Annotated in this window: 55 protein-coding genes, 1 pseudogene and 1 riboswitch (1 of these 57 cut by a window edge); of the genes and pseudogenes, 35 read left to right on the top strand and 21 right to left on the bottom strand. The window is 72.7% G+C overall.

Going from position 1 to position 56,570, the window contains the following annotated elements:
• From hrcA to J2S44_RS11160, 4 genes are all read left to right on the top strand, one after another.
• Positions 1–847 carry the 3' portion of a heat-inducible transcriptional repressor HrcA gene (hrcA, locus tag J2S44_RS11175; RefSeq protein WP_310411686.1) on the top strand. The gene continues 176 nt to the left of window position 1, outside the view, so the window shows 847 of its 1,023 coding nt (coding positions 177–1,023); the start codon falls outside the window, past its left edge; its stop codon occupies positions 845–847.
• 45 nt (positions 848–892) lie between these two features.
• Complete coding sequence (dnaJ, locus tag J2S44_RS11170; protein ID WP_310429597.1) at positions 893–2,029, top strand: molecular chaperone DnaJ; 1,137 nt, start codon at positions 893–895, stop codon at positions 2,027–2,029.
• 143 nt (positions 2,030–2,172) lie between these two features.
• Positions 2,173–2,904, top strand: a complete 732-nt coding sequence (locus J2S44_RS11165; RefSeq protein ID WP_310429595.1) for a 16S rRNA (uracil(1498)-N(3))-methyltransferase — start codon at positions 2,173–2,175, stop codon at positions 2,902–2,904.
• 5 nt (positions 2,905–2,909) lie between these two features.
• A complete protein-coding gene (locus J2S44_RS11160; RefSeq protein WP_310411684.1) occupies positions 2,910–3,428 on the top strand; it encodes a GNAT family N-acetyltransferase in 519 nt (172 codons plus the stop codon).
• 42 nt (positions 3,429–3,470) lie between these two features.
• On the opposite strand, the gene J2S44_RS11155 is transcribed toward J2S44_RS11160, so the two are convergent.
• Both J2S44_RS11155 and J2S44_RS11150 read right to left on the bottom strand, forming a co-directional pair.
• Positions 3,471–3,965 carry an NUDIX hydrolase gene (locus tag J2S44_RS11155; protein ID WP_310411682.1) on the bottom strand — a complete coding sequence of 165 codons (495 nt, stop codon included), beginning with the start codon at positions 3,963–3,965 and terminating at the stop codon, positions 3,471–3,473.
• Between the two features lie 108 nt (positions 3,966–4,073).
• Entirely contained in the window at positions 4,074–6,488 is a 2,415-nt protein-coding gene (locus J2S44_RS11150; RefSeq protein WP_310411677.1) for a beta-glucosidase, read from the bottom strand.
• Positions 6,489–6,654: 166 nt separating this feature from the next.
• On the opposite strand from J2S44_RS11150, the gene J2S44_RS11145 reads away from it, so the two are divergent.
• Both J2S44_RS11145 and J2S44_RS11140 read left to right on the top strand, forming a co-directional pair.
• Positions 6,655–6,999 (top strand): HIT domain-containing protein, encoded by a 345-nt coding sequence (locus J2S44_RS11145; RefSeq protein WP_310411675.1) that lies wholly within the window; start codon positions 6,655–6,657, stop codon positions 6,997–6,999.
• The gene (locus J2S44_RS11140; RefSeq protein WP_310411672.1) at positions 6,996–8,345 is read left to right on the top strand and encodes a serine hydrolase domain-containing protein; all 1,350 of its coding nucleotides are present in this window, start codon (positions 6,996–6,998) and stop codon (positions 8,343–8,345) included. Before J2S44_RS11145 ends, J2S44_RS11140 begins: the two co-directional genes overlap by 4 nt.
• A 30-nt stretch (positions 8,346–8,375) precedes the next feature.
• Here J2S44_RS11140 and J2S44_RS11135 read toward each other — a convergent pair whose 3' ends face one another.
• From J2S44_RS11135 to J2S44_RS11125, 3 genes are all read right to left on the bottom strand, one after another.
• Positions 8,376–9,482 carry an SseB family protein gene (locus J2S44_RS11135; RefSeq protein ID WP_310411669.1) on the bottom strand — a complete coding sequence of 369 codons (1,107 nt, stop codon included), beginning with the start codon at positions 9,480–9,482 and terminating at the stop codon, positions 8,376–8,378.
• A gap of 179 nt (positions 9,483–9,661) precedes the next feature.
• Positions 9,662–11,368, bottom strand: coding sequence for a monocarboxylate uptake permease MctP (gene mctP, locus J2S44_RS11130; RefSeq protein WP_310429593.1), 1,707 nt, complete (start codon positions 11,366–11,368; stop codon positions 9,662–9,664).
• Positions 11,369–11,376: 8 nt separating this feature from the next.
• On the bottom strand, positions 11,377–11,676 hold the full coding sequence (locus J2S44_RS11125; RefSeq protein ID WP_310411666.1) for a DUF3311 domain-containing protein: 300 nt from the start codon (positions 11,674–11,676) through the stop codon (positions 11,377–11,379).
• A 350-nt stretch (positions 11,677–12,026) separates the two neighbouring features.
• On the opposite strand from J2S44_RS11125, the gene J2S44_RS11120 reads away from it, so the two are divergent.
• The 6 genes from J2S44_RS11120 (at position 12,027) to J2S44_RS11095 (ending at position 17,610) form a co-directional block, all read left to right on the top strand.
• Complete coding sequence (locus J2S44_RS11120; protein ID WP_310411663.1) at positions 12,027–13,067, top strand: PhoH family protein; 1,041 nt, start codon at positions 12,027–12,029, stop codon at positions 13,065–13,067.
• A gap of 26 nt (positions 13,068–13,093) precedes the next feature.
• The gene (ybeY, locus tag J2S44_RS11115) at positions 13,094–13,576 is read left to right on the top strand and encodes an rRNA maturation RNase YbeY (RefSeq protein ID WP_307239465.1); all 483 of its coding nucleotides are present in this window, start codon (positions 13,094–13,096) and stop codon (positions 13,574–13,576) included.
• Complete coding sequence (locus J2S44_RS11110) at positions 13,576–14,931, top strand: hemolysin family protein (protein WP_310411660.1); 1,356 nt, start codon at positions 13,576–13,578, stop codon at positions 14,929–14,931. Before ybeY ends, J2S44_RS11110 begins: the two co-directional genes overlap by 1 nt.
• Positions 14,924–15,304 carry a cytidine deaminase-like protein gene (locus J2S44_RS11105; protein ID WP_310411656.1) on the top strand — a complete coding sequence of 127 codons (381 nt, stop codon included), beginning with the start codon at positions 14,924–14,926 and terminating at the stop codon, positions 15,302–15,304. The genes J2S44_RS11110 and J2S44_RS11105 overlap by 8 nt, the downstream gene beginning before the upstream one ends.
• Entirely contained in the window at positions 15,301–16,188 is an 888-nt protein-coding gene (gene era / locus J2S44_RS11100) for a GTPase Era (RefSeq protein WP_310411653.1), read from the top strand. Before J2S44_RS11105 ends, era begins: the two co-directional genes overlap by 4 nt.
• A 267-nt stretch (positions 16,189–16,455) precedes the next feature.
• Positions 16,456–17,610, top strand: coding sequence for an acyltransferase family protein (locus tag J2S44_RS11095; protein WP_310411650.1), 1,155 nt, complete (start codon positions 16,456–16,458; stop codon positions 17,608–17,610).
• On the opposite strand, the gene J2S44_RS11090 is transcribed toward J2S44_RS11095, so the two are convergent.
• Positions 17,569–18,342: a DUF4097 family beta strand repeat-containing protein gene (locus tag J2S44_RS11090; protein ID WP_310411647.1), complete on the bottom strand. Its 774-nt coding sequence runs from the start codon at positions 18,340–18,342 to the stop codon at positions 17,569–17,571. The genes J2S44_RS11095 and J2S44_RS11090 overlap by 42 nt on opposite strands.
• Before the next feature lie 90 nt (positions 18,343–18,432).
• Between J2S44_RS11090 and recO the strand changes: the two genes are divergently transcribed.
• The 4 genes from recO (at position 18,433) to J2S44_RS11070 (ending at position 23,061) form a co-directional block, all read left to right on the top strand.
• Positions 18,433–19,194, top strand: coding sequence for a DNA repair protein RecO (gene recO / locus J2S44_RS11085; protein WP_310411644.1), 762 nt, complete (start codon positions 18,433–18,435; stop codon positions 19,192–19,194).
• A 15-nt stretch (positions 19,195–19,209) separates the two neighbouring features.
• Positions 19,210–20,034, top strand: coding sequence for an isoprenyl transferase (locus J2S44_RS11080; RefSeq protein WP_310411642.1), 825 nt, complete (start codon positions 19,210–19,212; stop codon positions 20,032–20,034).
• Positions 20,035–20,144: 110 nt separating this feature from the next.
• A complete protein-coding gene (locus J2S44_RS11075; protein WP_310411639.1) occupies positions 20,145–20,966 on the top strand; it encodes an SAM-dependent methyltransferase in 822 nt (273 codons plus the stop codon).
• A complete protein-coding gene (locus J2S44_RS11070; RefSeq protein ID WP_310411636.1) occupies positions 20,947–23,061 on the top strand; it encodes a putative bifunctional diguanylate cyclase/phosphodiesterase in 2,115 nt (704 codons plus the stop codon). Before J2S44_RS11075 ends, J2S44_RS11070 begins: the two co-directional genes overlap by 20 nt.
• A gap of 321 nt (positions 23,062–23,382) precedes the next feature.
• Here J2S44_RS11070 and J2S44_RS11065 read toward each other — a convergent pair whose 3' ends face one another.
• The 5 genes from J2S44_RS11065 to J2S44_RS11045 all read right to left on the bottom strand — a co-directional run bounded on the left by J2S44_RS11065 (position 23,383) and on the right by J2S44_RS11045 (position 28,491).
• Positions 23,383–23,886, bottom strand: coding sequence for a hypothetical protein (locus J2S44_RS11065; protein ID WP_310411633.1), 504 nt, complete (start codon positions 23,884–23,886; stop codon positions 23,383–23,385).
• Positions 23,886–25,601, bottom strand: coding sequence for a PHP domain-containing protein (locus J2S44_RS11060; RefSeq protein ID WP_310411630.1), 1,716 nt, complete (start codon positions 25,599–25,601; stop codon positions 23,886–23,888). Before J2S44_RS11060 ends, J2S44_RS11065 begins: the two co-directional genes overlap by 1 nt.
• 107 nt (positions 25,602–25,708) lie before the next feature.
• Positions 25,709–26,503 (bottom strand): energy-coupling factor transporter transmembrane component T family protein, encoded by a 795-nt coding sequence (locus J2S44_RS11055; RefSeq protein ID WP_310429591.1) that lies wholly within the window; start codon positions 26,501–26,503, stop codon positions 25,709–25,711.
• An 8-nt stretch (positions 26,504–26,511) separates the two neighbouring features.
• On the bottom strand, positions 26,512–27,903 hold the full coding sequence (locus J2S44_RS11050; protein ID WP_310411628.1) for an ABC transporter ATP-binding protein: 1,392 nt from the start codon (positions 27,901–27,903) through the stop codon (positions 26,512–26,514).
• Complete coding sequence (locus J2S44_RS11045; protein WP_310411626.1) at positions 27,904–28,491, bottom strand: ECF transporter S component; 588 nt, start codon at positions 28,489–28,491, stop codon at positions 27,904–27,906. It abuts the gene before it with no gap.
• Between the two features lie 75 nt (positions 28,492–28,566).
• Positions 28,567–28,676: riboswitch (TPP riboswitch) on the bottom strand.
• Positions 28,677–28,828: 152 nt separating this feature from the next.
• Here J2S44_RS11045 and J2S44_RS11040 point away from each other — a divergent pair.
• The 6 genes from J2S44_RS11040 (at position 28,829) to J2S44_RS11015 (ending at position 34,723) form a co-directional block, all read left to right on the top strand.
• Positions 28,829–29,770: a permease gene (locus J2S44_RS11040; RefSeq protein ID WP_310429589.1), complete on the top strand. Its 942-nt coding sequence runs from the start codon at positions 28,829–28,831 to the stop codon at positions 29,768–29,770.
• Positions 29,767–30,495 carry a TIGR03943 family putative permease subunit gene (locus J2S44_RS11035; RefSeq protein ID WP_310411623.1) on the top strand — a complete coding sequence of 243 codons (729 nt, stop codon included), beginning with the start codon at positions 29,767–29,769 and terminating at the stop codon, positions 30,493–30,495. The genes J2S44_RS11040 and J2S44_RS11035 overlap by 4 nt, the downstream gene beginning before the upstream one ends.
• Positions 30,456–31,298 (top strand): alpha/beta fold hydrolase, encoded by an 843-nt coding sequence (locus tag J2S44_RS11030; RefSeq protein ID WP_310411620.1) that lies wholly within the window; start codon positions 30,456–30,458, stop codon positions 31,296–31,298. The genes J2S44_RS11035 and J2S44_RS11030 overlap by 40 nt, the downstream gene beginning before the upstream one ends.
• Positions 31,295–32,080, top strand: coding sequence for an AAC(3) family N-acetyltransferase (locus J2S44_RS11025; protein ID WP_310411618.1), 786 nt, complete (start codon positions 31,295–31,297; stop codon positions 32,078–32,080). Before J2S44_RS11030 ends, J2S44_RS11025 begins: the two co-directional genes overlap by 4 nt.
• A gap of 56 nt (positions 32,081–32,136) precedes the next feature.
• On the top strand, positions 32,137–32,667 hold the full coding sequence (locus J2S44_RS11020; protein WP_310411614.1) for a DUF6328 family protein: 531 nt from the start codon (positions 32,137–32,139) through the stop codon (positions 32,665–32,667).
• Between the two features lie 190 nt (positions 32,668–32,857).
• On the top strand, positions 32,858–34,723 hold the full coding sequence (locus J2S44_RS11015; RefSeq protein ID WP_310411611.1) for an acyl-CoA dehydrogenase family protein: 1,866 nt from the start codon (positions 32,858–32,860) through the stop codon (positions 34,721–34,723).
• On the opposite strand, the gene J2S44_RS11010 is transcribed toward J2S44_RS11015, so the two are convergent.
• From J2S44_RS11010 to J2S44_RS10980, 7 genes and pseudogenes are all read right to left on the bottom strand, one after another.
• Positions 34,701–35,276, bottom strand: coding sequence for a hypothetical protein (locus tag J2S44_RS11010; RefSeq protein WP_310411609.1), 576 nt, complete (start codon positions 35,274–35,276; stop codon positions 34,701–34,703). The genes J2S44_RS11015 and J2S44_RS11010 overlap by 23 nt on opposite strands.
• A gap of 94 nt (positions 35,277–35,370) precedes the next feature.
• Positions 35,371–35,781: a Fur family transcriptional regulator gene (locus J2S44_RS11005; RefSeq protein ID WP_310411607.1), complete on the bottom strand. Its 411-nt coding sequence runs from the start codon at positions 35,779–35,781 to the stop codon at positions 35,371–35,373.
• Between the two features lie 119 nt (positions 35,782–35,900).
• A pseudogene (locus J2S44_RS11000) lies at positions 35,901–36,194 on the bottom strand (ArsR/SmtB family transcription factor); the annotation flags it as partial.
• 16 nt (positions 36,195–36,210) lie between these two features.
• Entirely contained in the window at positions 36,211–37,086 is an 876-nt protein-coding gene (locus J2S44_RS10995; protein WP_310411606.1) for a metal ABC transporter permease, read from the bottom strand.
• Positions 37,083–37,856 (bottom strand): metal ABC transporter ATP-binding protein, encoded by a 774-nt coding sequence (locus J2S44_RS10990; protein WP_310411602.1) that lies wholly within the window; start codon positions 37,854–37,856, stop codon positions 37,083–37,085. Before J2S44_RS10990 ends, J2S44_RS10995 begins: the two co-directional genes overlap by 4 nt.
• Entirely contained in the window at positions 37,856–38,851 is a 996-nt protein-coding gene (locus J2S44_RS10985) for a metal ABC transporter substrate-binding protein (RefSeq protein WP_374727831.1), read from the bottom strand. Before J2S44_RS10985 ends, J2S44_RS10990 begins: the two co-directional genes overlap by 1 nt.
• Before the next feature lie 56 nt (positions 38,852–38,907).
• Positions 38,908–39,132 carry a hypothetical protein gene (locus J2S44_RS10980; RefSeq protein ID WP_310411599.1) on the bottom strand — a complete coding sequence of 75 codons (225 nt, stop codon included), beginning with the start codon at positions 39,130–39,132 and terminating at the stop codon, positions 38,908–38,910.
• A gap of 61 nt (positions 39,133–39,193) precedes the next feature.
• Here J2S44_RS10980 and J2S44_RS10975 point away from each other — a divergent pair, with 61 nt between their 5' ends.
• The 8 genes from J2S44_RS10975 (at position 39,194) to add (ending at position 50,087) form a co-directional block, all read left to right on the top strand.
• Positions 39,194–39,535, top strand: coding sequence for an antibiotic biosynthesis monooxygenase family protein (locus J2S44_RS10975; RefSeq protein ID WP_310411596.1), 342 nt, complete (start codon positions 39,194–39,196; stop codon positions 39,533–39,535).
• Between the two features lie 23 nt (positions 39,536–39,558).
• Positions 39,559–40,191 (top strand): hypothetical protein, encoded by a 633-nt coding sequence (locus J2S44_RS10970; protein WP_310411594.1) that lies wholly within the window; start codon positions 39,559–39,561, stop codon positions 40,189–40,191.
• 68 nt (positions 40,192–40,259) lie between these two features.
• On the top strand, positions 40,260–41,639 hold the full coding sequence (locus J2S44_RS10965; RefSeq protein WP_310411591.1) for a glycine--tRNA ligase: 1,380 nt from the start codon (positions 40,260–40,262) through the stop codon (positions 41,637–41,639).
• Between the two features lie 356 nt (positions 41,640–41,995).
• The gene (locus tag J2S44_RS10960) at positions 41,996–44,575 is read left to right on the top strand and encodes a hypothetical protein (protein WP_310411588.1); all 2,580 of its coding nucleotides are present in this window, start codon (positions 41,996–41,998) and stop codon (positions 44,573–44,575) included.
• A gap of 10 nt (positions 44,576–44,585) precedes the next feature.
• A complete protein-coding gene (locus tag J2S44_RS10955) occupies positions 44,586–45,737 on the top strand; it encodes a DUF2786 domain-containing protein (protein ID WP_310411585.1) in 1,152 nt (383 codons plus the stop codon).
• A gap of 123 nt (positions 45,738–45,860) precedes the next feature.
• Complete coding sequence (locus J2S44_RS10950) at positions 45,861–47,639, top strand: thiamine pyrophosphate-requiring protein (RefSeq protein ID WP_310411582.1); 1,779 nt, start codon at positions 45,861–45,863, stop codon at positions 47,637–47,639.
• A gap of 72 nt (positions 47,640–47,711) precedes the next feature.
• Positions 47,712–49,007, top strand: a complete 1,296-nt coding sequence (locus J2S44_RS10945) for an AI-2E family transporter (RefSeq protein ID WP_310411580.1) — start codon at positions 47,712–47,714, stop codon at positions 49,005–49,007.
• A 144-nt stretch (positions 49,008–49,151) separates the two neighbouring features.
• Positions 49,152–50,087, top strand: coding sequence for an adenosine deaminase (add, locus tag J2S44_RS10940; RefSeq protein WP_310411578.1), 936 nt, complete (start codon positions 49,152–49,154; stop codon positions 50,085–50,087).
• 147 nt (positions 50,088–50,234) lie between these two features.
• Here add and J2S44_RS10935 read toward each other — a convergent pair whose 3' ends face one another.
• Both J2S44_RS10935 and J2S44_RS10930 read right to left on the bottom strand, forming a co-directional pair.
• Positions 50,235–51,119: a Sco1979 family transcriptional regulator gene (locus tag J2S44_RS10935; protein ID WP_510183884.1), complete on the bottom strand. Its 885-nt coding sequence runs from the start codon at positions 51,117–51,119 to the stop codon at positions 50,235–50,237.
• A gap of 4 nt (positions 51,120–51,123) precedes the next feature.
• Positions 51,124–51,882 (bottom strand): SAM-dependent methyltransferase, encoded by a 759-nt coding sequence (locus J2S44_RS10930; protein WP_310411575.1) that lies wholly within the window; start codon positions 51,880–51,882, stop codon positions 51,124–51,126.
• Positions 51,883–52,286: 404 nt separating this feature from the next.
• Between J2S44_RS10930 and J2S44_RS10925 the strand changes: the two genes are divergently transcribed.
• From J2S44_RS10925 to J2S44_RS10905, 5 genes are read left to right on the top strand one after another with little or no spacing between them, the layout of a single operon-like run.
• Complete coding sequence (locus tag J2S44_RS10925; RefSeq protein ID WP_310411572.1) at positions 52,287–52,658, top strand: YbaB/EbfC family nucleoid-associated protein; 372 nt, start codon at positions 52,287–52,289, stop codon at positions 52,656–52,658.
• Complete coding sequence (locus tag J2S44_RS10920; RefSeq protein ID WP_310411569.1) at positions 52,655–52,969, top strand: type VII secretion target; 315 nt, start codon at positions 52,655–52,657, stop codon at positions 52,967–52,969. Before J2S44_RS10925 ends, J2S44_RS10920 begins: the two co-directional genes overlap by 4 nt.
• A complete protein-coding gene (locus tag J2S44_RS10915; protein ID WP_310411565.1) occupies positions 52,969–54,237 on the top strand; it encodes a WXG100 family type VII secretion target in 1,269 nt (422 codons plus the stop codon). The genes J2S44_RS10920 and J2S44_RS10915 overlap by 1 nt, the downstream gene beginning before the upstream one ends.
• Positions 54,234–54,383, top strand: coding sequence for a hypothetical protein (locus J2S44_RS10910; protein WP_310411562.1), 150 nt, complete (start codon positions 54,234–54,236; stop codon positions 54,381–54,383). Before J2S44_RS10915 ends, J2S44_RS10910 begins: the two co-directional genes overlap by 4 nt.
• Before the next feature lie 10 nt (positions 54,384–54,393).
• Entirely contained in the window at positions 54,394–54,855 is a 462-nt protein-coding gene (locus J2S44_RS10905) for a hypothetical protein (protein ID WP_310411558.1), read from the top strand.
• Positions 54,856–54,863: 8 nt separating this feature from the next.
• Here J2S44_RS10905 and J2S44_RS10900 read toward each other — a convergent pair whose 3' ends face one another.
• Positions 54,864–56,465 carry a peptide-N4-asparagine amidase gene (locus J2S44_RS10900; RefSeq protein WP_310411555.1) on the bottom strand — a complete coding sequence of 534 codons (1,602 nt, stop codon included), beginning with the start codon at positions 56,463–56,465 and terminating at the stop codon, positions 54,864–54,866.
• Positions 56,466–56,570 lie beyond the last annotated feature (105 nt).

The raw sequence follows: 56,570 nt of genomic DNA, 5'->3' as shown, positions 1-56,570 counted from the left end.
GCACACGAGCGCCGGCCGCGTCCCCACGGACCGCGGCTACCGGCTCTTCGTGGACCGGCTCTCCCGGGTGAAACCGCTCAGCCCGGCCGAGCGCCGGGCCATCGAGCGCTTCCTCGCCGGCGCGGTCGACCTCGACGATGTGGTGCATCGCACTGTCCGGCTCCTGGCGCAGCTGACGCGCCAGGTCGCGGTCGTGCAGTACCCGAGCCTGGCCCGGTCGTCGGTGCGGCACCTGGAACTGGTCCAGGTCTCCACCACCCGGCTGATGCTCGTCATGATCGCCGACACCGGCCGGGTCGAGCAGCGCCTGGTGGAGCTGCCCGAGCCGACCGACACCCAGATCGTGCTCGACCTGCGCACCCGCATCAACGAGAAGCTCTGCGGCAAGCGCCTGGTCGACACGCCGCTGCTGGTCGAGGCGCTGATGGACGAGATCCGGCCGGATCAGCGGCCGACCATGGCAGTGCTCTCCTCCGTGCTGCTGGAGACGCTGGTCGAGCGGCGCGAGGAGCGGGTTGTCCTGGCGGGCACCGCGAACCTGACCCGGGGTGGCATCCTGGACTTCCACGGTTCGCTGCGGCCCATCCTTGAGGCGCTGGAGGAGGATCTGATCCTGCTCAAGCTGTTCGGGGAGGTCGAGCCGACCACCACCCGAGTGATGATCGGCGACGAGACCCAGGTCGACAACCTGCGGTCCGCGTCGGTGGTCAGCACCGGTTACGGACCGCACAGCACGATCGTGGGCGGGTTGGGCGTGCTCGGCCCGACCCGGATGGACTACCCCGGCAACATCGCGACGGTGCGAGCCGTGGCACGCTACGTGAGTGAACTGCTGGCACAGAACTAACCGCCGGCATTCCTGATCCAGACAGACATGGGGACACCGAACGCAGTGGCCAGGGACTACTACGGGATCCTCGGCGTGAGCCGGGACGCGACCGACGACGACATCAAGCGGGCCTATCGCAAGCTGGCCCGCCAATACCACCCGGACGTGAATCCGGATCCCGAGGCGCACGAGAAGTTCAAGGACATCAACGCGGCGTACGAGGTGCTCTCGGACGACCAGAAGCGTCAGATGGTCGACCTCGGCGGCGATCCGCTGGCCCCGGGCGGCGGGGGTGGCCCCGGCGGCCCCGGCGGCGCGGGCCCGTTCGTCGGGTTCCAGGACATCATGGACGCGTTCTTCGGTCAGGCCGCGGGCGCGACCCGGGGTCCGCGGCCGCGCACCCGCCCGGGTGCCGACGCGATCCTCCGCCTGGAGCTCGACCTGCAGGAGACCGCGTTCGGCGTCGAGGCGCCGATCACGGTCGACACCGCGGTCATCTGCACCACCTGCTCCGGTGCCGGCACCGCGGCCGGCACCCACCTGGCCACCTGCGAGACCTGTCAGGGCCGCGGCGAGGTGCAGTCCGTGCAGCGCACGTTCCTCGGCCAGGTCGTGTCGTCCCGCCCGTGCACGGTGTGCCAGGGCCACGGCACGGTCATCCCGAGCCCGTGCCCGACCTGTGCCGGCGAGGGCCGCGTCCGGACCCGCCGGTCACTGACCGTGAAGATCCCAGCCGGTGTCGAGGACGGCATGCGCATCCGCCTCGCCCAGCAGGGTGAGGTCGGCCCGGGCGGCGGCACCGCCGGCGACCTGTACGTCGAGATCCACGAGCGCCCGCACGACGTCTACTCGCGCCGCGGCGACGACCTGCACTGCCGGGTCACCGTGCCGATGACCTCGGCCGCGCTCGGCACCCGGCTGACCATCAAGACGCTGGACAGCGAGGAGCAGATCGACGTCAAGTCCGGCACCCAGCCGGGCGCGACGATGCGGATCCGCGGCAAGGGCGTCCCGCGCCTGCGCGGTCAGGGGCGCGGCGACCTGTTCGTCCACCTGGACGTGCGAACCCCCACCAAGCTCACCGCCGACCAGGAGCGCATGCTCCGCGAGTTCGCCAAGACCCGCGGGGAGGACGTGGCCGAGCTCTCCAAGCAGGGCGGCTTCTTCTCCCGCATGCGCGACGCCTTCAACGGGCACTGAGTTTTTGGTCGTCGCTTCGCTCCTCCGGCTCGGCGCCACTCCCGGCGCTGACACGGCCACCGGCAGACGAAAGGCGTGTCTGCCGGTGGCCGCGCCAGCTCTGGTCGCCCGCGCCTCACGTTGTGGTCAGGTAGGTGGTCTGCATTTCTTCGCCGCTGTTTCTGGTTGAGTCGCTGCCGGCGGCCGACCGGTGGATCCTGGACGGGCCCGAGGGGCATCACGCGGCGGATGTGCAGCGCCTGACCGCCGGCGAGGAGCTGATCCTCGCCGACGGCCGGGGCGGCACCGCGCTCGCCGTGGTGCTCGCCGCCGCCAAGGGCAGTCTCCAAATCAAGATCATGTCCCGGGGGTACGTGGAGAGCCCCGACCCCCGGCTCGTCGTCGTCCAGGGCCTGCCCAAGGGCGACCGTGGCGAGCTGGCCGTGCAGGCGATGACCGAGACCGGCGTCGACGAGATCGTCCCGTGGTCCGCCGGCCGCTCCGTCACGGTCTGGAAGGGTGACCGCGGCGCCAAGGCCCGCGACAAGTGGGCCGCCACCGCCCGCGAGGCCGCCAAGCAGGCCCGCCGCGCCTGGCTCCCGGCGGTCGCGCCGGCCGCGCTGAGCACGCCCAAGGTCGCCGACCGGCTGCGTGGCGAGGCCGCCGCGTTCGTGCTGCACGAGGAGGCCACCGACCGCCTCACCCACGTCCCGCTGCCGTCCGCCGGCGAGATCATTCTGGTCGTCGGGCCCGAGGGCGGGATCACCCCCGCCGAGGTCGACGCGTTCACCGAGGCCGGCGCGCGTCCCGTACGCCTCGGTGATCTGGTGTTGCGAACGTCCACCGCCGGGGTGGCCGCGCTGTCCGTCCTCTCCACCCGCCTCGGCCGCTGGTGACCGCCGTGGCCGACGTCACACTCCGTCCGCTCGGCACCGACGACCTGGACACGGTCGTCGCCTGGTTCGCCGAGCCGCACGTGGCCCGCTGGTGGGAGGCGCCCACCGAGCCGGCCGCGGTCCGGCGCCGCTACGCCGACCGGATCGCCGGCCGCGAACCCACCGAGGCCTTCATCATCGAGGCCGCCGGCCGCCCCGTCGGCCTCATCCAGCGCTACCTCATCGCGGACCACCCCGACTGGGCCGACGCCCTGCTCGCCACCGGCGCGTTCGCCGTACCGGCCGCCGGCCTCGACTACCTGATCGGCGACCCGTCCGCGACCGGCCGGGGCCTCGCCTCCGCCGCGATCCGTCAGCTCGCGCTGCGCACGCTCGACCGCGACCCGCACCTGGAGGCGGTGGTCGCGGCCCCGTTCACCGACAACATCGCCTCCTGGCGCGCCCTCGAGCGCGCCGGCTTCACCCGCACCTACACCGGCCCCATCGCGGACGTCGAGTCCTACCTGTACCTGCTGCGCCGCTGACCGCGCCGGCCGGCGCGGGCGCACGGGCTCGACGGCCGGGCCTCACCCGATCGGCTGCGCCAACCGCCCGATCAACGGGAACAGCAGTTCGGCACCGCCCCGGGTGTCCGGGAACATCTCCAGCCCGGCCAGCTCGCCCGCCGCGTACCAGCGGAACGGCAGCTCGGGATCATTGGCCGGCTCCGTCTCGTCGGCGACGGCCGGATAGAGGTGGTCGACGTGGACGTGCTCGGCCGGCAGCCGCGTCTCCGCCGGCACCACCTGCTCGGTGATCCAGACCGGCAACGGCACGCGGACCGCGGCCGGATAGTCCGGCACCGTGGCCGGGTGCGGCGGCAGCAGCGTCGCGGCGAGACCGGTCTCCTCGCGCACCTCACGAAGCGCGGCCTCGGCCGGGTTCTCGGCCGGTTCCACGTGCCCGCCCGGCAGCATCCAGCGGCCGAACCGCGGGTGCCGGATCAACCCGATCCGCCACTCGCCGCCGCCGGCCGGTCCGAACAGGAAGACGCTCGCGGTCGCATGCTTGATCAGACTCACCCGGTCATCCTGCCGGACGGCCACGGCCCGGCAGCCGACGAGGGCCGGGTGCCGGACGGCCGCGGTCCCGACGCGCGCGGGCGACCGGCAGTACGACGGGCCGCCCGGTCAGATGCGGATCTCCGTGCTCAGGGGGCGGTTCTCGACGGAGTGGGCGGCCTCGACGCGGTAGGTGCCGGGGACGGCCTGCCAGCCGTCATCCCAGATCTGGAAGGCGCGTGCGGGGAGCGGGACGCGGGCCTCGACGGTCTCGCCGGGCGCGGCGGTGACCGGGGCGAAGCCGGCCAGCCAGCGCAGCGGGCGGTCGACGGTGGTACCGACCACGGCGCCCGTGTAGATCTGGACGATCTCCCGGCCCGGCCGGGAGCCGGTGTTGCGGAGCCGGACCACCGCGGTGCCGACGTGGGCCGGGTCCGGTTCGACCGTGAGCGACTCGTACGACCAGGTGGTGTAGCCCAGGCCGTGGCCGAACGGGAACAGCGGCGCGGTCGTGCCGCGCTGCCAGGCGCGGTAGCCGACGAAGACGCCCTCGTCGTAGGCGAGCACCCCGTCGACGGGCCGGGTGGGCAGCGCGTCCTCGTCGCGGCGCGGCCAGGTGGTGGGCAGCCGGCCGCCCGGTTCGGCGACGCCGAGCAGGACGTCCGCCAGTGCGACGCCCGCCTCCTGGCCGGGGAACCAGGTGAGCAGGATGGACGGCACCTCGTCGGCCCACGGCATCAGGACCGGTGAGCCGGAGTTGACGACCACGACGGTCCGCGGGTTGGCAGCGGCGACGCGGCGGACGAGCTCGTCCTGGCGGCCGGGGAGCGCGAGCGTGGTGCGGTCGAAGCCCTCGGACTCGACCTCCTCGGTGGTGCCGACCACGACCACGGCCACGTCCGCGTCCCGGGCGGCCGCGACGGCCTGGTCGAGCAGTTCGTCCGGGGTGGGGCCGGGCGGGGCGTACCCGAGGCTGATGTTCACGAAGCCGGTGGAGACCGGCCGGACCTCCAGCGTCAGTGAGACGTCGACCGGCTCGCCGTGCGTCAGCGGCACCGGGAAGCGGCGCTCGACCGGCTCGTGGAAGACCGTGGCCGGGTCGGCGTCGTCCGCGTAGATCTCACCATCGAACAGCACGTCACCGGCGACCCGCAGCACGCACTGCCCGAACCCGATGATCGACAGCTCGTGCACGCCGGACACCGCCGGGTCGAGCCGGCCGGTGATCTCCACGGTGGACAGCGTGGCCGGGTCCACGCCGGCCGGCAGGCCACCCATCCACCGTACGGTGGCGAACGGCAACGGCGTGGTGTGCAGCTCGCGGAAGTCGGCCGCCCGCAGCGTGGCGGTGAGACCCGCGACGGCCAGCGCGGGCAGGTGCGGCCGCGGGTCCGCGCCGCGCGCGAAGACGACCGACGCGCCGGGCAGCGCCGCGGTCAGGCCGTCGCGCGGGGAGATCACGTGCGGCGGGAAGACCTGCGCGCTGCCGCCGCCGAGCACCCGGGCGTCCTCGGCGAGCGCGCCGAGCACCGCGACGTTCCGCAGCGCGCCGGCGTCCAGCGGCAGCAGGTGCCGCTCGTTCCGGGCGAGCACGAACGACCGGATCGCGATCTCCCGGGCGACCTCGGAACCGTCCAGGAGAGGAGCCGGGGAGAAGGCGCGGGGTGCACCGTCCAGGGCACCGGTCCGGGCGGCGAGGCGCAGCACCCGGCGTACCTTGTCGTCCAGCACCTTCTCCGGCACCTCGCCGGAGCGCACGGCCGCGACCAGCGCGGGTCCCCACGGGTCGCCGAACGCGGGCATCACCACGTCGAGGCCGCCGAGCGCGCTCGGCACGGTGCTGCGCGCGGCGGTCCAGTCGGAGACGATCACGCCGTCCCAGTCCCACTCGCGCTTGAGCACGTCGTTCTGCAGCGGGCCGTGCTCGGTCATGGTGAGCCCGCCGACCGTGTTGTACGCGGCCATCACGCCCCACGCGCCCGCGGCCGTGATCCGCGCGAACGGCGCCAGGTAGAGCTCGCGCAGCGTGCGCTCGTCGGCGCGCACGTCCACGGTCATCCGGTCGGTCTCGGAGTCGTTGGCGACGAAGTGCTTGACCGTGGTGCCGACGCCCTGCTCCTGGACGCCGGTCACGTAGCCGGTGCCGATCTCGCCGGTCAGGAACGGGTCCTCGGAGTAGCACTCGAAGTGCCGGCCGCCGAGCGGGGACCGGTGCAGGTTGACGGTCGGTGCCAGCAGCACGTGCACGCCCTTGCGGCGGCACTCCTGGCCGAGCAGGCGGCCGGCGGTGCGGGCCAGCCCGACGTCCCAGGTGGCGGCGAGCGCGGTCGGGCTGGGCAGCGCGACCGACGGGTCGTCCGGCGCCCAGCCGGTGCCGCGCACGCCGACCGGGCCGTCCGACATGACCAGCGACGCGAGGCCGATCTCCGGCAGCGCGGGCAGCGTCCAGAAGTCCTGGCCGGACAGCAGCCGCACCTTGTCCTCGACGCCGAGCCGCGCCAACGCGCGCTCGACGGCCTCCTCCCGTGCCGCGTCGTCCGACATGCTGCGCACCGCCCTCATATCGTGGTGTTCGTCCGTTCCGATCCTGTCAGTTCCGCGGGGTGCGCGCTCGCACTACGGCGTGCGACGTGGCGCAGCGTCGCGCGCCGGCGAGCGGTTGGCTGGATCGCCTCCACCTGGCCCGACGCTCGTCCCTAAGATTTCCGGGATGAGCGCTGACTGTCTCTTCTGCAAGATCGTGGCCGGGGAGATCCCGGCCGACGTGGTCCACGAGACGGAGACCACGCTGGCCTTCCGGGACATCGACCCGAAGGCGCCGGTGCACGTCCTGGTGATCCCGAAGGCGCACCACGCGACCGTGGCCGCGCTGGCGGCCGACGCTCCCGGCCTGGCCGCCGAGGTGCTGGCCACGGCCGCCGCGGTGGCGGACGCCGAGGGGCTGACCGGGCCCGGCTACCGGACGCTGTTCAACAGCGGGCCGGACGCCGGCCAGACGGTGTTCCACGTGCACGCGCACGTGCTCGGCGGCCGTCCGCTCGGCGGGATGGCGTGACCTCTCCGCTCCGCCACGTGCAGGCGGCGCAGGCCGACGGCCGGATTCCCGGGTTGCAGGTCGCGCTGCACCGTGCGGACCGTCCGCTCTGGACCGCCGCGGTCGGCACCTCCGGCACGGACCGTCCGCTGGACGACGACACCCGGTTCCGGATCGGGTCGGTCACCAAGACGCTGACCGCGGTGCTGGTGCTGCAGGCCCGCGACGACGGCCTGCTCGACCTCGACGACCCGCTGGGCCGGCACCTGGACGTGCCCGCGCACGGCGAGCTGACCGTCCGCCGGCTGCTGTCGCACACGTCCGGCCTGCAGCGCGAGCCGTGGGGCGACGTGTGGGACACGCTGGTCACGCCGGAGACCGACGCGCTGCTGGCGGAGCTGGCCAGGGCCGAGCGGGTGCTGCCGGCCGGCCGCCGCTTCCACTACTCCAACCTCGGCCTGGCGCTGCTCGGCCAGGCCGTGGCCCGGCTGCGCGGCGGCACCTGGGCCGAGGTGCTGCACGACCGGCTGCTGCGCCCGTTGCACCTGCACGCCACCACGGTCGATCCGCCGGCGCAGGCCGCGGTCGGCTACCTGGTGGACGCGTACTCGGACACCGCCCGGCCGGAGCCGCGGTTCGACATGCGAGCGGTCGGGCCGGCCGCGCAGCTGTGGAGCACCGCCTCGGACATGGCCCGCTGGGCCGCGTTCCTGGCCGACCCGGCCGCGCTCGACCCGGCCGGCCGGGTGCTGGCCCCGGCCACGCTGGACGAGATGCGCTGGCCGGTCACGCCGTCCGACGAGACGGTCTGGACGCGCGCGTTCGGGCTGGGCCTGATCCTCTTCCAGGCCGGTCCGCGGATCGTGCACGTCGGCCACGACGGCGCCATGCCGGGCTTCCTGGCCAGTGTGTACGGCCGGCGCGGCGGCCCGGGTACACCCGGCGCGATGGGGGTGGCGGTGCTCGGCTCGTCCGGGACCGCGGAGGTGACCAACGAGCTGTCGCACACGCTGCTGACCGCGGCGGTGGAGTCGGATCCGGCGGACATCGCGCCGTGGCGGCCGGGCGCGCCGGTCCCGGACGCGTACCGCTCGGTGCTCGGGCCGTGGTTCGCGGAGGGTTTCCAGCACGTGTTCTCCTGGCACGACGGCACGCTGCAGGCGCGCTTCCCGGAGTCGCCGGCCGACCGGCCCCCGGCGGTGTTCGCGCCGCTGCCGGACCGGCCGGACGTGCTGCGCACGGTCTCCGGCCGGGAGACCGGCGAGCTGCTGCGGCTGACCCGCGACGCGCACGGCACGGTGGTGCGCATGCACTGGGCGACCTACCGGTTCACCCGGGCGCAGGAGACCTTCGACGGCGTCTCCTGAGCCCGGCCGGGGCGCCGGCGGGCGCCCCGGTCAGCCGGCCGCGGCCGTGGGGAACGTGGTCACGCGCAGCCCGGCCAGCGTGTCCGCGGTCAGCGTCAGCGTCCACTCGGTCCGCGGGTCGACGATCATGCCCCAGTCCGGCTCCGGCCAGTCGTCGAGCAGGTCGCCGAAGGCGAGCGTGAGGAACGGGACGCCGGTGCCGGCGAAGTCGGCCAGCCCGTCCGGCGACGTGAAGATCGGCAGGAAGATGGCGTTGTCCGCGCCGCGCACCACGGCCGGCCGCACGCCGGTCTCCGGTGACGGGTCGTCCAGCAGCGGCATGGAGACGGCCGCGCCGCGCAGCGCGGCGACGTATCCGGTCAGGTCCCGCTCCGCGACCGCGCCGGTCAGCACCGCGCGCAACGCGGCCAGCGCCTCCTCCGGTGTGCGCGGCGCGGCCTCCGGTTCCGGCACCACGGTCAACGGCGCCGGGGGTACGGGGTCCGCCGCGCGCATCACCGGCAGCGCGGCGGTCGCCTCCGCCTCGGACTCCCACGCCCACTCCGGCTCCGGCTCCGGCTGCCACTCCGGCACGATGCTGAGCGCCGGCTCGGGCGCGACGACCGGCTCCGGTGCGAGTGCCGGGCCGGGTGCGAGTGCCAGGTCGGGTGCGAGTGCCGGGTCGGGTGTGGGCGCCGGGTCCGGCGCGACCGCGAGCACCGGGGTGGGCGCCGGGGCGGAGGCGGCGGGGTCACGGGTGAGGACCGGCGACGAGCCCGGGTCCGGGACGACCGTCAACACCGGTGCCGGTGTGGGGTCGGCCGCCGGGTCCGACTCGTGGAACGTCAGCGTGCCCGGGTCCGAAGTGATCATGAGGCTTGCGCTGTACACCGCGAACCGGCACAGCCAGTCGACGTGCTCGACCGTGCGCGGCGCCTCATAGGACCACACGCCCTGCCCGACCCGGGGCGCGCGCCAGCCGAGCTCGGTCAGCATCGCGGGGTCGTACGCCGGGATCTCGGCCGTCACGGTGTCGGCACGCACGGTGAGCCACAGTCGCCGATCCGTGCCGGCCAGCGCGAACCGCGTCTCCCGGTCGCACGCGAACAGCGTGTCGTGTATCGCGGTCAGCAGGCCCGCCCAGCCCGCTCCTTCCATCCCGCTACCTCCCCGTGTTCTGCCTGTCACCGCAGGTCGCGCCGCCGGCCGGGGTGGCGGCGGTGGCGCCGGAATTGTAGCTGCCGGCACCGCCCCCGCCGCGAGTGAATGAATGACGGATGTCGACACGATGTCGTGGCGCGCCGTTGCGCAGCGTGACGGCTCGCCGCGGCACGTATTCATCGCGGTCGGTACGTGCCCACCGGGGTGTACCGGCCGGGGCGCGGTGTCAGCAGTGGATGCTCCGGATCCTCCGTGTCCGTGCCGCCGTCCACGAGCTCGCTCATCCGCCGGATCGTCGGGTCGCCCTCGTCCGCCGTGTAGTCGCGCGGGCGGGTGCGGTCGGCGTCGCCGCGCCGGTCCAGGCCGCGCATCACCGGCGTCAGCAACGCCGTGACCAGGAGATTCACGGCCAGCGCCACGATGCCGACGTAGATGCTGCTCCGCGTGTCCAGGCCCAGGTTGGACAGTGGCCAGGCCGAGCCGCCGAAGTGTTCCCGGATCACGGTGGTGCCGTCCGGGCCGCCCCGCTGCGGGATCTGGTAGAGCATCGCGATGCCGGCCGCGAGTCCCGCGCCGATGCCGGCGACGAGTGCCCAGCGGTGCATCCAGCTCGTGTACAGACCGATCGCCACGGCCGGAAGTGTCTGCATGATGACAACGCCACCGATCAGCTGAAGATCGACCGCGAACTGCGTGTTGAGCAACAGGATCACCAGGACCGCGCCGAACTTGACGGTCAGTGACGCCACCTTGCTGACCGTGGTCTCCTCGGCCTCGGACGCGTCCGGCCGCAGGTACTCGCGGTAGATGTTCCGGGTGAACAGGTTCGCCGCGGCGATCGACATGATCGCGGCCGGCACCATGGCGCCGACGCCGATCGCGGCGAACGCCAGGCCCGCGCACCACGCCGGGAACGACGCGTTGAACCAGAGCGGCATCACGGTGTTGCGGTCGCCGGCGACCGGCTCGATGCCGCTGAAGATCGCCGCGAAGCCGAGCAGCATCAGTACGCCGAGCGTGAGCGTGTAGAGCGGCAGTGCGGCCAGGTTGCGCCGGAGCACGCCGCGGTTGCGGGCCGCGAGCACGCCGGTGAGCGTGTGCGGGTAGAGGAACAGCGCGACCGCGGAGCCGAGCGCCAGCGTGACGTAGCTGAGCTGGTCGTGCCCGTCCAGCAGCAGGCCGTCGTCGGTGCGCGGGGTGGACGCGAACCGTGCCTCCGCGACCCGGAACACGCCGTCCCAGCCGCCCGCGTTCGAGCTGACGATGATGAACGCGGCCAGCACGGTCCAGATGACCAGCGCGTCCTTCACGATGGAGATCAGCGCGGGGGCGCGCAGCCCGGAGTTGAACGTGTAGAGCGCCAGCACCACGAACGCGGCGGTCAGCGGCCACCCGCCGGGCAGCCCCATCACGGTGAAGACCGCCTCGATGCCGATCAGCTGCAGCGCGATGTACGGCATGGTGGCCGTGATCCCGAGCACCGCCACCAGCGCGCCGAGGCCGCGGGAGCCGAACCGGGCGCGGACGAACTCGGCCGGCGTGACGAAGCCGTGCACGTGACAGACCGACCAGAAGCGGCTGAGCACCACGAACAGCATCGGGTAGACGATCACCAGGAACGGCGCCGGGAAGAAACCGGCCGCGCCGAGGCCGTAGACCAGCGTGGGTACGGCGACGAACGTGTATGCCGTGTAGACGTCGCCGCTCAGCAGGAAGAACGTCACCCAGTTGCCGAACGCGCGGCCGCCGAGACCCCATTCCTCCAGTGTGTGAATGGACGCGGGCCGGCGCCACCGGCCCGCGGCGAATCCCATGATCGTTACTAGCCCGAAGACGAACGCGAAGATCCAGAATTGGGTCTGGTTGTCGGCGAAGGACGGCATCGGAATGGTCACCGGTCCTTCGTGGCGACGTGCACGACCGTGATCACCAGCGAGGCGAGCCCGGCGAACGCCAGCTGCGACCAGTAGTAGAACGGGATGCCGAGCAGTCTCGGCTCCATCTCGTCGTAGAGCACCGGCATCAGCGGGATCACGATCGGCACCCAGAGCAGCCAGTGCCACGGGCTGGAATCGGCGCGCTCGCCGCCGGCCCGGGCGGTCCGGCCGTCGTGCCGGGCGTACCGATCGGATCGGGTCGGTCGTGAATATGGCGGCCGGCCATGGAAGTCGTCGGCCATGTCGGACTCCATTCGGAAAAGGATGTGCCCGATGATCTTCTGGAGGGGGTGTGGATCGATCTGCGTCGTCGGCGATCGAAATCCTGTCGGCGACTGAGTGGCCGCGCAGTAACCCGATGGAAATCTCGACTGAATCGTTATCCACGCATGGGAAATGCATGGAACATGCAGCCATTCATCGTTGTGCCCGCGCTTCGCCGTGATCGACTGCGCACCGAGCGTGATCGGCGTCTGTGCCACCCCGGGAAATGGCGTCGGTGTGCCCGGCGTTGACCCGATACGATGGCAACTACTCGCCCGCCGCGCCGTCGGGGTGCGGCACCAAGATCGGAAGCAGGTGGCGGAGGCCCGCGGGCCGCACTATGACCGGCACACCAACCCCGGGAAACGCCCGGGCGCAGACCAGGATCACGGTCTCCGACCCCAAGATCATGGTGAACCTGCTCGGCCCGGGCGACGAGATCCTCCGGCTCATCGAGCGCTCACTGCCCGCGTGTGACGTGCACGTCCGTGGCAACGAGATCACCATCACCGGCGCACCCGCCGACAACGCGCTCGCCGAGCGCCTCTTCGCCGAGCTCGTCGAGCTGATCGAGAAGGGCGAGACGCTCACGGTGGACGCGGTGCGGCGCACCGTCGGCATGCTCCAGCAGGGCACCGCCGAGCGCCCGGCCGACGTGCTCACGCTCAACATCCTGTCCCGGCGCGGGAAGACGATCCGCCCGAAGACGCTGGGCCAGAAGCGGTACGTCGACTCCATCGACACCCACACCATCGTCTTCGGCATCGGCCCGGCCGGTACCGGTAAGACCTACCTCGCGATGGCGAAGGCGGTCCAGGCGCTGCAGGCCAAGCAGGTCAACCGCATCATCCTGACCCGGCCGGCGGTCGAGGCGGGTGAGCGGCTCGGCTTCCTGCCCGGCACGCTGAACGAGAAGATCGACCCGTACCTGCGGCCGCTCTACGACGCGCTGCACGACATGCTCGACCCCGAGTCGATCCCACGCCTGATGCAGGCCGGCACGATCGAGGTCGCACCCCTGGCGTACATGCGCGGGCGCACGCTCAACGACGCGTTCATCATCCTGGACGAGGCGCAGAACACCACGCCCGAGCAGATGAAGATGTTCCTCACCCGGCTCGGCTTCGGCTCGAAGATCGTGGTGACCGGCGACATCACCCAGGTCGACCTCCCCGGGGGCACCGTCAGCGGCCTCCGGATGGTGCGTGAGATCCTGGACGGCGTCGAGGACGTTCACTTCGCGCAGCTGGGCAGCGCCGACGTGGTGCGTCACCGCCTGGTCGGCGACATCGTCGACGCGTACGCGAAGTGGGACGCCGACCAGAACCAGGGGCAGGTCCGCTCCGCGAACGTGCCGGGCCGCGCCGGCCGCCGGCGCTAGAACACAGGGAAGAGACGACAACCGCAGTGTCCATCGATATCGCCAACGAGTCCGGGGTCGACGTCGACACCGACGCCATCCTGGACGTGGCGCGGCACGCGCTCGACGAGATGGGTGTCAACCCGCTCGCCGAGCTCGCCATCCTGCTCGTCGACATCGAGTACATGTCCGAGCTGAACCACCGGTGGATGGGCGGCGACGGCCCCACCGACGTGCTCGCCTTCCCGATGGACGAGGGGAGCGTGGACCACGGGCCGGGCGAGTCGTCCGGCGGCGAGCCCGCGCTCCTCGGCGACATCGTGCTCTGCCCGGAGGTGGCGGCCAAGCAGGCGGTCACCGCCGGGCACACCGCCGCGGACGAGCTGCACCTGCTCACCGTGCACGGCGCCCTCCACCTGCTCGGTTACGACCACGCGGAGCCGGAGGAGGAGCGGGAGATGTTCGGTCTCCAGGCTCGCCTGCTCAGCGGGTGGCAGGCCCAGCGCCGATCGGCGAAAGAACCCTCCTGATGCCCACCGCATCGGCCACCCCCGCGGGGCTACCGGACCTGCAGCTGCTCTTCATCGCGGCCGGACTGGTGATCCTCGCGGGGGTCTTCGCGATGACCGAGGCGGCCCTGGCGGCGGTCTCCCCGGCCCGCGCCGGCGAACAGGCCCGGGAGGGCATGCGGGGCGCGCGCACGCTGCAGATCGTGGCGTCCGACGCGGCCCGGCACATCAACCTGCTCCTGCTGGTCCGGCTGCTCTCCGAACTGACCGCGACCACGCTGGTCGCGCTGGTCGCGGTGGACACGTTCGGCGCCGGGTGGCGGGCCGCGCTGATCACCGCGGGCGCGATGACCGTGGTCAGCTTCATCGCGGTCGGCGTGGCACCGCGCACGGTCGGCCGGCAGCACGCGTACGCGGTCGGCCGCGCCACCGCACCGCTGGTGCGCTGGCTGGGCCGCGCGCTGAACCCGCTGGCCTCGCTGCTCATCCTGATCGGTAACGCGCTCACGCCCGGCAAGGGCTTCCGGGACGGCCCGTTCGCCACCCAGGTGGAGCTGCGCGAGCTGGTCGACCTGGCCGAGCAGCGCGGCGTCGTCGAGCACGGCGAGCGCGAGATGATCCACTCGGTCTTCGGGCTCGGCGACACGATCGCGCGCGAGGTGATGGTCCCGCGCACCGAGATGGTGTGGATCGAGGGGCACAAGAGCCTGCGGCAGTCGCTGATGCTGTTCATGCGCTCCGGCTTCTCCCGCATCCCGGTGATCGGCGACAGCGTGGACGACGTGCTCGGGGTGATCTTCCTCAAGGACGTGATCCGCCGCACCCAGGGCGATGACCCGGCCGCGGACGCCACGCCGGTCGCGGAGCTGATGCGCGAGGCCACGTTCGTGCCGGAGTCGAAGCCGGTCGACGACCTGCTCTCCGAGATGCAGGCCGCGCGTACCCACCTGGTCGTGGTGGTCGACGAGTACGGCGGCACGGCCGGCCTGGTCACGATCGAGGACATCCTCGAGGAGATCGTCGGCGAGATCACCGACGAGTACGACGTGGACGAGCGCCCGCCGGTCGAGCGGCTGGAGGACGGCGCGGTGCGCGTCACCGCCCGGCTGCCGATCGAGGACCTGGGCGAGATCTTCGCGGTCGAGCTGCCGGCGGACGAGGTCGAGACCGTGGGCGGCCTGCTCGCCCAGGCCCTGGGCCGCGTTCCGATCCCGGGCGCGACCGCTAATGTGGGCGGGCTGCGCCTGGTCGCCGAGGGCACCACGGGCCGGCGGAACCGGATCGACTCGGTCCTGGTCCGTCGCGCCCCCGAGGACGAGACCGCCGCCGATGACCGTTCTGACAGCGCCGACGAGAGGCAACCCGCTGATGCCTGAGCCCACCGTGACCGCCGTGCCGGCCTCGACCGAGGCGGTGACGCTCGCCGCCGAGGATGCGAAACTGGTGACCCTGGCCCGGAGCGTCCGGGCGCGGGTGGGCGCCGTCGAGGGCGCGGCCGTGCGGGACCAGGACGGGCGGACGTACGCGGCCGCCACCGTGGCGCTGCCGTCCCTGACGGTGACGGCGCTGCAGCTCGCGGTCGCGTCCGCGGTGTCGGCCGGCGCGACCCGGCTGGAGGCGGCGGCCGTGGTGACGGAGGCGTCCGCGCTGGACGGCTCCGGGCACGCGGCCGTGCGGGACCTCGCCGCGGACGCGCCGATCTTCGTGGCCGCCCCGGACGGCGTCGTGTTCGGCACGGTCACGGCATGAGGGCGACGTACCGCGCCGGGTTCGCCTGCTTCGTGGGCCGGCCGAACGCCGGCAAGTCCACGCTGACCAACGCGATCATCGGGCAGAAGATCGCGATCACGTCGAACAAGCCGCAGACCACCCGGCACGTCATCCGCGGTGTGCTGCACCGGCCGGACGGCCAGATCGTGCTGGTCGACACGCCAGGTCTGCACCGGCCGCGCACGCTGCTCGGTGAGCGCCTCAACGACCTGGTCCGCACCACCTGGAGCGAGGTCGACGTGATCGGCCTCTGCATCCCGGCGAACGAGCCGGTGGGCCGCGGCGACAAGTTCATCAGCGGCGAGCTGTCCGAGCTGAAGGCGACCGTGCTGGCCGTGGTCACCAAGACCGACCTGGTGCCGGACAAGAAGAAGCTGGCCGAGCAGCTGCTGGCCGTGTCCCAGCTGGCCGACTTCGCGGAGATCGTGCCGGTCAGCGCGGTCTCCGGCAGCCAGGTGGGCATGCTCACCGACGTGATGGCGAAGTACATGCCGGAGTCCCCGCAGCTCTACCCGGACGACATCCTGACCGACGAGCCGGAGCGGGTGCTGATCGGCGAGCTGATCCGTGAGTCCGCGCTGGAGGGCGTGCGCGACGAGCTGCCGCACTCGCTGGCCGTGCTGGTCGAGGAGATGGTGGAGGAGGAGTCGGTGCTGCGCGTCTACGCGGACGTGTACGTCGAGCGCTCCAGCCAGAAGGCCATCATGATCGGGCACAAGGGCAGCCGGCTCAAGGAGGTCGGCACCCGCGCCCGCGCCGAGATCGAGAAGCTGCTCGGCCGCCGTATCTACCTCGACCTGCACATCCGCGTGGCCAAGGAGTGGCAGCGAGACCCTAAGCAGCTGCGACGCCTGGGCTTTTAGTCGCGTCTATGCGGATTTGTCGTACGAACTGATCTTCATAACGGTTCGGGCGACGCGACGTGTTCTTCTCCACTCCGGTCGGCGGACGCTACTCATCCGTACGCCGGTAGGCTTGTGGTGATGCACGTCAATGGCGGCACTTTGTCCCTTTTGCCGCTGGCGACCCGGAGTTCGACGGTCGCCCTTTCGGGGTAATGGTTCCACCGGCTCCCGTTGCTGAATTCCCGTCCGGGGCGGACCGCGCCGGGCCCGACCAGGCTTGGGTAGATGAGAAATCGATATCTGGACCTATTGCGCGCGGCCGCCGTCCTTCGGGTGGTCGTTTATCACGTCACCGGCTTGGCCGCGCTCACCGTCGTGCTGCCGGCCATGTCCGTGATGTTCGCGCTCGGCGGCTCACTGATGGCCGCCTCGGTCGACCGGTTCGGTGTCTCCGCGATCGGCCGGCGCATGCGGCGCCTGCTGCCCTCGCTCTGGGCGGTGATGGCGGTCTTCCTGCCCGCCATGCTGCTCACCGGGCTGGACTGGGACTGGCGCATCCTGTTCTGGATCGCGCCGTTCATCGACCCGCCGGCCAGCGGGCTCGGCCTCGCCGCGCTCTCCGCCAACTGGTACCTGCGCGACTTCCTCTGGTTCGTCGCGCTCTCCCCGCTGGCGCTGCCGCTCTTCCGCCGGTTCCCGCTGCCCACGATCGCCGCGCCGTTCGTGCTGCTGGTGGTGACCGAGCTGAAGCTGGTCACGATCGACAACTACGTGCTGCGCGACATCGGGCTGTACTTCGGCGCCTGGCTGCTCGGCTTCGCGCACCACGACGGCATGCTGCGCCGCCTCACCTGGCGCCGGCTGGTGCCGATCGCGGCCGTGCTGGCGATCACGGGCGCGGCCTGGTTCCTCACCCACCCCGGCCCGCGCGGCTACGACCTGAACGACATCCGGATCGGCAACGCGCTCTGGTCCACCGCGTTCGTGCTGCTCGCGCTCGGTCTCGCGCCGGACGCGCTGCCCTGGCTGAGTCGCCGCCCGCGCCTCGACCGGCTGGTCACGCTGCTCAACAGCCGCGCACTGACCATCTACCTCTGGCACGTGCCGATCATCGTGGGCCTCGGCTGGGTGGCGGCCCGCTACGGCTGGCCGCAGACCGGCGCGCTCGCGGTCACGGTGAAGCTCGTGCTCGTGTCGCTGCTGCTGGCGGTGGCGGTGGCCGCGTTCGGCTGGGTGGAGGACGTCGCGGCGAAGCGGCGCCCCGAGCTGATCCCGGGACGCGCCCGCACCCGGCCGGCGGCCGTGCGGCCGGGGCCGGCCCGGGACGCGCACCCCGAGCCGGTCCGGGACCCACGGACCGGGCCGGTCCGCGGCTCGCTCACCGAGGAGATCCTGGTCTCAGGCGCGCAGGACGTTCAGGTCGCCGCTGTCCGCGCGTAGGTCGAGCACGGTGGTGGCGGCCGGGTCGTCCGCGATGCCGACGTCCACCTGGCCGGAGTCGACGTCCGTCCGCACCCGGTACTTCCCGTCCGGCACCCGCAGCGTCAGGTTGCCGCTGTCCACCCGCGCGGTGACCGGGACCGCCACGGCGAGCGTCAGGTCGGCGTCGCCGGACTCGACGACCGTGGTCACCGCGCCGCCCAGCGCGCTCGCGGACAGCGTGCCGGACTGGACGCGCAGGTCGGCCGGGCCGGTCACGCGCGACACGGTCACGTCGCCGGAGTCGGCCTGCAGCCGGAGCGGGCCGTCGACGCCGTCCGCGGTGAACGAGCCGGACTCGATCCGCAGGTTCACCGCGCCGACCGCGGTCAGCCGCACGTCGCCGGCGTCGCTCTGCCCGCCGACCCGCACACCGCGCGGCGCGCTGACCGTGTAGTCGACGTCGCACCTCGAGCCGCAGTCCGTGTCGATCACCAGCGCGGTGCCCTCGATCCGGTAGCCGGTCTCCGGCGCGTTCACGCTGCTGTACCGCACCACGCGGTCGATCTGGGTGTCCGTGCGATCCGCCGTGGTCACCACGACCGTGCCGCCGTCGCCGGTGAGGCGGATCTCGGTGATCGCGATCGGCTCGGTGCTCCGGAACTCCATCTCGCGGGCGTTCCGCCCGGCACAGCCGGCGCCGAGCACGGTGATCCCCGCGAGGAGCGCCACCAGGGTCGTTCGTGCGGTCATGGTGCTGACCGTAGTGCGGCGGCACCCGTACCCGGATCCGAGCTTTCCCCTGAGAACCCCCTGATAGCGACCGGCAGGCACAATGGGAGGGTGGCCCGCATACCCCGCCAGCTCTACCGCGACGACGGACTGGTGCTGCGCGTGCAGAAACTGGGCGAGTCGGACCGGATCATCACGCTGCTGACCCGGCACCACGGGCGGCTGCGCGCGGTCGCCCGCGGCGTGCGGCGCACCAACTCCCGGTTCGGCGCGCGGCTGGAGCCGTTCGGCCACGTCGACCTGCAGCTGGCCGGCGACCCGAAGGACCACGGCGGCGGCCTGCACACGGTCAGCCAGGTCGAGGCCGTCGAGCTGTACGGCAAACGGTTCCTCGCCGACTACCCGCGTTACACGGCCGCGTCCGCGGTGGCGGAGACCGCGGAACGGCTGACCCCGGTCGAGCGCGAGCCGTCGCTGCGGATGTTCCAGCTCACGCTGGGCGCGCTCCGGGCGCTGGCCGCCGGTGAGCACCTGGCGACGCTGGTGCTGGACGCCTACCTGCTGCGCGGCATGGGCCTGGCCGGCTGGGCGCCGGCGATCACCGAGTGCGCGGTCTGCGGCGAGCCGGGCACGCACCGCGCGTTCTCCGTGCCGGCCGGCGGCAGCGTCTGCCCGGACTGCAGGCCGCCGGGCTCCGCGCACCCCGCTCCGGCCACGCTCGAGCTGATGAGCGCGCTGACCAAGGGTGACTGGAAGACAGCGGACAGTGCCGATCCGTCCCATCAGCGAGAGTGCAGCGGCCTGACGGCGGCGCACCTGCAGTGGCATCTGGAGCGCGGGTTACGCTCCCTGCCGCTGGTCGACCGTAGTTAGTTAGGAAACCGACATATGCGTGCCTTCGCCCGCCGCAGCACGGCGCCCGTCCGTCAGCCCACGCCGCACCCGTCCGGTGCCCGGCCGCCGTCGCTGCCGGCGGAGTCGCTGCCGAAGCACGTGGCGATCGTGATGGACGGCAACGGGCGGTGGGCCAAGGAGCGCGGCCTGGCCCGGACCAAGGGGCACGAGGCGGGCGAGCACTCGCTCTTCGACACCATCGAGGGCGCGATCGAGCTCGGCATCCCGTACCTGTCGGCGTACGCGTTCTCCACCGAGAACTGGCGTCGCTCGCCGGACGAGGTGCGCTTCCTGATGGGCTTCAACCGGGACGTCATCCACCGCCGCCGGGACGAGCTGCGCGATCTCGGCGTCCGGATCGTCTGGTCCGGCCGGGCCGGGCGGCTGTGGAAGAGCGTGATCGGCGAGTTGACCACCGCCGAGGAGATGTCGAAGAAGAACGCCACGCTCACGCTGCAGTTCTGTGTGAACTACGGCGGTCAGGCGGAGATCGCGGACGCGGCGCAGGCGATCGCGCGGGACGTGGCGGCCGGCAAGGTCAACCCGGAGAAGGTCAACGAGAAGCTGATCGCGAAGTACCTCTACCACCCCGAGGTGCCGGACGTGGACATGTTCCTGCGTCCCTCCGGCGAGCAGCGCATCTCGAACTTCCTGCTCTGGCAGTCCGCCTACGCCGAGCTGGTCTACCTGGACACGCTCTGGCCCGACTTCGACCGCCGCCACCTGTGGTACGCGTGCGAGCTCTACGCCCAGCGGGACCGCCGGTTCGGCGGCGCGCTGCCGAACCCGGTGCCGCCGCCCAAGCCGGCCGATGACTGACCGCTCAGTTCATTTGTTCACCATCCGAAGACTGGGCGGGACGACCACTCTCCACACTGGACGACCCCTATTCTGGCGCGAACCGATTCCCGCGCTGGAAAGGTGCTTCCATGGAAGGTGCAGAGCGTCCCGTCTGGGCTCCGGATGAGGTCGACCTGACCAAGCCCAGCGTCGCGCGCGTCTACGACTACTACCTGGGCGGCTCGCACAACTTCGCGGTGGACCGGGCGTTCGCGGCCAAGGTCCTGGAGGCGATGCCGGACCTGCCCAAGCACGCGCAGGAGAACCGGGCGTTCCTGCGCCGCGCGGTGCGGGCGCTGGTCGCCGAGGGCATCGACCAGTTCGTCGACCTGGGCTCCGGCATACCCACGGTGGGCAACGTGCACGAGGTGGCGCAGGCTCTCAACCCGGACGCGCGGATCGCGTACGTGGACTGGGACCCGGTCGCGCTCGCGCACAGCCGCGCGATCCTGGCGGACAACCCGAACGCGACCGTGGTCGCCGGTGACCTGCGCCGCCCGGCCGAGCTGCTGAACGACCCGCAGCTGCACAAGGCCGTCGACCTCAGCCGCCCGGTCGCCGTGCTGATCGTCTCCGTGCTGCACTTCGTGCCGGACGACGAGAAGCCGGAGGAGATCGTGGCGACGATGACGCAGAGCGTGGCGCCGGGCAGCTTCGTGGTGATCTCGCACGCCAGCAACGACCGGTCCGGGCAGCCGGACCAGGCGGAGAAGGCCGAGGAGATCTACAACCGGACGGCCAGTCCGTTCCGGATGCGTGACCGGCACGAGATAACCGCGCTCTTCGGCGGGCTGGAGCTGGTCGAGCCGGGCGTCGTGCAGATGCCGCTGTGGCGGCCGGACTCGCCCGAGGACGTCGGCCCGGACGCGGCCACCTATCCGGGATTCGCGGGTGTCGCCCGCATCCGCTGAACCGCTCGCGGCCCGCGTCGCCCGGGCGTGGGCCCGGGCGATCAGCCGCACCAGTTACGTGTCGATGGCGCACCGCGAGCTGATCGACTACCTCACCGTGCCCGCGGAGCGGCTCGTCCGCGCGCTGGAGTCGGAGAACCACGACCCGCTGATCCCGTACGGCATCGGATTCGCCCTGGTCGAGGACCACTTCACCGAACCGGCGTCGCTGGACCGGACGCTCGCGGTGCTGGGCGAGGAACTGGCCCCGCTGGGCCGCGCCCACCGGCTCGCGGCCGTGCTGGGCGCGATCGGGGCCGGGTTCGCCCGCGCGCTCAAGGAACGCACGCTCGCGGAGCAGGAGAACATCCGCGACGCCGCGCTCATCGCCCGGTCCGCCGCGGAGGAGGCGCGCTGGACCAGCGAGGCCCGGTTCCGGGCGATCTTCGCGGAGGCGGTGATCGGCATCGGCGTCGCGGAGCTGGACGGCTCGATCATCGACGTGAACGCCGCGATCTGCGAGATGTTCGGCTACACGCGCGCGGAGTTCCTCACCCAGAACGTCTCCACGTTCATCCACCCGCAGGACGCGCCCGACGTCTGGGACAGGTACCAGGACCTGGTGGACGGCAAGCTCGACCACTTCCGGCTGGAGAAGCCGTACGCGCGCAACGGCGGCGGCAGCATCTGGACCGACCTGGTGGTGTCGCTGGTCCGCGCGCACGACGGCACGCCCCGGTTCGTGGTCGCCATGGTCGAGGACATCACCGAGCGGCACCGCCTCCAGCTCCAGCTCGAACACCAGGCGCTGCACGACCCGCTGACCGACCTGCCGAACCGGACGCTGCTGTTCACCCGGCTGGAGGAGGCGCTGGCCGACCCGGAGCCGCACGGCCGGGTCGGGCTCTGCTACCTCGACCTGGACGGCTTCAAGGCGATCAACGACACGCTCGGCCACGCGGCCGGCGACCAGCTGCTGCGCACGGTCGCGGGCCGGCTCGCGGCCGCGGTCTCCGGCGGCGCCGCGAACGGCACCATGGTCGCGCGGATGGGTGGCGACGAGTTCGTGGTGCTGGTCCCGCGCTCGTCCGGCACCGCGGAACTCGTCGGCGTGGCCGAGGCCGCGCTCGCCGCGGTGCGCCGCCCGGTCCGGCTGGACGGCCGCTCGCTGACGGTCTCGGCCAGCGCCGGGCTGATCGAGCGGCCGGCCGGGGGCGACACCACCGCGGCCGAGCTGATGAAGGCCGCGGACACCACGCTCTACTGGGCGAAGGGCGACGGCCGGGACCGGTGGGCGTTCTTCGACGAGGACCGCTACGCCACCGACATCAGCCGCTACCGGCTCTCCGCCGAGCTGCCGCGCGCGCTTGCCCAGCACGAGTTCTTCGTCGAGTACCAGCCGCTGGTCCGGCTCGGCGACGACGGCGTGGCCGGGGTGGAGGCGCTGGTGCGCTGGCAGCACCCGGAGCTCGGGCTGCTGCGCCCGGACCTGTTCGTGCCGCTGGCCGAGGAGACCGGCCTGATCGTGCCGCTCGGCCGCTGGGTGCTGCGCGAGGCGTGCGGCCAGGCCGCCCGCTGGCGCGCCGCGCACCCGGACAGGACGCTGCTGGTCAGCGTGAACGTGGCGGTCCGCCAGCTCCGCGAGCCCGGCTTCGTGGCGGAGGTCCGCGACGCGTTGACCACCACCGGCCTGGAACCGTCCGCGCTGCAGCTGGAGCTGACCGAGAGCACGTTGATGGGCACCACCGGTGAACCGCTGCGCCGGCTGCGCGCCCTCGCCGACCTGGGCATCCGGATCGCCATCGACGACTTCGGCACCGGTTACTCGAACCTCGCCTACCTGCGCAACCTGCCGGTCACCGGCCTCAAGCTGGCCGGCACGTTCGTCACCGGCAAGACCCGCGCCGACCTGCCGGACCGCGTCGACCGCGAGATACTGGCCGCGCTGGTCCGCCTGGCCCACGCGCTCGGCCTCACCGTGATCGCCGAGGGCGTCGAGACCGCGGAACAGGCCGCCCTGCTCCGCACGCTCGACTGCGACATGGTGCAGGGCTGGCACTACGCCCGCGCGGAACACCCCGACGCGTTCGCCGCCCGCCTGGCGGCGACGGTCTGACGAGCCCGGAGACCACCGAGCCAAGAAACATTGAGCCCGGAAAACATCAGAAGCGGATCTACCCGCTTCCGGCGTGGTCGCCGTCCGCATGCTCCCGCGGGCACCGGTCGTCGCCGGGGCTCCTCCCTGCACGGACCGCGGGTGGTCACCGAAAACCCGCGACCGTCACCGCGGCCGGTCCGCCCGGCGGCGAGGCCGCGTGGGGTGTCGTGGTGACCACCCACCCGACGTGCAGGGAGGCCGCCCGCGGCCGACCGGTGCCCGCGGGAGCATGCGGAACTCAGCCACGCCGGAGGCGGGTAGATCCGCTTCTGTGGGTGTTCAGTGGTCCGCGCAGCAGGGGGTCGGGTTCGGGACCTCGAACGGGGCGAGACGACCGCCGACGATCGGGACCAGGACCAGCTCCAGCTTTCCGGCGCGCAGGAGCGGCCGGACGAAGTCGCGGGTCTCGATCAGCGCGTCCGGGGCGGCGTCGGTGCCGCCGAGGACCGTGACCCGCTCGATCGCGCTGCGGTCCAGCAGGTCGGCGACGGTGAGCGTGCCGGTCAGGGACTCGACGCCGGGGTAGACGACGGCACGGCCGGAGACGTGGGCCCGGTGCCGGGCGGCGGCCTCGTCGGCCGCCGCCCGCAGGTCCGGGTCCGTCTCGGGCAGCGCGACGCCGTCCGGCGCCGCGACGCTCAGCGCCACGTGCGGGTACGGCGCGGGCACGTTGTGCGTGCACGCGACCAGGCCGGGCACGGCCGGCAGATGTGCGGCCAGCCAGTGCTCGGCCTCGGCGTCGGTGGCGTGCCCCAGGCTCAGCCCGAGATGGACGGTGGACATCAGTAGGGCAGGACCCAGATCGGGTTCGCGTAGAACCACAGGTCGAGCCACGGGTCGGCGTCGCCGACCACGTCCAGCTTCGGGCCGGTCGGGTCGACCGCGGCGCCGTACAGGCCGGGCTGGCTGAAGTTGCCGTCGGTGCCGCGCACGCGGAAGTAGAACGGCGACGAGACCCGCCCGAACGAGTACGTGAAGGAGGCCGTCTTCTTCCCCTTCGCGACCTCGAACGACGTGACCACCCGGGTCTTCGGCGCGGTGAACACGTCGCGGTCCGCGGCGGCACCGGTGACCGCGCCCTGGATCAGGTCGACGCGGGCCAGCACCGGGAGCAGCTGCGCCCAGTTCGGCTTGTCGGCCAGCTCGACGTCGATGGTGACCTCGACGGCGGTGCCCTTGCGGACCTTCAGCACGCCGCCGAGCGGGGTGCCGCCCCGGCGGTTGCGGTCGCCCTGCACCCGCGCGCGCACGTCCAGCGACTTGATCAGGCCGCCGTGGTCCACCCAGACGCGGCCGGCGCGCAGGCCGTCCATCACGTGGCGGTAGTCGTCGCCGGCCGCGCCGACGTGCGTGCGGCTGTAGAAGCCGGGCCAGAAGTCACCGGCGGTCACGTCCGGCTTGACGCCGTGCTGCGGGTCGTTGTAGCGGCCGTTCGCGTTGAAGTCGCTGTTCGCGCCGCGGATCGAGGTGTCCCAGAGGACGCTGTGCGAGTCCGAGTTCGCGGTGATCCACCACGGCTTGCCCTCGGCCAGCAGGCTGTCCCAGAGGCCGCCGACCGTGGCGGTCATCCAGTCGAAGCCGCCCCAGGTCCGGTAGCTCTCCAGCGGGTACGCCGGGAACGAGTCCGCGCCGGGGCTGCTGTCGTAGAAGCCGCGGCCGGCACCCGGGCCGAACGCGCTGGTCGGGATCGCGGCGGCCTGGTGACCGGGCGCGCCCTCGAAGCCCAGCGCGATCTCCGGCTGCGCGTCCCGCCAGCCGCGGATCTCGTGCGGCGAGTCGAGGCCCTTGCGGGACGGGTGGTTCGCGAAGAACATCGCGTCGCTGACCCGGCGGTTCTTCTTCGCGGCGGCGAGGAAGTTGAGGCCGGCGATGGCCAGCGTCTCGTTCGCGGCCGACTGCGAGCTGGCGCCCTTGACGCTGCCGTCGTAGTTGGTCTCGAACTCCTTGAGGACCTCCACCTCCTTCTTCCCCGGGTGCACGATGATCGTGCCGTGCTCCGCGGCCGGGATGTTCCACTCCAGACCCTGGAAGACCAGCGCCTCCGGGAACTTCTCGCGCGCCGCGACGATGTCCGGGTTGACCTTGTCGACGCCGATCTTGGCGTGCGTCGCGCCGCCGTGGTCCGTGATGACCAGCCAGTCCAGCCCGTACGCGAGGCCGTGCTGCACGTGGTCGGCGACCCGGTACTTCCCGTCGCTGCTGTACTGGGTGTGGATGTGGTGGTCGCCGGCCTTCCAGCTGAAGTCACCGGTCCGCTGCCCACCGCCGTGCGCGACCGCGATGTCCGGCGTGCCGAGGACGCCGCCGGCGGTGCCCGCACCGGTCAGGCCGGCGGCCGCGCCGAGCAGGCCCGCGCCGCGCAGGAAGCCGCGGCGGCTCACGTCGGCGGGGGAGAGCTCACTGTCCGGGATGGACAGGTCGAGCGCGTCCGGCGTGGAGCCGTGATCGTGGTCGTGATCGTGGGAGTGGTCGTGCGTGTGCGGGTGGCCGTGGCCCATGTCGCGTCTCCTGATGTTTCGCGATGATCCATCGGTCACGTTCGTCGTCCATGGCGAACGGCAGGTGACGTTTCGTCGGCACCTATGCGAACATGCGCATCTGATCGTCAGATGATGGGCCGGAACACGCCGGTCAGCACGCTGATCGCCAGCGCGGCGGCGCTGAGCCCGGCCGCGGCGACCATCAGGAGCGCGTCCGGGTACCGGAAGGACTGGCGGCGGGCGACGGTCCGGGGCGTCCGCGCGTCGAAGCCCCGCGCGTCCATCGCGGTGGCCAGCCGCACGCCCCGCCGGATCGCGCCGACCAGCAGCGCGAACGCGGCCGACACGAAGATCCGGACCGCGGCGGCCGGGTTGCGGCCCGCGTCCACGCCCCGCGCCCGGCGGGCCGCGGCCAGCGTCCGCCACTCGTCCGTCAGCAGCGGCACCATCCGGAACGCGGCGAGCGCGCCGATCGCGAACCGGGGCGAGATCCGGGCGTTCTGGATCAGCGCGTCGGCCAGGTCCGTCGGGTCCGTGGTGGACAGCACGATCAGGCCGGGCAGCGCGATCGCCACCACGCGCAGCGCCATGCCGAGCGCGGTCCACAGCACGCCGGTGGTGAGCAGCACCGGCCCGGCGTCCAGCAGCACGGTGCCGGACCGGTCCGCCGCGAACAGCAGCAGCGTGACCAGCGTCCCGGCGATGCTGAGCAGCAGCGGCGCGGCCCGGCGCAGCAGCGCCAGCGGGCGGACGCCGAACAGCGGCAGCACGGCGAGCTCCACCGCGACCGCCACGGCCGGGGCGACCGGGTCCAGCGTCGCGATCAGCGGCAGCGAGAAGAGCAGTGCGGCGGCGAGCTTCGCGGCCGGGTTGCGCCGGGCCAGGACCGGCGTCGCGCGGCGCTCGACGCCGCGCTCCACGGTCCCGGTCACCGGCCGGCCCCCAGCGTGGTGACCTCGTCCGCGAGCACGGCGACCACGTCCGGGTCGTGGGTGACCGCGACGATCGCGGCGCCGTCGGAGTCGCGCAGCGCGGCGAGCAGGTCGATCAGTTCGATCCAGGTGCGGCGGTCCTGGCCGAACGTCGGCTCGTCCAGGACCAGCACGGCCGGGCCGGCGGCCAGCGCGGTCGCCACGCTCAGCCGCCGCGCCTCGCCGCCGGAGAGCGTGAACGGGTTCGCGCCGGCCAGCCGGGTCAGCCGCAGCCGCTCCAGCAGACCGTCCACCACCGCGGTCACGTCCGCGGGGGAGCGGCGTTGGCGGCGCGGGCCGAGCGCGAGCTCCTCCCGGACCGTACCGGTGACGAACTGGTGCTCCGGGTTCTGGAAGACCGAGCCGATCCGGCCGGCCAGCGCGGCGGCCCGCCACCGGTGCGGCGGGCGGGACGCGTCCGGCCCGGCCAGCGCGGGCGTGGCCCGGACCGCGCCGCTGTCCGGGGCGAGCAGACCACCGAGCAACCGGGCCAGGGTGGACTTGCCGGCGCCGTTGGGGCCCAGGATCGCGTGCACGTGCGCGCGCCGGATGCCCAGCTCGGCCAGGTCCAGGCGGCCGTGCACCGAGACCCGGTCCGCGCGGAGCACCTCGTCACCGGCCGGGTGCCCGGCCCGCCGGGGCGCGATCGGGTGGCCGGGCACCCAGATGCCGGCCTCGGCCAGCGTGGCGCCGTGCTCCGCGAAGACGCGGTCCGGCGGCCCGTCCGCGAGCACGCCGCCGCCCGCGGCCAGCACCACCACGCGGTTGATCAACGGCAGCACCTCGGCGACCCGGTGCTCGACCACGATCAGCGCGGCGTCCGGGTCGAGCGCGCGGGCCAGCGCGTCACGGATCAGCGCGGCGCCGGCCGGGTCCAGGTTCGCGGTCGGCTCGTCGAGCAGCAACAGCGCGGGCCGGATGGCCAGCACGCCGGCCAGCGCGAGCCGCTGCGCCTCACCGCCGGAGAGCGCGGCGGTCGGCCGGTCGCGGCCGTACGGGAAACCGGCCAGGTCGAGCGCGCGGTCCACCCGGGGCCAGATCTCCGGGCCGGGGACGCCCAGGTTCTCCAGGCCGAACGCCACGTCGTCGCCGCTGCGGCTCATCACCAGCTGGGTCTGCGGGTCCTGGAAGAGCAGCGCGGCACGCTGCGCCTCGACCACGCCCTCGGACTCGCCGGAGTCCTCCGGCAGCAGCCCGGCCAGCGCGGCCAGCAGCGTGGACTTGCCGGCGCCCGAGGCACCGAGCAGCAGTACGCGTTCGCCGGCCTCGACGGTCAGGTCCAGGCCGCGCACGGCCCAGTCCCGCCGGCCGGCGAACCGCCACCCGAAACCCCGGACGTCGGCGCGCATCTAGACCCGGCTCCGGTCCCGCCCGGCGGGGAACCGGTCGAGGACCCCGGTCGCGGCCAGCGCCCGGGCCAGGACCCAGGAACCGGCCCCGGCGATCACGCCCGCGCTCAGCACGGTGATCACGATCATCGGGATCCGAAACCCGACCAGCTCGGTCGCCGCGTAGTAGGCGAACGTGTCCCAGAGCGCGGCCGCGAGCCCGGCCAGCAGCCCGGACAGCACCGCGACCGGCAGCCGGAACGAGCGGTAGCCGACCGCGAGGAACGCCAGCTCCGCGCCGAGGCCCTGGACCAGGCCCTGCGGGATGACCGTGGTGCCCCAGGTGTTGCCGAGCAGCGCGGAGATGATCGCGGCGAGCGTCTCCGCGTAGAGTGCGGCGCCGGGCTTGCGGATGATCAGCCCGGCCAGCACGCCCGGGACCAGCCAGACGCCGTAGAGCACCGCCTGCGCGGGCGGGAAGAACGCGAAGGCGGCCTCGGTGCCGCCCCACACCAGGCCCCAGGCCCAGAAGACCACGCCGAACGCGGCGGCGATCACCGAGGCGACGACGATGTCGACGGTGCGCCACCTGTGTGAGGTGTTGCTCATGATGAATTGCCCCCTGAACACGATGGGGGGAAGACGCGCGCCACGGGTCCGGCGGACGGACCCGTGGCGCGGCGATGGAGTGGAAGACCGAACTCCCTGCGCTGGCATTACCCAGATCAGGTGGTTGAGGGTCTGCGGCGTCGCCCGCCGCACTCTCAGCGCTGTGCGCTCCCCTGTCGGATATGAAGTTGTCTCGCTGACGCTACCTCAGGGTGACCGGCCGGTTCCCGCTAGGGTTGTCGACGTGACGCAGACCTTCTCGGGCGACGGGATCGACTGGTCGGCACCGCCACCGCCCGATCAGAAACCGCCGCGGCGCAAACCGTTCGGCGGCCGGATCGGGTCGGTCGAGGTGCTGGCCGTGCTGCTGGTGCTCCTGGTGATCTTCCGCAACCCGCTGGGCGGCCTGATCTCCGCGCCGGTCCTGCAGACCTGGACCACGGTGTTCGTCTCCGTGATGGTGCAGGCGGTGCCGTTCCTGGTCTTCGGCGTGCTGCTCTCCGCCGTGATCGCGGTCTTCGTGCCGCGCTCGTTCTGGGCGCGCGCGCTGCCGAAGCACCCGGCGCTGGCGGTCCCGGTCGCCAGCGCGGCCGGTGTGGTGCTGCCCGGCTGCGAGTGCGGGTCCGTGCCGATCGCCGGGTCGCTGATCCGCCGCGGTGTCACGCCGGCCGCCGCGCTCGCGTTCCTGCTGGCCGCGCCCGCGATCAACCCGATCGTGCTGATCGCCACCGCGGTCGCGTTCCCGAACAATCCGGAGATGGTGGTGGGCCGCGCGCTCGCCAGCCTGATCGTGGCGATGCTGATGGGCTGGCTCTGGCTGCGCCTCGGCAAGGCCGACTGGATCAAGCTGCCGCACCGGCCCGACCTCGACGGCGTCTCGAAGATGCAGGCGTTCTGGGCCGCCACCCGGCACGACATCGTGCACGCGGGCGGCTTCCTGGTGATCGGCGCCGCGGCCGCCGCCACGATCAACGTGGTGGTGCCGGAGGCCTGGCTGCAGAGCCTCGCGGAGCAGCCGGTGCTGGCCGTGCTCGCGCTGGCCGTGCTCGCCGTGCTGCTCTCCATCTGCTCCGAGGCGGACGCGTTCGTGGCCGCCTCGCTCTCCCAGTTCTCGCTCACGTCGCGGCTGGTGTTCCTGGTGGTCGGCCCGATGGTCGACCTGAAACTGATCTCGATGCAGATCGGCGTCTTCGGGCGCCGCTTCGCCACCCGGTTCGCGCCGGCCACGTTCGTGACGGCGGTGCTGGTGGCGACCGGTGTGGGGATGGTGCTGCTGTGAACCGTCAGGCACAAGCGGTGATCATGCTGCTGTTCGGTGGCGCGATCCTCAAGGCGTCGATCGGCGATCTCTATCTCCGCTACGTCAAGGAGATCCTCCAGCCGTTCCTGATCGCCTCGGCGCTGCTGCTGATCGCGGCCGGCGTGATGACGCTCTGGTACGACCTGCGCAACCCGGCGGGCGAGCACGACCACGAACCGGACGACGGCCACGGGCACAAGCACCACGAGCCGCGCGTCGGCTGGCTGCTGATCCTGCCGGTGCTCGGGCTGCTGCTGGTCGCGCCGCCCGCGCTCGGCGCCTACGCGGCCGGGCAGTCCGGCAGCGCGCTCGCCGGGCAGCAGGCCGAGTCCGACTATCCGGCGCTGCCCGAGGGCGACCCGGTCGAGGTCACCATGCTGGACTACGCGTCCCGGGCCGTCTTCGACGAGGGCAAGTCGCTGACCGACCGGCGGCTGCTGCTCACCGGCTTCGTCACGCAGGGCCCGGACGGGCAGCCCATGCTGGCCCGTATGATCCTCAGCTGCTGCGCCGCGGACGGCCGGCCGATCAAGGTCGGGCTGAGCGGAAACGTGCCGACCGCCGTACCCTCGGACACATGGATCGAGGTCACCGGTTCCTACACCGCGAAGACCGCGAAGGATCCGGTCAACGAGGCCACGGTGCCCTACCTGGAGGTCGAGACGTGGCAGGAGATCCCGGCACCCAAGCAGCAGTACGAGTAGCCGCCCGCGGCCTCACGTTCGACGTCCTCGCCGGCGGTCCGGCGGACGGCGAGCCGATCCTGCTGCTGCACGGCTTCCCGCAGCACAGCGCGGAGTGGGAGCTGGTGACACCGCACCTGCACGCGGCCGGGATGCGGACGTACGCATTGGACCAGCGCGGCTACTCGCCGGGCGCGCGACCGTCCGGCGCGGCCGCCTACACGGTCGAGGAGCTGGTTGCGGACGCGGTCGCGGTGCTGGACGCGCTGGGCCTGGCCTCCGCGCACGTCTGCGGGCACGACTGGGGCGCGTTCGTCGCCTGGGCGCTGGCCGGGGCGCATCCGGACCGGGTGCGGTCGCTGACCGCGGTCTCCGTGCCGCACCCGCGCGCGATGGGCTGGGCGTTGCGCAACGACCGTGACCAGCGCCGCCGGTCGTCGTACATTCTGCTGTTCCGGCGCCGGTTCCTGGCCGAGGCGGTGCTGCTCGCGTTCCGTGGCCGGGCGCTGCGGAAGATGCTGATCGGTGCGCGTGCCGACCGCTACGTGTCCCGGATGCGGGAGCGCGGCGCGCTGACCGCGGCGCTGAACTGGTACCGCGCACCGTCCTCGGCGCGGACCGGCCCGATCGAGGTGCCGACCACGCTGGTCTGGAGCGACGGCGATCCCGCGCTCGGCCGCGCCGGGGCGGAGCGCACCGCGCGGTACGTGACCGCCGACTACCGGTTCGTGGAGCTGGCCGGTGTCGACCACTGGGTGCCGGAGCGCGTTCCGGACCGGTTGGCCGACGAGATCCTCTCCCGGGCCGGTATCGTCACCGGGTGAGTCTCCTCCCGCCGACCCGCTCCTCGCTGGCCGCGGATCTGGCCGCGCTGGGCGTCCGGCCCGGCGGCGTCGTGCTGGTGCACAGCTCGTTGCGCGCGATCGGCTGGGTGTGCGGCGGCGCGGAGGCGGTGGTGCTGGCGCTGCGCGACGTGCTCGGCCCGGACGGCACGCTGGTGGTGCCCACGCACACCCCGGTCAACTCCGACCCGGCCCGCTGGGTCGACCCGCCGGTGCCGGTCGAGTGGTGGGACGTGATCCGCGCGGAGACGCCCGCGTTCGACCCGGCCCGCACACCCGGCCGGGCCATGGGCGCGGTCGCCGAGCAGGTCCGCACCTGGCCGGGCGCGCGGCGCAGCGACCACCCGCAGGTGTCGTTCGCCGCGCTCGGGCCGCACGCGGCGGAGATCACCGAGGGGCACTCGCTCGGCGACGGGCTGGGCGAGACGTCCCCGCTCGGCCGGCTGCACCGGCTCGACGCGGACATCGTGATGCTCGGCACGGGCTGGGACACGTGCACGTCGTTCCACCTGGCCGAGTACCGCTGGGGCCGGGCGCCCCGGCACACCGAGGGCGGCGCGGTGCGCGGGCCGGACGGCGGTCGCGCGTGGGTGACCTGGGAGGACGTGGCGTTCGACGCGTCCGACTTCGAACTGATCGGCGCGGATCTGCCCGAGTTCGTACCGGTCCACACCGGAAGCGTGGGAACCGGCACCGGCACGCGCGTGGCGATGCCGGCCGCGGTCGGCTTCGCGGCCCGCTGGCTGCCGCTGCACCGGGTTTGATCTTCACACGGGGAGGGCATCACAGGGCCCGCTGAAACACATATGGAGGGCAGGCGATGGCGCACACCAAGGAGACCGAGAAACAACGCTGGGACCGCAACTTCCAGGACTTGCTCCAGGAGTTGCGAGTGGCGCAGACCGGCGTCCAGATTCTCTTCGCGTTCCTGCTCACGCTGCCGTTCGCGGCCGGCTTCGGCCAGACCACGCAGTTGCAGAAGGATGTCTACCTGATCGCGCTGGTCTCCGCCGCGTTCGCCACCGCGATGATCATTTCGCCGGTCGCGTTCCACCGCGCGCTGTTCCGCCAGGGCCGCAAGCCGGAACTGGTGCGGTACGCGCACAAGATGGCCACCGGCGGTCTCGCGTTCATGCTGATCTCGATGGTCAGCTCCGTTTTCGTGATCACCGACTTCCTGCTCAACCTGACCTGGGCGATCGTGCTCACCGCCGTCACCGGACTGTGGTTCGCCACGTTCTGGGCGCTGCTGCCCTTCGCGCGCCGCAACTGGGCGGATGACGACGACGAGGACGACGACGTCGCCTATGCGGAGGAGAGCAACGAGGCGGTGCTGCCCAGCCCCCGCTGACAGCGGGTAGCGTGCGGGGGCAGGAGGGTACGGCGCGTGTCCGTACCGTGTCAGGGGTTGTGCCGTGACGACCACAGACCGTTCCGATGCCACGCGGGCTTCCGATGCCACGCGCGCTTCCGACGCAGACGCCACGCGGGCTTCCGATGCCACGCGGCGTTCCCACGTCACCGAGCGGGAGGCCCGCCGGGTGGCGGAGGAGGCCCGCGCGCAGGACTGGGACCGGCCGAGTTTCGCCAAGGAGCTGTTCCTCGGCCGGTTCCGGCTCGACCTGATCGACCCCTATCCGGACGACGATCCGGCGCGGGCCGGTGACGCCGCGGAGTTCCTCGGGCGCCTGGAGGCGTTCCTGCGCTCCGAGGTGGACGCCGAGCGCATCGAGCGCGAGGCCCGCATCCCGGACGAGGTGCTCACCGGCCTCGCGGCGCTCGGCGCGTTCGGCATGACGATCGATCCACGGTACGGCGGGCAGGGCCTCTCCCACCTGCACTACTGCCGCGCGCTCACGCTGGTCGGCTCCGTCAGCCCGGCGCTCGCCGCGCTGCTGTCCGCGCACCAGTCGATCGGTGTACCGCAGCCGTTGAAGCTCTTCGGCACGGACGCGCAGCGGCGCGCGTTCCTGCCCCGGCTCGCCGCCGGTGAGGTGTCCGCGTTCCTGCTCACCGAGCCGGACTCCGGCTCCGACCCGGCCCGGCTGCGCACCACCGCCACCCCGGTCGAGGGCGGCTACCGGCTCGACGGCGTCAAGCTCTGGGCCACCAACGGCACGATCGCGTCGCTGCTGGTGGTGATGGCCCGGGTGCCGGACGCCGGGATCACCGCGTTCGTCGTCGAGGGCGACAGCGAGGGCATCACGGTCGAGCGCCGCAACGAGTTCCTCGGCCTGCGCGGCCTGGAGAACAGCGTCACCCGGTTCCACGACGTCTTCGTCCCGGACCGCAACGTGGTCGGCGGCGTCGGCAAGGGCCTGAAGATCGCGCTGACCACACTCAACACCGGCCGCCTCTCGCTGCCCGCGCTCTGCGTGGCCGCCGGCAAGTGGTCGCTGGCCGCCGCGCGCGAGTGGTCCGCCGCGCGGGTCCAGTGGGGACAGCCGGTCGGCCGGCACGAGGCGATCGCGAAGAAGCTGTCGTTCATCGCCGCGTCCACCTACGGCATGGAGTCCATGCTGGAGCTGTCCTGCCTGCTCGCGGACGAGGAGCGCGGCGACATCCGGATCGAGGCCGCGCTGGCCAAGCTCTACGCCAGCGAGACGGGCTGGCAGATCGCGGACGAACTGGTGCAGCTGCGCGGCGGCCGAGGCTACGAGACCGCGGCGTCGCTGGCCGCCCGCGGCGAACGCCCGCTCGCCGCCGAGCAGCAGCTGCGTGACCTGCGGATCAACCGGATCTTCGAGGGCTCGACCGAGATCATGCACCTGCTGATCGCGCGCGAGGCGGTCGACGCGCACCTGCAGGTCGCCGGCGACATCATCGACCCGGACGTGAACCTGACCGGCAAGGCCCGTGCCGGTGCCCGTGCCGGCGCGTTCTACGCGAAGTGGCTGCCCACGCTGGCCGTCGGCAAGGGCCAGTCGCCGGGGGCGTACGCGGACTTCGGTCACCTGGCCACGCACCTGCGCTACGTCGAGCGCTGCTCGCGGAAGCTGGCCCGGTCCACGTTCTGGGCGATGGGCCGCTGGCAGGGCCGGCTGGAGCGCAAGGAGGCGTTCCTGGCCCGGATCGTGGACATCGGCGCGGAACTGTTCGCGATCTCCGCCGCGTGCGTGCGGGCCCGCGCCGAGTCCGCCGCCCACCCCGAGGTGATAGAGCTGGCCGACCTGTTCAGCCGGCAGGCCCGGCTGCGCGCGGACGCGCTCTTCGACGCGCTGCGGGACAACACCGACTCGGTGGACAACGCGGCCGCCCGGCGCCTGCTGGCCGGGCGCTACGCGTTCCTGGAGCGCGGCATCGTCCCGCCGGCCGGCTCGGGGGAGTGGGTCGCGCCGTGGGAACCGGGACCGGCCACGGTGCCGGACGTCCGCCGGCGGCTGCCTACTTCAGACCCAGCGACCTGAGCTCGAGCCGCGCCAGCGCGTCCATGGTCGACTCGTCGCCGCGCCGCCAGGCACCGGCCACGTCCGGGCCCAGCTTCGCCAGCCGGCGCACCGGCTGGCCGGTCAGCGCGCGCAGCGCCAGCAGGTCCCGGCCCGCGACCGATCCGCGCGCGGCCGCGGCCGACCCGGCCCGGCGCATCCACCTGACCCGCAGCGGCAGCCAGGCGAGGAGCACCAGCCCCAGCGGTACGGCGACGAGCGCCAGCGGCAGCGCCCAGGCCAGGTCCGCGACCAGTTCCTGCTGGTCGCGGCCCGCGTTCGCCAGCCCCTGCGCGGCCTCGGCCGCCCGGGTGAACGGCGCGGTCAGCTCGTCGCCGGCGATCGGCACCCGGCCGACCTTGGTGCCGACGTCGGTGAGGTTGTCGGCGATGCCCTGGCCGGCACCCTCCAGCTCCCGGCCGGGCACCGCGAGTTTCTCGATCAGGTCGCGCAGCCAGAGGGCGAGTCTGACCCACGCGTAGATCCAGACCACCACCAGCAGATCCGTGACGACCTGGCGAACGAACACGGGCATGCGATCGGCATAAATCTTCACGCGCCCAGGGTCCCGCACGGCACCCCGCCACGCACGCCCGGTCTCACCCGGCCGGGCGGCGCCGGAGCCCGGGTCACGCCTCGGCGCAGGCCTTGCAGGTGCCGAAGATCTCCAGGGTGTGGCTGACGTCGACGAAGCCGTGCTGGGCGGCGACGCGGTCGGCCCAGGACTCGACGGCCGGGCCCTCGACCTCGACGGTGCTGCCGCACGAGCGGCAGACCAGGTGATGGTGGTGGCCGGAGCTGCACCGGCGGTAGAGGTGCTCGCCGCCGGGTGGGCGCATGACGTCGATCTCGCCGCTGTCGGCGAGGCCCTGGAGCGTGCGGTAGACCGTGGTCAGGCCGACCCGCTCACCGCGGTCGCGGAGCATCGCGTGCAGGTCCTGGGCGCTGTGGAAGCCCTCGACCTCGGCGAGCAGCGAACTGACGGCGGTGCGCTGGCGGGTGTTGCGGACGGCGGCCTGGGCCGCGTTTTCAGCGATCATCGAGAGTCTCCGGCGGGCGTGGGCGCGGCGTGGTCGGACACGGAAGCGGGGGTGCTGCCGCCGGGCCGGCCAGGGGTGGCCGGCCGGGGCGGCAGTGGGGTCGTGACCACGGTGGCGCCGGACTCGCCGGCGTGGCTGACCGCGTCCGCCACGATGTGCGCGATGTGCTCGTCGACGAGCACGTAGGCGATCTCCCGGCCCCGCCGGGAACCGCGCACGACCCCGGCACCGCGCAGCACGCGCAGATGCTGGGAGACCAGCGGCTGTGGTGCGCCCAGCTTCTCCACCAGGTCATGCACGCACTGCTCGCCCTTGGCCAGCTCGGTGACGATCGCGACGCGGATCGGCGCGGAGAGGGCACGGAGAAGTTCGCTTGCTGCCTCGTAGGCGCCGTACCCTGTCGCGCTGGTCACCCAGCAACCGTACAACTCAATGGTTGAGGACCACGTCCGGAGGTTCGGCGGCGCTGACCGGGGCGGCCGGGATCATCCGGCGGCGGACCAGGCGCCACACGCCGGCGCCGATCGCCAGGCCGAGGAAGACCGAGATGGTGAGCAGCACGATCGTGGCACCGAGCGCGGTGTTCGCCTCCCCCGCGAGGGTGACCCCGGCGCCCGCCGAGACCACGCCGATCAGCATCGCCAGCGCCATCGTGGCCCGGAAGCCGCGGGTGACCTGCTGCGCGGCCGCGACCGGAACCACCATCAGCGCGCTGACCAGCAGCAGGCCGACCGCGCGCATCGCGATCGTGACCGTGACCGCGGTGGTCGCGGCGAGCAGCAGGTTGAGCGCCCGGACCGGCAGGCCGGAGACCCGCGCGAACTCCTCGTCGTGGCAGACCGCGAACAGCGCGGGGCGCAGCGCGACCATGGTGACCAGCACGGCCAGGCCGAGCACCACGATCACGGTCAGGTCGCCGGTCGAGGTGGTGGTGAGGCTGCCGAACAGGTAGGCGGTGAGGCTGTTGCCGGTGCCGGTGGGGGAGAGGCCGACCAGCACGACGCCGCCCGCGATGCCGCCGTAGAAGAGCACGGCCAGGGCCAGATCGCCGGAGGTACGGCCGCGCTCGCGGACCAGCTCCACGCCGATCGCGCCGATCGCGGCCACGAGCACGGCGGTGAGCACCGGGGACTGGCCGGTGAGCAGGCCGACGCCGACGCCGGTCAGCGCCACGTGCCCGATGCCGTCGCCGATCAGGGAGAGCCGACGCTGCACCAGGTAGATGCCGAGCGCGGGCGCGGTGAGGCCGATCACCAGCGCACCGATCAGCGCGCGGATCATGAAGTCGTACTGGAACAGGCTCACCGGTCCACCGCTCCTCGGACGATCGCCAGGCTCGGGTCCTCGGCGCAGTGCTGGTGCTGGTGGTCGTGCCCGGCCTCCGCGTGGTGCCCGGCCGGCGCCGGGACGTCCGGCCCGTCGTACGCGATGCGGCCGTCGTGCACCACCACCGCGCGCCGGATCAGCGGCTGCAGCGGGCCCAGCTCGTGCGCGACCAGCAGCACTGTGCCACCGGTGCGCAGGAACCCGCCGAGCGCGTCCGCGAACGCGACCTGACTGGCCGAGTCCACGCCCGCGGTCGGCTCGTCCAGCACCAGCAGCTCCGGCTCGCCGGCCAGCGCGCGGGCGATCAGCGTGCGCTGCTGCTGGCCGCCGGAGAGCGTGGCGACCGGGTCCTTGGCGCGGCCGGTGAGCCCGACGGACTCGAGCGCGGCCGCGACCGCCGCCCGGTCGGCCGCACCCGGCGGGCGGAGGATGCCGCGGCGGGCCAGCCGCCCGGACGCCACCACCTCACCCACGGTCGCGGGCACGCCGCCGCCGGCGTCGAGGCGCTGCGGCACGTAACCCACCCGGTGCCACTGCCGGAAGCGCCGCTGCGGCGTCCCGAACAGCGAGACGGTGCCGCCGGAGAGCGGGACCAGGCCGAGGATCGTGCGGATCAATGTTGACTTGCCGGAGCCGTTCGCGCCGAGCACCGCGACGACCTCACCGGCGGAGACCGTCAGCGAGACGTCACGGAGCACGGGGCGGCCGTCGTAGCCGACCACCCCGTGCGTAACCGAGACGATGTCCATCAGGAGCAGCTTAGTGCCGTCTTCAGCGACGCCAGATTCGTCCTCATGACGGTGAAGTAGTCACCGCTCGCGCCGTCGGCCAGGCCCTCCAGCGGGTCCAGCACCTCGGCCTTCGCGCCGACCTCCTGCGCGATCGTCTCCGCGAGCTTCGGGCTGACCAGCGTCTCGAAGAAGATCGTGGTGGCGCCGTGCTCCTTCGCCTCCGCGGCCACCTCGGCGAGGCGCTGCGGCGACGGCTCGTCCTCGGTGGAGATGCCGGAGATGCCGATCTGCTCCAGCTTGTAGCGGTCGGCCAGGTAGGCGAACGCGGTGTGGCTGGTCACGATCTCGCGGCGCGCGCAGGTCTGCAGGCCGGTGCTGAACTCCGTGTCGAGCGCGGTGAGCTCGGTGCGCAGCGCGGCGGCGCGGGCGGTGTAGTCCGCGGCGTGGTCCGGGTCGGCCTCGGCGAGCTTGACCGCGACCGCGTCGGCGACCGTGGCCAGCCGGGTCGGGTCGAGCCAGACGTGCGGGTCGGTGCCGCCCTCCTCGGCGTGCTCCTCCTCTTCCGCGTGCTCCTCCTCGCCCTCGTGCGCGTGCCCGCCCTCGGTCGCCTGGAGCAGCGGCACGGCGGAGCCGGCGTCGAACGCGCGGTCCGCGTTGTTCTGCGTGATCGCCTCGTCCACGGCCGGCTGGAAGCCCTTCAGGTAGACCACCAGCTGCGCGTCCGTGAGCTGGCCGACCTGCTGCGGGTTCAGCTCCAGGTCGTGCGGCTCGGCGCCGGGCTTGACCAGGTTGGTGACGGAGACCGCGTCGCCGCCGACCCGCTCCGCAACGAACTGCAGCGGGTAGAACGCGGCGACCACGCCGAGCTTGTCACCGGGGGCCGCGGCCGCGCCGCCGTCGTCGCCGCACGCGGTCAGCGCCATGGCACCGAGCAGCGCGGTGGCGGCGACGGCGGCCAGACGCGGGCGAAATATCTTAGATGTCCGGAAGCCGGGGGTGTTGCTGCTTGACATGATTTCCACTGTCCGGAGTGTGGAAATCATTGTCAAAGACGCATGGATGCATGGGATCAGGTCAGCTTCCAGAGCGCGGCCGCGAGCAACAGCGCGATCATCACGATCCGCACCGGTCGCAGCGTCGCGGGAGTGACCCGCCAGGCGGCCGCGGCCAGCGCGGTCACCGCGGCCGTGAGCAGCAGCAGGAGCGCGCCGCCGGCCGGGCCGGGGATCAGCAGGCCGAGCAGCACCACCAGCAGCGTGGCGAGGAACACGCCGGTCGGGTTCAGCCGGGACACGGGGATCTCGCTCTCGTCGTACCGTATGGGGGTTTCGATTGTCGGCCGAGGGGATTCACCGGTGCTAGTCATCAACCGCTTCGTCGTTGCCGAGGACGCGGCCGACCACTTCGCGGAGCGGGGGCGCGCGGCGCTCGCGGCGCTGGCCGCGCGGCCGGGCTACACGGGCGGGCGGCTCACCCGCGCGCTCGACGACCCGGCGCACTGGAGCCTGGTCACCGAGTGGGAGTCGGTCGGGTCCTACCGGCGGGCGCTGAGCGACTTCGACGTCAAGATCGCCGCGGTGCCGCTGATGGCCGAGTCGATCGACGAGCCGTCCGCGTTCGAGGAGCTGGCGACCGCGGATCCGGGCGGCGAGGTGCGAGTGGCCGGCAGCGATCGGGCCGCGCACCCGCATCGGTAGATCAAACGATTAATGTTGACGCCATGAGCCTCGCCGGACCCGACGCCGTGCCGACGCCCGGTGAGCCGAACCCGACCCAGCCGCCGCCGCCCGCGCCTGCCGTGCCGGCCCCGGCTGCCGGGCCGTCCCCGCTCACCGGACCGAACGCGCAGGCGGTGCCGAACCCGCCGAGCGTGCCGGCCCCGCCGCCTCCGCCCGGCCCCGGTGTGGCGCCGCCGTTCCCCGCGCCGCCGGTCGAGGGGCGGGCCGGGCGGATCTGGCTCGGCGTCGGCATCGCCACGGCCGTCGCGGCGCTCTGCTGCGGCGGTGGCGCGGTCGCGGCGATCGGCATCGGGCTGACCACCACGCAGGCGCTCACCGAGCAGGCGCAGGCCTCGGTGGGGGAGTACCTCGACGCGCTGGCGGACGAGGACTACTCGCTCGCCTACAGCTACCTGTGCGACGAGGAGCAGGCGAGCCAGACCCGGCGGCAGTTCATCGACTCGATGGACGGCCGGCCGGTGATCTCCTCGTACCAGCTGGGCGAGCTCGATCCGTACGAACTGCTGATGCCGGCGCAGCTCACGTATTCCGGTGGTCAGCAGGTCACGGTGCAGTACATCCTGGTACAGGACACGAGCACGGCTCAGCTCGAAGTCTGCGGAACCCAGGGGTAACCTCTAACGGTTCCGCACCGACGTCACCTATTCAAAGCGCCGACCGCCAGCCGGCGTAGAAGGAAATCATGGCCGCCGATCGCATTGACTCCGTTGTCAGCCTCGCCAAGCGCCGGGGCTTCGTCTTCCCGTCCAGCGAGATCTACGGCGGTACGAGGTCGGCCTGGGACTACGGTCCGCTCGGCGTCGAGCTGAAGGAGAACGTCCGCCGCCAGTGGTGGAAGACCATGGTCCAGCAGCGGGACGACGTCGTCGGTCTCGACTCCGCCGTGATCCTGGCCAAGGACGTCTGGGCCGCCTCCGGTCACCTGGACGCGTTCGTCGACCCGCTGACCGAGTGCCAGTCCTGCCACAAGCGCTTCCGGGCCGACCACCTGGAGGAGGCGTTCGAGGCCAAGCACGGCCGCACGCCCACCGACCTGTCGGAGCTCAACTGCCCGAACTGCGGCAACAAGGGCACGTTCAGCCCGCCGCGCATGTTCAACGGCCTGATGAAGACGTTCCTCGGCGCGGTCGAGTCCGACGAGGGCCTGCACTACCTGCGGCCGGAGACCGCGCAGGGCATCTTCGTGAACTTCGCGAACGTGATGACCGCCGCGCGCAAGAAGCCGCCGTTCGGCATCGCGCAGACCGGCAAGTCGTTCCGCAACGAGATCACGCCGGGCAACTTCATCTTCCGGACCCGCGAGTTCGAGCAGATGGAGATGGAGTTCTTCTGCCAGCCGGGCGAGGACGAGCAGTGGCACGAGTACTGGCTGCAGGAGCGCTGGAACTGGTACCTCGACCTCGGCCTGTCCGAGTCGAACCTGCGCTTCTACGAGCACCCCAAGGAGAAGCTCTCCCACTACTCGAAGCGCACGGTCGACATCGAGTACCGCTTCATGTTCGGCGGCACCGAGTTCTCCGAGCTGGAGGGCGTGGCGAACCGGACCGACTTCGACCTGACCACGCACAGCAAGCACTCCGGCGTCGACCTCTCCTACTTCGACCAGGAGAAGAAGGAGCGCTGGACGCCGTACGTGATCGAGCCGGCCGCCGGCCTCACCCGCGCGGTGCTCGCGTTCCTGCTCGAGGCGTACGACGAGGACCAGGCGCCGAACACCAAGGGCGGCATGGACACGCGTACGGTGATGCGCTTCGACCCGCGCCTCGCGCCGGTCAAGGTCGCGGTGCTGCCGCTGTCCCGCAACCCGGAGCTCTCGCCTAAGGCGAAGGAGCTGTCCGCCACGCTGCGTAAGCGCTGGGTTGTCGAGTTCGACGACTCGCAGGCGATCGGCCGTCGCTACCGCCGCCAGGACGAGATCGGCACGCCGTTCTGCGTCACGGTCGACTTCGACACGCTGCAGGACAACGCGGTCACGGTCCGCAATCGCGACACCATGCAGCAGGAGCGGGTGTCCCTCGACCGGATCGAGACCTACCTGATCGAGCGCCTTCCCGGCTGCTGACGTCCGCGGAACCGGCCACGACGGACCGACGGCGGAGGGACGACCCTCCGCTTCCGTCGTGGCCGGTTCTCGTATGCCCCCATGATCCTTTCGCCCGGCGCCCGGGTACGACGTTCGGCCACCGCCGTGCTCCTCCGATCGCCCCGGCGGGCGCGGCCGTTCCGGCACAGTTGACCGGCATCGACGGTCATAACCGCAGGTCGGGTTCGGCGGTGCGAAAAACGGCAGGTGTGTGTGGACGGCCGGTGTACTAGCTTGCTGGCATTCCACCTGCTCGGCCGTCAGGGGTAGACGTGCGTCACCACGGAAGACACAGGCTCCGGCAGCGCCGGCGGGGCGTCGCGCTGATCGCGGCCGTGCTGGTGCTCCTCGGGCTCGGCACCCAGACCGCGTCCGCCGCGGCCGGCGCGATCGAGGTGAGCGCGAAGCTGGGCGGTGACCCGGTCACGGTGCGCACGGTCGAGCCGGGCCAGGACGCGATCGTGTCGTTCCCGGCCAGGGCCGGGCAGCGTGCCCTGGTCGAGATCACCGACATCCGGCTCGGCAGCATGTGGGTGTACCTGCGCGACACCTCCGGCGCCACGCTGCGTCAGGTGTCCTGCGGCAACGGCGTGGAGTGCGTGCTGGACACCGCGGACCTGACCGTGGCCGGGCGGTACTCGGTGTACCTGGACGCCTCGCCGGCCTCGTACGGCGTGGCCACGGTCCGGCTGCACGACGTACCGCCGGACGTGGTCGCGGGCTACACGATCGGCGACCCGGCCACCACGGTCACCACGGACGCGCCGGGCCAGGACATGTACCTGGCCTTCGAGGGGCGGGCCGGGCAGCGCGTCTTCACCCGGGTCAGCGCCGGCACGGTCGGCTCGATCACGGCGTACCTGCTGGATCCGGCGGGTGTCCCGGTCGGCGGCGGCATCTGCGACGTGCCGTGCGACATCGACGCCACCGTGCTCCGCGCGGGCGGTGAGCACCGGCTGCTGCTCAGCCCGTCCGGCGTGCGGACCGGCGCGCTGACCGCGCAGGTGCTGGACGTGCCGGCGGACGTCGAGGCGACCACCGGGATCGGCCGGCCCGCGCCGGTCACCACCACGGCACCGGGGCAGAACGCGCGCGTGCTCTTCGACGCGGACGCGGGCGACCGGGTCACGGTCGCGGTCACCGAGAGCGGCTTCAGCACCGGGCGCATCTCGCTGCACGGGCCGGCCGGCGAGACGCTGGTGACCGGCGAGTGCGCCCGCGACTGCGCGCTGACCGGCGTGCCGCTGACCGCGTCCGGCACGCACACCGTGCTGCTCGACCCGGCCGGCGCGCAGACCGGCACCGCGGTCGTCACGATCACGGTCTCCGCACCGGACGTGCTCGTCGGCGTGGTGCCGGGCGGCGACCCGGTCACGCTGACCATCGCCGAGGCCGGGCAGAACGCGGCCGTGGTCTTCACCGGCGCCGCGAAGCAGCACGTGTCGGCCGTGCTCACGAAGGGCTCGCTGGGCAGGGCCACGGCGTCGCTGCGCGGGCCGGGCGGCACCGCGCTGGCGTCCGCGTCCTGTGCCGTCTCGTGCTTCCTGGACGTCCGGTCGCTGCCGGCGGACGGTCGATACACGCTGCTCGTCGACCCGGACGGCTCGCACACCGGGTCGATCACGGTGCGGGTGCACGACGTGCCGGCCGACGCCGTGGTGACCGCGGTGCCCGGCGGCGACCCGGTGTCGCTGACCACGACGGTGCCGGGGCAGAACGCGTTCGCGGACTTCGCGGTCTCGCGCGGCGACCGGACGTTCATCCAGCTCACCGGCGGTACGTTCGGCAACGCGCCGGCCTACCTGCGGGACCCGTCCGGCGTCGACCTGGCGCTGTTCCAGTGCGCGAGCGGCTGCGCGTTCGACGCCGGCCCGGCCGCGCTGGACGGCGTGTACCGGATCGCGCTGGACCCGCAGGGCGCGGAGACCGGCGGCATCACGGTCACGGTGCACGCGGTGCCGGCCGACGCGGTCGCGCGCGCCGCGCCGGGCGGTGGCCCGGTGACGGTCACCACCGGCACGCCGGGCCAGGGCGCGGCGGTGGTGTTCGACGCGGCGGCCGGGCAGCGGCTCGCCGCCCGGCTCGGCGGCGGCACGTTCGGCGGTTCGTCGGGCGCCTCGGCCGGCCTGCGCCGCCCGGACGGGAGTTGGCTGGTCAACCCGGTGTACTGCGGCGTCACCTGCTTCCTGGACACCGTCACGGCGGACGTGGCCGGCACGTACACGCTGGTCGTCGACCCGCTCGGCGCCGCGGTCGGCGGGATCACCGCGGAGGTCTTCGACGTGCTGGACGCGGCCGTCGACGCGACGGCCGGCGGCGCCGCGGTCGGCGTGCGGACCGGCACGCCCGGCCAGAACGCGGTGGTGTCGTTCCGGGGCGACGCGGGCGCGCGGGTCTCGGTCCGGCTCTCCGGCGGCACGTTCGGCACCGCCACCACGACGCTGCGCGGCCCGGACGGCAGCACGCTCGGCACCGTCGGCTCCTGCGGCGCGGCCTGCTTCGCCGACACCGTGACGCTGCCGGTGGCCGGCGTCTACCGCGTGGTGATCAACCCGGCCGGCGCCGCGGTCGGCTCCGCGACGCTGCAGGTCCACGCCGTGCCACCGGACGCGTCCGCGTCCGTCACGGTCGGTGGCGGTCCGGTGGCCGTCACGGTCGCCGTGCCCGGGCAGAACGCGGTGGTCACGATCGACGGCGTGGCCGGGCAGGCGGTCACGGTGGTGATCGAGGCCGGGACCGGCACCACGGCGTACCAGCTGCGCGGCCCGGACGGTGCGCTGCTGGCGAGCCGGTCCGGCACGGCCGCGCAGCTGGTGACGCTCGGGCCGGTCACGCTCACCACGTCCGGCCCCCAGACGCTGACGCTGAACCCGGCCGCGCACGCCGTCGGCTCGTCGACGATCACCGCCACGTAACCTTGCCCGCGTGACGACGACGGGGACCTCGGCCGCGGACCTGATCAAGGCGATCCTGGGCGGCGCGAACGGCTATGAGACGGGCCTGGACGAGCTGACCGTGCTGCCGCCCGCGGACGTCGACCCGGCCCTGGCCGCCGCGCTGCGCCAGGCCACGGAACGGCTGTTCCGCTCCGGCTGGCAGCCGGTCGAGCTGCACCGGCTGGTGACCCGCCGGTCCGGCCCGGACGCCGCCCGGCTGGTCGCGGACGCGGCCGCGGCCCAGCTGCACCGGACGCCGGACGCGGACCCGCGCTGGACCGCGCAGGCCGCCGAGATCGGCGCGGAACGCTGGTGGCCGGCCGACGACTCCTACCCGTCCGAGCTGGGCCGGCGGCTGCGCGCCGACCGGGTGACCGTGCTCGACCTGATCCTGTCCACGCTCACGGTGCTGCGCACGCTGCCACCGATCGAGATCCTGATGCCGCCGCCGGGCACGTTCGTGCCCCGGCGCAATCCCGAGAAGTCGGACAACCGGGTGCTGGAGCGCGTGCGGGCGCTGCTCGCCAAGGCGGAGTCCACCGACTATCCGGCCGAGGCCGAGACGTACACCGCCAAGGCCCAGGAGATGATCACTCGGCACAGCCTGGACGAGGCCCTGCTCACCGCGGACCACGCCGAGGTCGTCCCGCTGGCCCGCCGGATCGCGGTCGACGCGCCCTACGAGAGCGAGAAGGCCGCGCTGCTGCACGCGGTCGCCCGCGCCAACCGCTGCCACGCGGTCTGGACGCCCGACCTCGGCTTCGCCACCGTCTTCGGCTTCGACGCCGACATCGACGCGGTCGACCTGCTGCACGCGTCGCTGCTGGTCCAGGCCCAGCGCGCGATGTCCCGCACCGAGCCGCCCGGTGGCAAGGCCGGCAAGTCCCGGCTGAAGGCGTTCCGCGCGTCGTTCCTGGTCGCGTTCGCCGGCCGGATCGGCGAACGCCTGGCCCGCGCGGCACGCGCCGCGCTCCCGGCCGGCGACGACCTGCTCCCGGTGCTCCGCTCCCGCGACCTGCGGGTGCAGGAGACGATGGCCCGCGTCTTCCCGCACACCGAACGCGCCCGCGGCGCCCGCGTCGACAGCGACGAGGGCTGGCGGGAGGGACGCGCCGCGGCGGACCGGGCCACGCTGGCATAGGCCCGCGGAGCTTCCGGCGTGGTGCGGCCCGCACGCCCGGAGCGGGCACCGGTCCCGCGGCGGGCACGCGAAACCCGGCACGGCTCACCACATATGTCGCGCGGTGCGGGGTAACCGCGAGACATGGCTGACAAGACCGTCTCCGATGTCCTGGTCGAACGCCTGGAAGCGTGGGGGGTGAGCCGGGTCTTCGGGTACCCCGGGGACGGGATCGACCCCGTGCTGGGTGCGATCCGGCGCGCGGGACGGCCGGAGTTCGTGCAGGCGCGGCACGAGGAGACCGCGGCGTTCATGGCGTCCGGGCACGCGAAGTACACCGGGGAGCCGGGCGTCTGCCTGTCCACCCAGGGGCCGGGCGCGGTGCACCTGCTCAACGGGCTCTACGACGCGAAGCTGGACAGCAAGCCGGTGGTGGCGATCGTCGGGCAGCAGATGTCGACCGTGCTCGGCAGCGCGTACCAGCAGGAAATTGATCTCGTGCGGTTGTTCGGCGACGTCTGCGCGCAGTTCGTCCAGGCCGCGTACACGCCGGAGCAGGTCCCGATGCTGATCGACAAGGCGTTCCGGACCGCGCTCGCCACCCGCAGCCCCACCTGCGTGGTGCTGCCGCACGACGTGCAGTCCGCGCCCGCGCCCGACCCGGCGGAGCAGTCGCACGGCGTGCTGGTCACCAGCCCCGGACTGCGCCCGGCCCGCCTCATCCCGCACGAGGCGGACATCGCGGAGGCCGCGAGGCTGCTGTCCGAGGGCGAACGGGTGGCGATCCTGATCGGGCAGGGCGCGGCCGGTGCCGCGGCGGAGGTGACCGAGCTGGCCGAGCGGCTGGGCGCGGGCGTGGCCGCGTCGCTGCTGGGCAAGCCGGTGCTGGACGAGGCGCTGCCGTTCCACACCGGCGTGATGGGGCACCTGGGCACCACCGCGAGCGCGGAGCTGATGCGCGCGGCCGACACGCTGCTGCTGGTCGGCACGAACGACCCGTGGACCGAGTTCTACCCGAAGCCCGGCCAGGCCAGGGCCGTGCAGATCGATGTGGACGGACGCCGGCTGGGCGTGCGCTACCCGGTCGAGGTGCCGCTGCTCGGCGACGCGGCCGAGACGCTGCGCGCGCTGCTCGCCGCGCTACCGGAGCGGCCGGCGAAACCCTTCCAGGACCAGGTGCGGGCGTGGGTACGCCGCTGGCACGCGATCGCCGAGGAACGCGCGGACGCGCCGGCCGAGCCGATCAACCCACAGCGGGTGGTACGCGCGCTGAACGGCCGGCTGCCCGCGAACGCGCAGGTCTCGGTGGACGTCGGCTCGGTCGTCTACTGGTATGCCCGGCACCTGCGCCTGCCCGTCGGCGTGCCCGCGCACCTGTCCAGCACGCTCGCCTCGATGGGCTCCGCGCTGCCGTACGGTCTGGCCGCCAAGCTGGCCCGCCCGGACCGCCCGGTGATCGCGCTGGCCGGCGACGGCGCCATGCAGATGAACGGCCTGGCCGAGCTGATCACGGTGGCGTCCCGGTGGCGGGACTGGGCCGACCCGCGCTTCGTCGTCTGCGTGCTGAACAACCGCGACCTGGCCGAGGTCAGCTGGGAGCAGCGGGAGACCGAGGGCGAGCCGCGCTTCCCGGACTCGCAGCACATCCCGGACGTGCCGTACTCCGGCTGGGCCGGCCTGCTCGGCCTGCACGGCATCCGCGTGGGTCACCCGGACGCGCTGGACGCGGCCTGGGACGAGGCGCTCGCGGCCGACCGCCCGGTCGTGCTCGACGTGCTCACCGACCCGGCCGTGCCGCTGCTGCCGCCGCTGCAGGACGACGAGACCGTCGCGCCGATGTTCGCCGCGCTGGAGGCCGAGGGCGGCGACATCGCCCGCCGCGCCGCCGAGTACCTGCGCCGCGAACGCGCCACCGAGCGCTAGCGTCGGCCTGACTGTTTCCACTGGTCGTCGCGGGGGTAACGGAGTCGTCACCCACCAGTCTGGAGTCGTGTGATGTCCTGGGTAGCCACTCTGCGCGGCCGGGCCCGATCGGTGCTCGCCGACCGTGTGCGGCAGGCGTCGCCACCGCCGTTCCCCGTGCCGCTGTCCCGCGTGCCACCGGACACGGCCGAGGAACCACCGGTCGTGGTGATGGAACGCGCCCCGACCACGGACGACCTGGTGCCGCGCGGCGTGCGGATCGCGGGCTCCTGGGCCTGGCGGATCATCCTCTTCGTCGCGACCGCCTACCTGCTGTTCCGGGTGATCGGGCTGCTCCGCGTGGTGATCATCCCGGTGGCGGTGGCGCTGCTGCTGGCCGCGCTGTTCGAGCCGATCGCGGCCTGGCTGCGCCGGCACGGCGTCAGCCGCTCGTTCGCGGCCGTGCTGGTGCTGCTCGCCGCGCTGATCGGCGTGTTCGGCGGCCTGGGCCTGATCGTCCAGACGTTCATCGCGCAGTACGACGACCTCGCCACCCAGGTCGGCGACGGCATCGACGAGGTACAGGCCTGGCTCACCGACGGGCCGCTGCACCTGTCGCAGAGCCAGCTCAACGGGTACGTGGAGGCGCTGCAGCAGCAGATCTCCGGCAACCAGGGCGCGCTCACCACCGGTGCGATCAGCACCGCCGCGACCGTGGGCGAGATGGTCACCGGCTTCTTCCTGGTGCTGTTCACGCTGTTCTTCATGGTCCGCGACGGCGGCGCGATGTGGTCGTTCCTGTGCCGCCTGCTGCCGAACGAGGCCCGGCTGCCGGTCGCCCGGGCCGGTCACTACTCCTGGCACACGCTCGTCTCGTACGTGCGCGCCACCGTGTTCGTCGCGTTCGTGGACGCGGTCGGCATCGGCGTCGGCCTGGCCGTCATGCACATCCCGCTCGCGCTGCCGCTGACCGCGCTGGTGTTCCTCGGCGCGTTCGTCCCGGTGATCGGCGCCACCGTCACCGGCGCGGTCGCGGTGCTGGTCGCGCTGGTCGCGCAGGGCCCGGTCAGCGCGCTGATCGTGCTCGGCATCGTGATCGCCGTGCAGCAGCTGGAGGGCCACATCCTGCAACCGCTGATCATGGGCCGGGCGGTGGCGCTGCACCCGCTGGCCGTCATCCTCGCCATCGCGTCCGGTGCGGTGCTGGCCGGCGTGGTCGGCACGCTGGTCGCGGTCCCGGTGCTGGCGGTGCTGAACACGGCGCTGCGCTACCTCTTCGACCACCCGAGCGGCGAACCGACGCCGGACCGGACACCGCCGGGGACGCGGCCGGCCGGCCCGGACGACGCGCCGGAACCGGTGGAGACGGTCGACCCGCGGACACTATGATCGTGGCGTGACCGCGACCCGCTGCCCGCGACCCGTGCGCCGGGCCGCCGTCTTCGGGGACCACTCGTACCGCAAGGACTTCTACCAGTAGTTCGCGCCGTCGCTCCTGAACTCGCGAACGCGTACCGGTGGAAGGGATTCGTCATGCTTTTTGATCTTCATCGTCACCTCGAGGGGACGCTGCGCGTCGCCACCACCCGCGAGCTCGCGGAACGCGACGGGCACCCGCTCGCGGCCGTCGATGATCTCGACGACCTGTTGGTCGCGCGCGGCCCGCTCGGCGGCCTGGTCCCGTTCCTGGCCAAGGTGGACGCGGCACCGGCCGCGTTCGCCCGGCTCGACGACTGGCAGCGGGCCGGCCGCGAGTGCGTCGAGGACGCGGCGGCCGAAGGACTGGACTACCTGGAGGTCCGGTTCTCGCCCTGGTTCATCCGGCAGGAGACCGGGCTGGCTCCGGAGGGCGTGATCGACGCGGTCGCGGACGGCGTGCGCGCCGCGTCCGCCGCGACCGGCGTGCGGACCGCGCTGATCGGCATCCTGCTGCGCGACCTCGGTCCGGACGCGGGCCTGGCCCAGGTCGACACGCTGCTGTCCCGGCGTGACCTGTTCTGCGCGGCCGACCTGGCCGGCAACGAGGCCGGCGTGCCGGCCGCGGAGTTCGCGCCCGCGTTCGCCCGGGCCCGGGACGCCGGCCTGCACGTCACCGTGCACGCCGGCGAGGGCGCCGGTCCGGAGAGCGTCCGGGCGGCGGTCCGGCACCTGGGCGCGGAGCGGATCGGGCACGGCGTGCGCTCCGTGGAGGACCCGGCGCTGCTGGACCACCTGACGGCGCGCGGGATCACGCTGGAGGTGGCGCTGACCAGCAATCTGCACACCAGCGTGGCGCCGAGCTACGCGGCGCACCCGATCCGGGCGCTGCTGGCCGCGGGCGTGCCGGTCGCGCTGTGCACGGACGACCCGCGTGCGTCCGGCACGACACTGCCCGCCGAGTACGAGGCGGCCCGCGCGCAGGCCGGTCTCACCGAGGACGAGCTGACCCGGATCGCGGACCAGGCCCGCCGGGCGGCATTCGCCCGCTGAGGCCGCGTGTCCGGGGTTGTCGTGGGTGGGCCGGAAGTGGCAGGGAGGCCGGCCACGGCCGACCGGTCTCCGGCGGGAGCGGCGGACCGGGACCACGGCGTGACCGGGACCGGCTCCTGACGGTCGTCCGCGGTCCCGGGTGAGGCGTCAGAGGTCGCGCAGCGCCCGGTGGATGACGTCCGCGGTGCGTTCCGGTGTGGTGGCGTCGATGAAGAGGCGGCCGGCCGCGGCCGCGTACTCGTCGACGTCCTCCGGGCGGTCCAGGTAGAGGCTGCCGGTCAGCTGCTCCAGGAACACCACGTCCGGCACCTCCTCCAGCGCGAACCGCAGGATGCTGAACGCGCCGCCGGCCGCCGCGTGACCGCCGGCGCTGAACGGCACCACCTGCAACTGCACGGCCGGTGCCTCGATCAGCTTCAGCAGCGCCTCGAGCTGCTCACGGTGGATCGCGCGGTTGCCCATCGGGCGCAGCAGCACGGCCTCGTCCAGCACGGCCCACAGGCGCGGGCCGCCGGGCCGGGTCAGCATGGTCTGCCGGGCCATCCGCAGCTCGACGCGGCGGTCGATCTCCCGTTTCGTGCTGCGGCCGTGCCCGATCGTGATCACGGCCCGCGCGTACGCCTCGGTCTGCAGCAGGCCCGGCACGAACTGGATCTCGTAGCTGCGGATCAGCTCCGCGGCCTGCTCCAGGTCGAGGTAGTTGAGGAACCAGGCGGGCAGCACGTCCGAGTACGCCTGCCACCAGCCGGGCCGGTTCGCCTCCCGGGCCAGCGCGAGCAGCTCGGCCTGGTCCGCCTCGGCCACGCCGTACAGCGTGAGCAGGTCCGTGACGTCGCGCTCCTTGAAGCCGACCCGGCCCAGCTCCATCCGGCTGATCTTCGACTCGGACGCGCGGATCGAGTAGCCCGCGGCCTCGCGCGTGACGTCCGCGGCGATCCGGAGCGCGCGCAACCGCGAGCCGAGCTGCATGCGGCTGACCGTCGGGCCGGTGCCCTCGCCCGGTCCGCCGGTGTGTCGAGACGGTGTACTCACGGTGCTACGGCTTACGCCCGACCGCGCCGTACTGGTCGATCGCGGGTGCGTCGATCTCCGGCCGCCACCGGGTGACCGGGACGACGCCCGGCTCGGCCAGCTCCAGACCCTCGAAGAGCGCGGCGAACCGCTCCGGCGTGCGCAGGTGGTACTTCGGGTTCGCCGAGAGGTTCCAGATCCGGACCACCTCGGTGTTCTCCGGGCTGGTGTCGCTGCCGTCGTACATCGCGAACCAGCTCCCCGACGGCAGCGCCGCCATGTACGTGTCGATCAGGTGCTTCGCCTCGTCGTCGCTCTCCACGTGCCCGAGAACGCCCATCAGGAACAGCGCCACCGGCCGCGTCAGGTCCAGCGTCTTCGCGGCCTCGGCCAGGATCGTCCCCGGGTCGCGCAGGTCGGCGTGCACGTACACCGTGGCGCCCTCGGGCGTGCTGTCCAGCAGGCCCCGAGCCTGCGCCAGCACCAGCGGGTCATGATCGACGTAGACGATCCGCGCGTCCGGCGCGACCGACTGCGCGACCGTGTGCGTGTTCTCCGCCGTGGGCAACCCGGTGCCGATGTCCAGGAACTGCCGGACCCCCGCCTCCGCGGTGAGCCAGCGCGTGACCCGGGCCAGGTAGGCGCGGGACAGCCGCGCGTTCTCCGCCAGCTGCGGCAGGTTCGCCAGAATCTCGTCACCGACCGCACGATCGACCGCGAAGTTGTCCGTGCCGCCGAGCAGATAGTTCCAGATCCTGGCCGTCTGGGGTGCCGACGTGTCCACGTGCGCGTCCTTCGCAAGGGGTCGGTGGTGCGGGCCGGAGGGACCCGGCAAGCATAGTGCCTTTCTTGAAACAGTCCACAAAAGACCATCACCCGGTACGCCGGACCCGCTCCACCACCCCGTCCACCCCTCCCCCGGCGAGCCACCCACCGGGGGACCGCACGGTCCCGACGGTCGGCTCCGTGCCGGCCGGCAGCGCCGGCGGGCGAACCGGCCCGAGCCCGCGGGCCGGGCCTGGGGCAGGTTCGAGAATCTCACGCCACGACGAACACGAATATCAGAACAGGGTGTGCGAGACGGTTGCTGAAGCGCTCATCCGTCATCCCTGTTCCCAGTTTCTGTGATGGCATGCCTGAGGGCCACGACCGTCACCGGCTCGCGCAACGTCTGGGGGAGGGATAACCATGTTCGAAGGACTCGAATTTGATTCGGCCATTCGCCGAATCGACGACTGGCAGGAAGGCTTCGAGGAGCGCCGGCGGCGGGCGCAGGAACTGTCCGGCCGGCTCGCTGATCTGTGCGTGACCGTGAGCAGTGAGAGCGGACTGGTCGAGGTCTCGGTCGGCAGCCGTGGAGAACTGCGCGATCTCACCCTCGAGGAGGGCATCCGAAAGCGCTCCGCCGCGGATACGGCCCAGGAGATCCTGAGAACCGTCGAGTCGGCGAAGCGGGCGCTCCGCGACCGGGTGCAGGAGGCCGTCACGGAGACGGTCGGCGCCGATTCCGCGTCAGGTCGCGCGGTCATCGCCGGATACGGATTCGAGGAACCGCGATGAGTAACGGGTTCGCGGTCTCCGCCGACGAGCTGTCACTGCACGGCGCGAACGTCGAGCGCGTCGCGACAGGAGTGGACACCGCGGTCGACGCGGCGCGGACGGTTCGCACGGGAGGCGACGCGTACGGCGTTCTGTGCCAGTTCTTCCCGGCCGCTCTCGGACAGGTCACCGATCGCTGGACGGTTGCGGGCGCCGCCATGGCGGACGGCCTGCGGGATTCGGCCAGGCGGCTCGAGGTCGCGGCGCGCAGCTACGCAGACACGGACGAGCAGGCGGCGCAGAGCCTGAGCCGGCTGGGACGGCGCCGGTAGTGGACAACCCGCTCGTCGCAACTCCGGATCTGCAGAAAGCGCCGTGGGCCGGCATCTGGATCGCCGAGGATGTCGAACTCATATATCAGGGCGTCACCGAGGGAAGCTGGATCGACGGCGGGCTGGGAATCGTCAGCTTCGGCCTGGACGCTCTGGCCTTCGTCTCGGATCCCATCGGCAATCTTCTGCAGTACGGGGTCGCTTGGCTGATCGAACATGTGCAGCCGCTGTCGGACACGCTGGATTGGCTCGCCGGCGATCCGGCCGTCATCTCGGCCCAGGCGCAGACGTGGCGCAACGTCGCCGTCAGCATGCAGGATCAGGCCGACGCGCTGATCCGAGCCATGGATCGTGACCTGGAGACCTGGGCGGGCATGGCTGCGACCGCGTACCGCGGCCACATGGACGGCCGGTCGCGGTCGCTGGCGACGCTGGGGCGATGCGCGGAGACCATGGCCGCGATGACCGAATTCGCGGGCATCCTCGTCGGCAGTGTCCGCGAGATGATCCGCGATGCGATCGCCACTCTGGTATCAAGGCTGATCACATACGCGGCCGAGTTGGTGGCGACGCTCGGCTTCGCGGCGCCGCTGGTGATCGAGCAGGTGGCCACGACGTGTGCGGCCTGGGCCGCGCGCATCGCCCGTTGGCTGAAGTCACTGGTCCGTAGCCTCGACTCGCTCCTGGACGCCGCGCGGCGTCTGTCGGGGCACGCTGACGATCTCGGCGATCTGAGCCGCCGGACGGGTGATGACCCGAGCGGCGGGCGACCGTCGCCCGACGGTGATCCGCACACCGGGCCGGAGCCGGAAACCGGTTCTGGCCCGGACGGCGACGGAGCGGACGGCCATGGTGGTGATCCCGGTGATGCACATACCGGCGAGCCCGGTGATCTGGACGGCAGCGACGGGAACGGCGACGACGGACATCCCGCCACGGGCGATCCCGGCTTCGATCCGGCCGAGCACGGAGGGCCGCTCGGCGAAGACTTCGCTCCGGGCGTGCGCGATCCGCTCAACCGTTTCCAGGACAAGGAGCGGGATCTCGCCGATCGACTGGAGCAGGAAGGTGAACGGGTCGACGCGCGACTTCGGGACGAGAGTGTCGAGGGTCTGAAGATGCCGGACGCCATGGTCCGGAACGGACCGGACGATCCGGGAACGGTGACCGAATTCAAGACACCGGACCGGCTCAGCGTCAAGTCGATCACGCGAAGCGTTCTGGAGGGTGCCAAGCAGGTCGCGATTACGGCGGGGGCGACGTCGTGATCGATGGCAGGCAGGTCGGACTCACCGAGGAGATCGCCCGTAAGGGCTACGAGAAGGCGCTCCTCAACCACCGGCTGCATGGGAGCGCTCTGCCGGACAAGACCCGTGTGATCCTCGGTGACGACCGGATCATCGAGCTGCCCTGACGGAGGAGACATGTCGACGGTGGAGCACATTTTCATCGCGGGAACGGATGCGGGGCCGGAGGAGGTGGCGCGGCTGCTGGCGTCGCTGGCCGGGATGAGCGTGTCGAAGAACGAGAAGGGACGGGTCTTCCTGAGCCGTCCCGCGCGGGACAGGCAGATCGGTGGTGAGCTGTCGGTCAACGACTACGTCGACGCCGCGCCCGAGGAGGGTGACGAGTCGCTGATCGACGACTTCCCGTTGGTGTTGGACGTCGGGTACACCGGGCGCGAGCGGAACGTGCAGCTGGCCGAGGCGCGGGCGCTCTTCGCGGACCTGGCCGAGGGCGGCGAGCTCACGCTGGCGCTGGTGCAGAACATGGATCTGCTGTTGGCGGTGTCCACGCCCGAGCACGGCACGGTCTGGATGCCGCCGGACACCACCCCGGACGCGGAGCATCGCGAGCGGTGGGGGCGGTATCGCGTCCGGGGGTGAGGTGGTGGTCAGGGGCGGACGGCGCGGCCCTGCTCGGTGGCGACCGTGCGGTCGTAGCGGTTGTGCGGTGTGAGCAGCGTGTAGCGCTCGCGGGTGGTGGCGCGGCCCTGGCGCTCCGGGCGTGGCACGTTCGTGAGGTAGGAGGCCTCGCCGGTGTACGTGTCGGTGAGCCGGACCGGGCCGCCGGGCCGGCCGGTGACGACCGCGGCGTCGGTGAGCGTGATCGTCGTGGTCAGGCGGGCGTCCGGCGCGAGCGTGGTGGCGCCGTCCATGCCGTACCGCCGCTGGGTGGTGACGGTCGTGGGGGTGCCGTGACCGGTGCGGGTGGTGACGGTGTCCGTGTCGGTCCACGTCGCGTCGAGCGCGTCGTGGGACTCGCCCTCGGTCCAGGTGTGCACGGAGTCGTTCGTGACCGCGCGGGTCACGGTGGTGGTGACGCGGCCGTGCGAGGTGTCGACGTACCCGCTGGTGGTGAGGCCGTGCCGGCCGGTGGTGGTGACCGTGCGGCCGTCCGCGGCCGACGTGTTCGTCAGCGGACCCGGGGTGGCGGCGGTGAGCGCGCCGGTGACCTGCCGGCGGTGCGGGTCCTGCCAGGCCAGGACCGCCGTGGGTACGTCCCAGCCGGGCTGGCCGGCCGGCACGCCGAGCACGGAGACCTCGACCCGGTGCGCCCGGCCGTCGGTGAGCCGCCCGGCGAACGGGGTGAGGTCGTAGCGGATCGGCTGGATGTCGAACGCGCGCGGCGCGGGCACGGTGTACCAGAGGAACGGGTTCGACCAGCCGCCCGTGTAGACGTGCGGGAACGGCGCGGCCACGCCGGCGAGCGTGCCGTCGATCCGGATCTGGACCTCGCGGTACGGTCCGGCCTCGGTCGGGCAGGAGTAGTCCGCGCCGGCCGGGGTGGTCAGGTACCAGTACTCCTCGCAGCCGCCGCCGGAACCGGTCGCGTGGACCTCCGCGACCAGGCGCTCCGAGTTGCGCGGCACGGTCAGGTCACCGACCAGACTCGTACCCTCGCCGTGCCGGCCGGTCAGGGCGATGACCCGGTCGGGGCCGCCGGCCGGGGCGCGACCCGGATAGAACGTCAGGTCCACGGTCACGTCCAGGATTCCGGTGTACGTGTCGTCGACCACGTTGCCGATCAGCATCTCGACCGGTTGCGGCGTGCTGAGCAGCGGCGCGTAGGCGGTGACGTCCTTGTCCACGGTCCACTCGATGCCGTCCGGGCTGGGCTGCGGTGTCGAGTGCTTGAAGATGGTGACGCCGCCGATCTCCAGGTAGCCGAGCCGGTCGTACTGCCGCCCGGCGACCGCGCCGTGCAGCGTGAGCACCACGGTCCGCCACGGTCCGCGGCATGCCGCCGGCGGCGTGAACGTGCCGGTGAACGGCGTGAAGTCGCGGAACTCGGTGTCCACGATCCGGGTCGTGCAGGACCGCCCGGGCGGCCGCTGGACCGGGGGCGCCGCGGTGACCGGATCGTCCCAGTCCGTGCCGAACGTCGGTGGGACCGGGGTCGCCGGCCGCGCCGCGCCCGCCGGGGCCGCCATGATCGTTGTCGCCGTCGCCGCGACCACCAGCGCCACGACGGTCCGCAGTCCGAATCGATGCACGTGCCCATCCGATCTGAGAAGATCGTGCACTGTCAACGCCAGGTGTCCGGTTTTAACGTGGCCGACTCTTTTGGGCGCGGCGCCGACGCTGTGGGATTCTCGACG

It is taken from the genome of Catenuloplanes niger (genome assembly GCF_031458255.1).
GTDB classification, from domain to species: domain Bacteria; phylum Actinomycetota; class Actinomycetes; order Mycobacteriales; family Micromonosporaceae; genus Catenuloplanes; species Catenuloplanes niger.
This window is presented reverse-complemented; position numbering and strand designations above follow the sequence as displayed.

What these genes read in the sequence shown, in the direction of transcription:
- J2S44_RS11135 (WP_310411669.1), bottom strand. Translation starts at nt 9,482, where the DNA reads ATGGAAGGAGCGGGCTGGGCGGGCCTGCTGACCGCGATACACGACACG.
- J2S44_RS11060 (WP_310411630.1), bottom strand. Translation starts at nt 25,601, where the DNA reads ATGGGCCACGGCCACCCGCACACGCACGACCACTCCCACGATCACGAC.
- J2S44_RS11095 (WP_310411650.1), top strand. Translation starts at nt 16,456, where the DNA reads ATGAGAAATCGATATCTGGACCTATTGCGCGCGGCCGCCGTCCTTCGG.
- J2S44_RS11090 (WP_310411647.1), bottom strand. Translation starts at nt 18,342, where the DNA reads ATGACCGCACGAACGACCCTGGTGGCGCTCCTCGCGGGGATCACCGTG.
- J2S44_RS10985 (WP_374727831.1), bottom strand. Translation starts at nt 38,851, where the DNA reads ATGTCAAGCAGCAACACCCCCGGCTTCCGGACATCTAAGATATTTCGC.
- J2S44_RS11125 (WP_310411666.1), bottom strand. Translation starts at nt 11,676, where the DNA reads ATGGAGTCCGACATGGCCGACGACTTCCATGGCCGGCCGCCATATTCA.
- J2S44_RS10945 (WP_310411580.1), top strand. Translation starts at nt 47,712, where the DNA reads ATGTCCTGGGTAGCCACTCTGCGCGGCCGGGCCCGATCGGTGCTCGCC.
- J2S44_RS11120 (WP_310411663.1), top strand. Translation starts at nt 12,027, where the DNA reads ATGACCGGCACACCAACCCCGGGAAACGCCCGGGCGCAGACCAGGATC.
- J2S44_RS10925 (WP_310411572.1), top strand. Translation starts at nt 52,287, where the DNA reads ATGTTCGAAGGACTCGAATTTGATTCGGCCATTCGCCGAATCGACGAC.
- add (WP_310411578.1), top strand. Translation starts at nt 49,152, where the DNA reads ATGCTTTTTGATCTTCATCGTCACCTCGAGGGGACGCTGCGCGTCGCC.
- J2S44_RS11020 (WP_310411614.1), top strand. Translation starts at nt 32,137, where the DNA reads ATGGCGCACACCAAGGAGACCGAGAAACAACGCTGGGACCGCAACTTC.
- J2S44_RS10965 (WP_310411591.1), top strand. Translation starts at nt 40,260, where the DNA reads ATGGCCGCCGATCGCATTGACTCCGTTGTCAGCCTCGCCAAGCGCCGG.
- era (WP_310411653.1), top strand. Translation starts at nt 15,301, where the DNA reads ATGAGGGCGACGTACCGCGCCGGGTTCGCCTGCTTCGTGGGCCGGCCG.
- J2S44_RS10990 (WP_310411602.1), bottom strand. Translation starts at nt 37,856, where the DNA reads ATGGACATCGTCTCGGTTACGCACGGGGTGGTCGGCTACGACGGCCGC.
- mctP (WP_310429593.1), bottom strand. Translation starts at nt 11,368, where the DNA reads ATGCCGTCCTTCGCCGACAACCAGACCCAATTCTGGATCTTCGCGTTC.
- J2S44_RS10950 (WP_310411582.1), top strand. Translation starts at nt 45,861, where the DNA reads ATGGCTGACAAGACCGTCTCCGATGTCCTGGTCGAACGCCTGGAAGCG.
- J2S44_RS10905 (WP_310411558.1), top strand. Translation starts at nt 54,394, where the DNA reads ATGTCGACGGTGGAGCACATTTTCATCGCGGGAACGGATGCGGGGCCG.
- J2S44_RS10970 (WP_310411594.1), top strand. Translation starts at nt 39,559, where the DNA reads ATGAGCCTCGCCGGACCCGACGCCGTGCCGACGCCCGGTGAGCCGAAC.
- J2S44_RS11145 (WP_310411675.1), top strand. Translation starts at nt 6,655, where the DNA reads ATGAGCGCTGACTGTCTCTTCTGCAAGATCGTGGCCGGGGAGATCCCG.
- J2S44_RS11045 (WP_310411626.1), bottom strand. Translation starts at nt 28,491, where the DNA reads ATGAGCAACACCTCACACAGGTGGCGCACCGTCGACATCGTCGTCGCC.
- J2S44_RS11105 (WP_310411656.1), top strand. Translation starts at nt 14,924, where the DNA reads ATGCCTGAGCCCACCGTGACCGCCGTGCCGGCCTCGACCGAGGCGGTG.
- J2S44_RS11080 (WP_310411642.1), top strand. Translation starts at nt 19,210, where the DNA reads ATGCGTGCCTTCGCCCGCCGCAGCACGGCGCCCGTCCGTCAGCCCACG.
- J2S44_RS11065 (WP_310411633.1), bottom strand. Translation starts at nt 23,886, where the DNA reads ATGTCCACCGTCCATCTCGGGCTGAGCCTGGGGCACGCCACCGACGCC.
- J2S44_RS11150 (WP_310411677.1), bottom strand. Translation starts at nt 6,488, where the DNA reads ATGTCGGACGACGCGGCACGGGAGGAGGCCGTCGAGCGCGCGTTGGCG.
- J2S44_RS11010 (WP_310411609.1), bottom strand. Translation starts at nt 35,276, where the DNA reads ATGCCCGTGTTCGTTCGCCAGGTCGTCACGGATCTGCTGGTGGTGGTC.
- J2S44_RS11075 (WP_310411639.1), top strand. Translation starts at nt 20,145, where the DNA reads ATGGAAGGTGCAGAGCGTCCCGTCTGGGCTCCGGATGAGGTCGACCTG.
- J2S44_RS10920 (WP_310411569.1), top strand. Translation starts at nt 52,655, where the DNA reads ATGAGTAACGGGTTCGCGGTCTCCGCCGACGAGCTGTCACTGCACGGC.
- J2S44_RS11050 (WP_310411628.1), bottom strand. Translation starts at nt 27,903, where the DNA reads ATGCGCGCCGACGTCCGGGGTTTCGGGTGGCGGTTCGCCGGCCGGCGG.
- J2S44_RS11110 (WP_310411660.1), top strand. Translation starts at nt 13,576, where the DNA reads ATGCCCACCGCATCGGCCACCCCCGCGGGGCTACCGGACCTGCAGCTG.
- J2S44_RS11005 (WP_310411607.1), bottom strand. Translation starts at nt 35,781, where the DNA reads ATGATCGCTGAAAACGCGGCCCAGGCCGCCGTCCGCAACACCCGCCAG.